The following is a 57,671-nucleotide window of genomic DNA, read 5'->3' on the forward strand; positions in this document are numbered from 1 at the left end:
CAGTGACACCTTGCATGTCATGCAAGTACTCTAACCAACTGAGCTAAGCGAGCAAATTGTACTGCGATAAACCGCTTAAAGAAGCCATTTATTTAATAACTGGTGCTCGCTACTGGACTCGAACCAGTGACACCTTGCATGTCATGCAAGTACTCTAACCAACTGAGCTAAGCGAGCAATCTAACTGAATAACAATGTCATCGTCATCAGCGAATGACAAGCATATTAGCGAGTCACTTTCGTCTAGGCAAGTGTTTAAACAGAGTTTTTTAGTAAATTCAGTGCGTTTGCTTGAACAATAGCCAGTTATCTTACAATCTTGATGATGAAATAGTCGAAGTCATATTTTTAAGCAGGACATTGCTAATTAAATGTAATGTGTAGCGCAACAGAACGTGCGCTACACAAGAAGATAATTTAGTTTAAAAGTTCGTGATCGGGTGGAAGTAAGCGGCTGATCCATAAAACAAGTTTATGTTTCATATGGACGCCGTCTTCTTGATCTACCGCAAGAGGAGTGATTTGTTTACAATCAACCAGTAAGCGATAAATACACTCAACACGGTCGGTAGAGCCAACACTGCGGTCTAAATCGCCAAACCCTTGCTTTTTCGCGAATGCAAAGCCTATTTCTAATGCTTTTTTAAGAAGTTTTGCTTCATTCTTGGTTTTCTTCATGCGTATCTCCTATATCCCTTAGCGAAAATATATATAAATTTATTGTCTTCGCGACTGTAGAAGCTGAGTTTAAATTTTAGTTTAAACCTCAATTTTTTGAAGCAAAGTTATTCTATCAAATTAGAATAAAGTTATTGTCCAACTTTGAATTTACATTGTTTAAAGAGACGTTGCCAGAATTTAACGTGCGCTAATGTGGCTTCATGAAACTGCTGATACAGATCGCCATCAACATACAAAGCTATATAGGTTTGCATCGGTGAAGAGATATGAATATTTGGTTGATTCAATTGTTGAAGTATTTGCTGTAAAACGGGCTGTATTTGTCGATATTGTGAATCAAGTGTTGATAAATAAGGCTGGATAGTTGGAACATAAAACTTATAGAAAACATTACGAAGATACTGTGCTTTTTGCTGATTCAGATTCTTTCCACACAAAATTGAATCTTGTGACTGGGTAAGTTGTTCTGTAATCGTGTTCAGCAATGCCGTGGTGCGTTGCATTGAATAGAAAAGATCACCAATATATCGGCTATTATAAATTTGTTGTTGGTGCTCAAAAAGATCCTGATATTTATCCTGGTTAGAATAAGTTGCTGTGATGTTATTTGCGCGTTTGATGCTATTTGAAAGTAAATTATTGATATAGCTAAATGCGCTTAGGCTAGTGTTAAATTGAGTAGTTTGATTATTTTCAAGTAGTTGATGGCCTAGCGTTAATTGTCTACGCCATTCTTCTCCAGTAAAAAGCGTGTTCCAAAAAACTAATGGGATCTGCTGTTTCTTTTGCTGGTAAATAGGTGCTAGCTCGGTCAATAAATCAAAGTCTTGAGGTAGTGTTTCTAAACAATATTGTAACCCATCTAATAGTAAAAGCTCATAGCGGAGACCGCGGGTTTTATCTTGAACTTTACCCAAAATCGAATTTCGCTCTGCAATCAATTGGAATAAGCCACATTGCCGTAATTCATAGGCATCAAGTAGACCAATTCTAATATCTGCTAAAGGCTGAGTAAGCTCTCGTTTAGAGGGTAAAAGTAGTAAGGGTGTTTCAGGAGAGGGGACTTTGTCTATATCGAGTACATTAGCTAGACGTTGATGGTACGTATCAAAGGCTTCTTCATTGTTATTGTTTTTACAGCCTATCAGCAGTATTGAAATGATAAGTATCAGAGACAGTCTATGTGGGAAAATAGAAATAGATACAGGCATAGGCATCTCTTAAAACATTAAGTGAATATTCATCATACTGATTATTATCAATATTAGATCAAAAAAGGCGATCTAATGATCGCCTTTTTGTCTTATCGATATGACATTTCAAGTTGCTTTTCAGCATCAAGTTTATGCACATGGTGTATTCGCCAACCAAGCATAATGGCTGCCGCACTTAAGCCGAGAATAAAACCAATCCAAAAACCTTGCGGGCCCATTGCTGGCACAATCCAGTTTGTTAGGCCTAAGACGTAACCTGATGGTAGTCCTATTAGCCAGTAAGCGATGAATGTACAAACGAAAATGGCACGCATATCTTTATAACCACGTAACGCACCTGCAGCAACAACCTGAACGGCATCACTACATTGGTAAATCGCTGCAAGTAGTAATAATTGCCCAGCAAGCACGATTACTTGTGGGTTATGAGTATAGAGCTCGGCAATGTCTTCGCGGAAAATAACCGTCATCACAGCGGTACAAATAGCCAAAGCCGTACCGACAATTAAACCGCAATGGCTTGCAATACGGGCACCATCAATATCTTGTTGTCCCATTTTGTGGCCAACACGAATACTCACCGCTGCACCAATACTCATTGGCAACATATATACCAATGATGAGAAGTTCATCGCTATCTGATGTGACGCTACTTTATTTGGACCTAATGGTGAAATCAGTAAGGCAATAACAGCAAACAGTGAAACCTCAAAGAAAAGCGAAGCTGCAACGGGAAAGCCTAGTTTAAATAAACGTGAAAGTGCTTTTAGTTGAGGACGATAAAATGTGGTAAAAACCCCAATACTTTTTAGTCGTTTATTAATTAAGACATACGCTAGTAATGCGAAAAACATGAACCAATAGACGATAGCTGTTGCCACGCCACAGCCGATCCCGCCTAATTCAGGTGCTCCAAACTTTCCGTAAACGAAAATCCAGTTTAGTGGAATATTGGCAAGTAAACCTAAAAAGCCGATCACCATGCCAGGAATAGTAAAAGATAAGCCTTCAGAAAAACTTTTTAGGGTTTGGAAGAACAAAAAAGCAGGTACAGCAAAAAGTACGGCATATAAGTAACCGACCGTTTTTTCTGCTAATACAGGCTCTACATTCATGTAATGTATTAAAGAGCCCGCGTTATATAAAATCAACATGGTTGGGATGGATATTAAGATCGCAAGATAGAAGCCATGTTGAACTTCAAACGGAATACGTTCTTTTTTACCTGAGCCGCTAAGTTGCGCCACAACAGGCACAAGCGCCATAAGTAAACCAACACCAAATAAGATAGAAGGTAACCAAATACTTGCAGCAACAGCGACTGCTGCCATGTCTGTCGCACTGACACTACCCGCCATCACTGTGTCAACAAAGCCCATCGATGTTTGTGCAACAGAGGCAATGAGAACAGGCACGGCAAGCTTTATAAGCTGCGCTGTTTCTTTTTTATAGTTATGCACTATTTTTGGCTCCAAAAAGAGGAAAATAAAGGGGAGGAGTCAAGTATTAAAATGCTTTTATGGCATTCTATTTTGTACTGCCAATGATTTTTCAGGATTATATAAACAAAAGGCGCATAACCAAAATAGAATATTGGCAAATTGCATAATTATTGTTCTAAGGTAGGAATAACAGCAGCTTAGTAGATAGTGCATTACTCATTAAGCTGCTGTTTTATTTAGAAAGTTAAACTGTAAACATCATATGGCTGTAAAAGCCAATAGCGATAAAAGTACTTGCTGCACTAAAGACACATAGCATCGGTGTTTTAATATGCGGATAACGTTCAATAAGTAAAAGTAAGCCAAGGAAGGTTGGATATAACCCAAACGCATAACGAGGCATCGCATTTAAATTTGATGACAGCGGTAATACCAAACAAATGAACATAAATATGGCTTCAGCGTAGTATTTACGCACGACCAAATAGATATTTAGTATAAACGCGAGTATCGCCATGATGGCTAAGTAAAGCTTAGGGCCGCCTGTTTCAAAACCATAGAGGATCCAGTGAAATGGATTGGTTAATTGGCGTCCCCACGCGATCTGGATGTGTCCAAAAGCCAGCGCATCACCTACATGAAAGTAAAGATAAGCCATATAGGTGAAAAAGCCGAAAGGGATCACCCATATAGCTGAAATTGCTTTTAACGCAGGGGTTTTAAAGCGAACAAAACTATTTATACCGTAGTGTTGAATCGCAATAATGAGCACAGGAAAAACCAAGAAAACGCCAAGGTTACGGGTAATAGCGGCTAATAGACCTAAAATAGCGACCCACCCCCATTGTTGGCGATAACTAAATAGGAATACACCAGTAACAAAAACAATGAAGAGCGGTTCGGTATAGCCTGCAGTTGAATACACAGTATAAGGTGAAAAACACAATAACCAGATAGCAGCAGACTGCGTTGCCTTGCTGAAATTAAGCTGCTTTAACGCCATTAAAATAATCGGCAAGCTGAATAAAAACGCTAAGTTTGACGCTATAACTAAACCTAAACGGGCATTATTAATTGGATTTTCAAAAAAGATAAATTTCGAAAAGATCCAACCAAGAAAGGGCTGTAGAGGCATAAATGCCCAGTTAGCCGCATTTTTCTGACTTAGCCATTGTGGCACTAAATCATAGCCATTTTCGATGATCCGATAAAACCAGACACAGTCAAAGCGACAGATAGTTTGTAATAAAGGTTGCTCAGCATAATGTCCAGAAGCGAATTCAGTTACTCCCCATAAACCTAAGCAGTAGATAACGGTGCGACTAACAATAACGGCAAAAATAATGGTCAGCCATTCTCGTTGACTAATTTTTATCGAAGGTAAGTTAAGCGTACTCATTTGAACACCCAAAATTTAGCTAAGATAAAGGTAATTACGGGTACACAAAGGGTTGATATTGTTACCGCTAACCAGCCTGAGAACATTGCTGATTTCAATAATGAAGCAAGGATCATATTGTTAATAAAAAAGCCCATCAGGGATACAGCCAAGAATTTTAAAAATGAGCCTTTCTGTCCAAACGTAAAGTGTCGATGTCCAAAATAAGACACTAAAAAAGCAATACTAAAACCGATCACATTGGCACTGTATTCTGATGGATCTTGGATTTGTAAAAAATAAAGTCTAACAACAGATAAATGTACTGCTGTTGCGAGTAGACCAATAATTGCAAATCGATTCAGTTGCCAAAAGTGCTTTAAAAATGACTCATTCATTGGTGGTTTCTAACTCTTTATTTGTTTCAGCAACAACGGATTTTGGTTGTTTTACACTATATTTTCCATAAACACCCTCAACAAGGTAAATAGGGCGTTGTTTTAGTTCGGTATAAATGCGGCTGATATAGCCACCAATCACACCTAATGATATTAATTGAATACCACCAAGGAACAGTACTACAGAAATAGTTGATGCATAACCTGGTGTATGAACACCAAAGAAAACAGTGCTTATTAATACATACATTAAAAAGATAAAGGATAAGAATGAAATACCAAAACCGACAAATCCCCACACACGTAAAGGCCAAGCGGTAAAACTTGTAATACCATCCATTGCGAAGTTCCATAACTTCCAATAGTTGAACTTAGTATCACCAACATTTCGTTCTGGGCGCTGAAAATCGACACCAATAGAGCGGAATGAAGACCAAGCCAATAAACCTTTCATGAAACGATTGCGCTCAGGTAGTTGTTTTACCGCTTCAATAACACATCGGTCGATTAAGCGAAAATCACCGACGTTTTCAGGTAGGATCGTTTCTGCAGATAAAAAGTTGAAGAAGCGGTAGAAACCGCCTGCAGTTACACGTTTTAAAAACGTATCTTTTGAACGGTCAACACGAACACCATAAACGGTATCGTATTCACCTGTTTGCCATAATCGTACAAATTCAAGAATGAGCTCTGGTGGATCTTGTAAATCAACATCTAAGATAACCGCAGCATCACCTTTTACGTAATTAAGACCAGCAGTCATTGCTGCTTCTTTGCCAAAGTTACGTGCGAAGTTGATTAAGCTAATAGAATCATCTTTAGCAATTTGAGCTTCAATCTCAGATTTTGTTTTATCTTTACTGCCGTCATTAATGAAAACAATATCAATATGTGAACGAATGGAGGAAAGCTTATTATTGATTTCATTAATAAAGGGCTCAATAGCGACTTCTTCGTTATACACAGGAACGATAAGCGACAATGAATAGTTTGAGTTTTTAAGGTTATTATTCATATTATTACCTTAGTTATTAGTCACTGAAAATGACGCCAATGTTGGTGTTATTGCATGATGACTAGCGTTTTTTGATAAAGATAGAAATGAAAAATCCATCAACTTAAATGCTAATGGTGTTAATACATTTACTTGGAATGTTTGTAACGAATCACCGGATTTAAATGCAGATGCAGGAATGATGGCATCAAATACGTTAGATTGTTTTGTTGATGAAAAAGCACCATGCCATTGATTCACCGTAAAGTGTAATGGTGAAGATAGTGGGGATGTTAATGTAATACTTACTTTAACATCTTCCTTTACCTTGAGTGGCAGCGTGAAATACAGCCCACCAGTATTGTTTAATAATCGAACACCGTTATCGGCTTTTTTACTCCAGCCTTTGCGTGATAAATATGGAACTTTTGTTGTGAGATCTAGTGATGATGGAATGCTTAGAGCAAGATCGGGCTCTTTAGGCTGCCAAAAAAGAGTCTGAGTTTTAATGTAATAAGCCTTATACGCAATACTTACGTTTGGGGTTACAGCTTTATATAAAACCCAAAGGTAATAACACGATAAGATCGCAATTAATGTTATTAGCGTAATACGTAGTATTGTCGAAGAACGGGACTTTTTAGTGTTTATTTGCATGGCATCATTAGCGACGTCAACAGTCATAACATACCTATATGATTTTGTATTCGTTATCTTATTGATGTAAAAATACACTTTATCTCTTTATTCCAAAAAGGGATATATTTTTCATTACTAAGATATTTATTTGACAATTAATTGTCATTGTTAAATAACATAGAAAAGGTTAATCAATGCTGTATAAGAAAAGTAAAGCTAAGGACATTTGATGCTTACTTTTAAGTATTGGCTTATTTGTAAATTTTGCTATAAAAAAGAGCAATAAAATCAAAATACTTATTATTGGCAAAGCTAATCATTAACTCATTTAGGAGCGTTATGTTTACGGGAATCGTACAAGGAACAGCAGAAATTATTTCGATTACTAAAAAACAAGATTTTCAAACTCATGTGATACGTATGCCTGCACATTTATTAAGTGGTGTAGAACTAGGAGCTTCGGTTGCTCACAACGGCTGTTGTCTGACAGTCACGGATATTAATGATGATTTGTGGTCATTTGATTTGATGCAAGAGACACTTAATGTCACTAACCTTGGTTTGCTTAAAGAAGGTGATGTCGTCAATGTTGAGCGTGCAGCAAAGTTTGGCGATGAAATCGGTGGTCACTCTATGTCTGGGCATATAATGTGTACAGCAGAAGTCTCAAATGTCGTTACATCAGAGAATAATCATCAGATCTGGTTTACTTTACCGCAAGCACAGATGAAGTATGTATTCACTAAAGGGTATATAGGGATTGATGGTATAAGTCTCACCATAGGTGATGTGGTCGAAAATCGTTTCAATGTGAATTTAATACCAGAAACATTACAGCGTACAAATTTAAAAAGTCGTGCTATTGGTGATGTGATTAATATTGAAATAGATCCTCAAACCCAAGCGATAGTCGATACAGTTGAGCGTGTGCTTGCTGCACAATCATAAATGATAGATTAACTAGACCGCTCAGTATTGTATTGTTGGCCTAGTTAATTATTTATTGAATCAGCACTAAAAAATTTGTTCGTCATCAGCATCTATAAATAAATTAATGGTTTTGTGGAGGTCATCAATCTGCATATTGATATGAATTGGATTACAGCATGCAGAGCAATCATCATAAAATTCTTGGCTTCCAGCACTTGCATCTAATTCAATGCGTATGACATGCCCACAGTGGGGGCAGCTAACGTTTTGTTCTGAATAGTTTTTCATTGGTGTACTCCTTCACATACAGTCAGTTAGCATTAGCAAATTTAATATTGGTCGTGTTACAGCAAGCCATTTAACGTTCACTATAACCAAACACACTATTGATAGCCTAGTAGCTAGCTTTACTGCTTGCTGGTAATGACTTATTTAACTGTAGTGACAATATTCATCAATAAAAAATAATCTGCGACATAAGATACACAAATACTAATTCATACCTTAAGTCGACATATAAATGAAAGCCGGATTAGATTTATTTCTATTCATCTAATAGATTAAGCTTTGCAATAATGTATTCCGCTTGACCCATATATTCTCCACCAAAGAGTATGCAGTGGTTAAGGATATGATAAAGGTTATAGAGCTCTTTGCGTTCTTGATACTCAGAAGCTAGAGGGTAGACAGAATTATACCCCTCATAAAAACTGTTGGGGAAACCACCGAACAGTTCTGTCATCGCTATATCACATTCTCGATCCCCCCAATAAGTGGCAGGATCAAAAATAATTGGACCAGATACAGTTAGAGCAGTATTACCATGCCATAAATCACCATGTAATAAAGAAGGTTTCGGCTGGTGGTTAACTAAGCGTTTAATAACGTTGCCAGTAATAGTATCAATATTGCCAAAGATAATGCCTCTTTCTTCACAAAGTTGTAATTGCCACGCTATACGTTGTTCTGCAAAAAAACGACACCAACGACGATGCCAGCGGTTGGGTTGTGGTGTTAGACCGACATAATTATCAAAATCAAAACCATACTCAGCCTGCTCACCCCATAAATGCAGTTTTGCTAATTGCTGACCTAATTGATAACCCGCATGATCATCAACTTTTTTTGTTGGTAAATAATTAAGTGTGAGGAAAGATTTGTCGCGACATGTACCAACGTGAATATATTGAGGCACTTGAACACAATTAGCTTCATTAAGAATGCGTAAACTTTCTGATTCAGTTTCAAAAACAACTAATTGTTCTTTATCATTGAGTTTAAGAAAAAAACGTTGATCACCATCGCTAACGCAATAGCATTCATTGACGTCGCCGCCTTCTAGCGATTGTCGTTCAACAATCTTAAATGGTCGACCTAGTACATCTGACAGCTGGTGAGAAATGGCTTGCCACATAATCATCCTCCGCACTGAAACGTATGTATACAACTTGTCTATCAACATCTTAGACTATATATCGTGTGAAGAAATGTGAACTCAGTGTGATTTTAGTTACTGTTTTTAAAAACTTAGAATTCAAACGATAGAAAGAACAACAAAAACAAAGTATTAAAATAAACCGATGTATAAAATATATGTTCTTCTTTTTTAAATAAAAATAATCCCATCATAAAAAGATGCTTAAATATTAGATAGTGAACGCATTGAAAAATATTTAGGCATTAATCCTTAAAGATACTTACAAAACACAATGTATTCATGTTGCAAATGCAGGTAATCTGTCAGTACATTATTTTAATGAAAAAAACAAACGATGAGCCAAAAAATCACTCCTACAGAAATGACATTTTTTGAACGTTTTGAAACCGATATTCTTTCTGGAAAAAAAACAATCACTATTCGTGACGAAGCTGAAAGTTACTATGTACCAGGTTCACAAGTAAAAGTATCCACATTTGAAGATGGTCGCGAATTTTGTACATTACAAATCGATAGGGTAGAGCCAATCTTATTCTCTGAATTAAATAACTTTCATGCCCAGCAAGAAAATATGACATTAGATGTGCTTAAAAGTGTTATTCAAGATATCTATCCTGGTATAGAAAAACTGTACGTTGTTAGTTACACACTCGTTGACTAAATTATTGTTATTAATTTAAGAGGATTCTTTGCAATCCTTTTAATCCGTTTGCTATAGTACAGCCTCGCTTTTCTTTTAGTGTGCCGCTCAGTATTGCGGTATCGAAAGTAAAGCGTTTTTTATTCGTAAAAGCTTCTGAAAGCTTTATAAATTCAACATGTGCTACTTGGTGTGTGGCACCACTGTTAAAGGACATTATTCATGCCTGTAATTACTCTTCCTGACGGTAGTCAACGTCAATTCGACGCGCCTGTATCAACTATGGACGTGGCACTTTCAATCGGTCCTGGTCTTGCTAAAGCAACGATCGCAGGGCGTGTTGATGGTGTTCGCGTAGATGCATGTGATCTAATTGAAAATGACGCAAGCCTTGAAATCATCACTGCAAAAGATGAAGTTGATGGTTTAGAGATTGTACGTCACTCATGTGCTCACCTATTAGGCCATGCTATTAAGCAGCTTTACCCAGAAGCGAAAATGGCTATTGGTCCTACAATCGATAACGGTTTCTACTACGACATCGATTTAGAGCAATCACTAACTCAAGAAGATCTTGAAGTGATTGAAAAGCGCATGCTTGAGCTTGCTAAAACCAAATATCAGGTTGTTAAGAAAAAAGTAAGCTGGCAAGAAGCACGTGATGCATTTGATGCACGCGGCGAAACTTACAAAATTGAAATTCTTGATGAAAATGTAGCGCGTGATGACCGACCAGGTCTTTACCACCACGAAGAATACATTGATATGTGTCGTGGTCCACACGTACCTCACATGGGTTTTTGTCAAAACTTTAAGCTATTAAGCGTTGCTGGTGCATACTGGCGTGGTAATAGCGACAACAAGATGCTGCAACGTATCTACGGTACTGCATTCCACGATAAGAAAGCATTAAAAGCACACTTAACTCGCTTAGAAGAAGCGGCGAAGCGTGACCACCGTAAGATTGGTAAGCAACTTGATTTGTTCCATATGCAGCAAGAAGCACCTGGTATGGTGTTCTGGCATCACAATGGTTGGACTATTTTCCGTGAATTAGAAGTGTTCATTCGTGAAAAACTAAATGAATACGATTACCAAGAAGTGAAAGGTCCACTAATGATGGACCGCGTTCTTTGGGAACGTTCTGGTCACTGGGACAAGTACGCAGATGCAATGTTCACAACTAGTTCTGAGAACCGTGAATACGCAATCAAGCCAATGAACTGTCCAGGTCACGTACAGATCTTCAACCAAGGTCTGAAATCTTACCGTGATCTTCCGCTGCGTATGGCTGAGTTTGGCTCATGTCACCGTAACGAACCATCAGGTTCACTTCACGGCATTATGCGTGTACGTGGTTTCACTCAAGATGATGCGCATATTTTCTGTACGGAAGCTCAAGTACAACAAGAAGTTACATCTTGCATCGAAATGGTGTATGATACTTACAAGACATTCGGCTTCGACAACATTGTTGTTAAATTATCTACACGTCCAGAAAAACGTGTAGGTTCTGATGCAATGTGGGATAAAGCAGAATCAGACTTAATTACCGCGCTTGAATCAATGGAAATTCCATTTGAAATTCAAGAAGGTGAAGGTGCGTTCTACGGTCCTAAGATCGAGTTCACGCTTCACGATTGCCTTGATCGCGCATGGCAGTGTGGCACCGTTCAGCTAGACTTTGCTTTACCAGAGCGTTTAGGCGCTACTTACGTTGGTGAAGATAATGAACGTCATACACCGGTTATGATTCACCGTGCAATTCTTGGTTCTCTAGAGCGTTTCATCGGTATTCTTATCGAAGATTATGCAGGCTTCTTCCCAACATGGTTAGCGCCTCAACAAGCTGTAGTGATGAATATTACTGACGCTCAGTCAGAATATGTGCAAGAAATTGTAGAAAAATTGAAAAAATGTGGAATTAGAGTCAATGCGGACTTGAGAAATGAGAAGATTGGCTTTAAAATCCGCGAACATACTTTGAAGCGAGTGCCTTTCATGCTCGTTTGTGGAGACAAAGAAGTTGAAGCAGGCGTTGTAGCAGTTCGTACTCGCAAGGGTAAAGATTTGGGTAAATTTAAGATTGATGAACTTGTTGCATTTATGCAGGAAGAAATTAGCAGTCGTAAGCTCAATATTGTGGAGGAATAAGGTATTAAAGGCGGAAAAAGAACCCAAGCACCAGTTAAGCAAAACGCGCATCGTCTAAATGAAGAAATTCGTGGCGTACGTGAAGTTCGCCTGACTGGCCTTGATGGCGAATCAGTTGGTGTTGTTTCACTTGATGAAGCAATGGAAGTTGCTCTAGACGCTGGTGTGGATCTAGTTGAAATTAGCCCTAATGCCGAGCCACCAGTTTGTCGTGTGATGGACTATGGCAAGTACCTGTTCGAAAAGAGCAAGGCTGCTAAAGAGCAAAAGAAAAACCAGAAACAAATCCAGATCAAGGAAGTTAAATTCCGACCTGGTACAGACGAAGGCGACTATCAGGTAAAACTACGCAACCTGACTCGCTTTTTAGAAGAGGGCAACAAAGGCAAAGTAACGCTACGTTTTCGTGGTCGTGAAATGGCTCACCAAGGTCTTGGTATTGAACTTCTTAACCGTATTAAGGGTGAACTTGAAGACATCGCTGTCTGTGAGAGCTTCCCTAATCGTGTAGAAGGTCGCCAAATGACCATGATGCTTGCCCCAAAGAAGAAGTAATAAAGGCATTCAAGTAGCTAAAAAGCGCTGCTTTTAAGTAGCGCTTTTTGTTCGCCCTATTACTGTGATTATTAACTATCAACAATGCGGAGTTATCATCTCATGCCAAAGATGAAAACAAATCGTGGCGCAGCTAAGCGCTTCAAAAAAACAGCTGGTGGCTTTAAGTTTAAGCATGCTACTAAGCGTCACATCCTGACTAAACGTACTACTAAGAACAAACGTCAGCTTCGTCCAAATGCAATCCTTCCTAAGTGTGAAGTGGCTGCAGTTGCTCGTATGCTTCCGTTCGCTTAATCGTTTTTAGTTTTATATTTTATTATTTTAGTTAGGAGTCTCCTATGCCTCGCGTAAAACGTGGTGTACAAGCGCGTGCACGTCACAAGAAAGTTCTTAAACAAGCTAAAGGTTATTACGGTGCACGTTCACGTGTTTACCGCGTAGCTTTCCAAGCTGTTACTAAAGCTGGTCAATACGCTTACCGTGACCGTCGTCAGAAGAAACGTACTTTCCGTCAACTTTGGATTGCACGTATCAACGCTGCTGCACGTCAAAATGGTATGTCTTACAGCCGTTTAATCAACGGTCTGAAGAAAGCGTCTATCGAAATCGATCGTAAGATCCTTGCAGATATCGCTGTATTCGACAAAGCTACTTTCACTGTTCTTGTGGAAAAGGCAAAAGCTGCACTGTAATTTCTCAGTTTAGTTTTTAAGTTAAAAGGAGAGCCTCGGCTCTCCTTTTTTCATATCTACGTATTTTCATTTCTTATAAATCTCTCTTTTATATTAAGAGTGTTACCTCGATACATTATCGTCGATGGTATAGCTCTCTAATGTTAGTAATAGCTTTATCTCTAGTTGGTTAAGTTGGAGTAAGAGTTGTATATCAATGGCTTCTCTATTTGCTACTTGCCGTTTATAAGCCCTGAGTACGCTGGTTGTTTCTGCTACTAATGATTCAATTCTCTCAATAGATTTAGCATGTGTAGCCATTGTGGTTTCTATATGTAATAGCTGCTGCTTTTTCTTCCATTGTTGGCGTAATGTTTTTTGGAATCTCTCTGCAGCATTTTGTTGTGAGGAAGCAGAAGGAGATAGTATAGGAGGAATATTGATGTTAGTTATTAGTTGTTCATCAATATACTGGATATGTTTCTTAAGAGTACGAGATCTCTTAAGCAACAGATTATATCTATTACGTTTAGTTTCTATAAGTGTGTTTAAGCGTTGTCTATTTTCACATAGATGACGTATTGATTGATAATCCATAAACGTATCTATCAGTTAGTCATCAATGTCGTTAAGTAATTTGGCTGTTTTCGCTTCTTCAATTTTGTTGATTAAGCGATCTGATTCTGCTTCATCACGAACAGCTTTGCTTAATGTGATCGTGGCACTAACTAAAAATAAGCTACAGATACTGTAATAGCCTTTGATAATCAAATCACCAGGTAGTTTTACAATGCTAATGATCATAGCAATAGCTGCAATAGCGAAGGTTGCTTTAGCATAAGTTAACCAGTAGTTATTTTGTTTTTTCATTATAATTTCCTCTTAAACAATAAAACAGTGTTCAATTATAATATTAGAGGATTTTGAAAAATGCAACAGTGTATTTTATTTTTGTTTGGACATAAAAAAACCAGCATCTAGAGGTGCTGGTTTTAAAGAATAGGAATAAACCTTATGCCATTACACGGCGTTGTTTACTTGCTCGTGTACGTGTCTTAACAAGAAATGCAAGGAACGGAACAAGAAGAGCATTAAGACCGATGAAGAACACTAGGTTAATAATATTGAAACCAGATGCAGAGTTGATAGGCATTGCATGTGCTAGGCCGTAATTACCTAGCGCAAGTAGCGCAGTACAAAGGATCATTGCAAAAGTTGAAATTTTTAATAGAGCAGCGAATTCTTTATTTTTCATCAGAGACTTCCTAACTTTGACTTTGATCATAATTTACACTGAAAAATGTAATTTTAAAACAGCTTTGGCAATTAATTTCACAATTATCAATGAAAGGAATAATTAAAGCGATAGAGTTATAGGCTATCGCTTTTTATCTGTGAGTAAGGAATATCAAAATACTTAATGATGCTGTAAGTAAGAACGCGTTTTGGTTTTAGTGTGTTGGAAACTGATCCATAAGCAGATGAAAAAACCAACAAATAGACAGTTAAAAGCTAGGTAATAAAGAATATGAATGTAATCGACGTGCATCTGACTTGTTAGCGGGTTTTTCATCATGATCGGCATACTTGAAAACATGCCCATATTTCCCATGATGATCAGTGCACCACAGAGTAGTAATGCGAATTTTAGAATAGATAGAAGTCCGGTAAAATCTTTTGTATCCATGAGTAAATCCTCCAAAAATATGTAACAAAATTACTGCCAGGGGAGGTTTTTCGATAGATGAAAAAATGAGAAATAGGAATCCAGATCCAGCCTTTAATTCTTACTTAATTTGCGACCTAATTGATTGAAATCGCCATTTTTTGCTGTGCAACTGATAAAGGCGTTTTTTTTTCGTCCAAACTTACGGTTTTATTGCGATTCAATTTGGATTTAGACGCCGCTTTCTTTAGTATGTATCGTTACGCGATTTTATATCTCCCTTAAGGACGCCACCTGTGGGTGGATGAGGATACGATGCAACATCTAGACGAGATTATTGCCAACGCAACGGCAGCTATTGAGCAGGCTGATTCATTAGTCGCTCTGGACGAAGTCCGAGTTCAATTCCTAGGTAAGAAGGGTCACCTAACTCTTCAACTACAAGCCCTAGGTAAATTACCACCAGAAGAACGTCGTACTGCTGGTCAAGAGATCAACAAAGCGAAGCAAGCAGTGCAAACGCTACTTGTAGAGCGCAAAGATGGCCTACAACGTGCAGAGCTTGAAGCTAAGCTTGCGGCTGAGACTATCGATGTTTCTCTTCCAGGTCGTCGTATTGAAAATGGTGGCTTACACCCAGTAACACGCACAATTGAGCGTATTGAAAGTTTCTTTGGTGAGCTTGGTTTTACAACTGAAGCTGGCCCTGAGATTGAAGATGCTTTCCACAACTTCGATGCGTTAAATATTGCTGAAGATCACCCAGCACGTACTGACCACGATACGTTCTTCTTCAACCCAGATTTAATGCTACGTACGCACACATCTGGTGTTCAGATCCGTACAATGGAAAATGGTCAACCACCATTCCGTTTCATTGCACCTGGTCGTGTATACCGTAATGACTACGATCAAACTCACACACCAATGTTCCACCAAGTGGAAGGTATGTTAGTTGATGAAAACGTAAACTTTGCGCAACTAAAAGGTATTCTTCACGATTTCCTATGTAATTTCTTTGAAGAAGAAGTTGAAGTGCGTTTCCGTCCTTCTTTCTTCCCATTCACTGAGCCTTCAGCTGAAGTTGACGTTAAAGGTAAGAACGGTAAGTGGTTAGAAGTACTAGGCTGTGGCATGGTACACCCTAATGTTCTACGTTCAGTTAACATCGATCCTGAGAAGTACTCAGGCTTTGCATTTGGTATGGGCGTTGAGCGTCTAACTATGCTTCGTTACGGCGTTAACGATTTACGTGCGTTCTTCGAGAACGACTTACGTTTCCTAAAACAGTTTAAGTAAGCACTAGGGGCTAGAAATCTATGAAATTCTCTGAATCTTGGCTACGCGAGTGGGTTAATCCTGCAGTAAACAGCGAAGAGCTAGCTCACCAGATCACAATGGCTGGTTTGGAAGTTGACGGCGTTGAAGCAGTTGCTGGTGAATTTACTGGCGTTAAAGTAGGTCAAGTGGTTGAGTGTGCACAACACCCAGATGCTGACAAACTACGCGTAACAAAAGTAGATGTAGGTGCTGAAGAGCTACTAGACATCGTTTGTGGCGCATCTAACTGCCGCCAAGGTATCAAGGTTGCAGTTGCAACGGTTGGTGCTGTGCTTCCTGGTGATTTTAAAATCAAGAAAGCAAAACTACGTGGTCAACCTTCTCACGGTATGCTTTGTTCATTCACTGAACTTGGTATCGATGTTGAGTCTGATGGCATCATGGAACTTGCAGAAGATGCCGTTCTAGGTACTGACTTCCGTGAGTTCCTAGGTCTTGACGATGTTACTATCGACGTTGATCTAACAGCTAATCGTGCTGACTGTCTAAGTATTGCTGGCCTTGCTCGTGAAGTTGGCGTACTTAACCGTGCTGAAGTAACTGAGCCTCAATTTGAGATCGTTGCACCTACAGCTGCTGATACTATTGCTATTGATGTTAAAGCGCCTGCAGCATGTCCACGTTACCTTGGTCGTATTGTTCGTAATGTTAACGTTCAAGCTGAAACACCATTATGGATGCAAGAAAAGCTACGTCGTTGTGGTACACGCTCAATCGATCCAATCGTAGATATTACTAACTACGTACTGCTTGAAATGGGTCAACCAATGCACGCATTCGATCTTGCTAAGATCGACGGTGGCATCGTTGTTCGTATGGCTGAGCAAGGCGAGAAACTGACGCTTCTTGACGGTAACGAAGCTGAACTAAACGACAATACATTAGTGATTGCAGATAACAAGCAAGCACTAGCTATTGCTGGTATCTTCGGTGGTGAGTTCTCAGGTGTTAACACTGAGACGAAAGACGTACTACTTGAGTGTGCATTCTTCGCACCAGATGCAATCCGTGGTCGTGCTCGTAGCTACGGTTTACACACTGATTCTTCACACCGCTTTGAGCGTGGTGTTGACGCGACACTACAAACTAAAGCAATGGAACGTGCAACAGCACTTATCGTTGAAATTTGTGGTGGTGAAGTTGCACCAATCGTTGAAGCTGAATCAGAAGCTGATTTACCAAAAGCAGCAACGATTGAACTTCGTCGTACTAAACTAGATCGCCTATTAGGTCACTCAATTGCTTCTGAGGAAGTGGTTGAAATCCTAACACGCCTAGGTTGTGACGTTGAAACAATTGATGCTGGCTGGAAAGCAACAGCACCAGCATGGCGTTTCGACATGGCAATTGAAGAAGATTTAGTGGAAGAAGTGGGTCGTATCTTCGGCTACAACAACATTCCAAATCAATCGCCAGTTGCTGCGCTAAGCATGAACTTACACAAAGAAGCGAATCTTCCTCTTAAGCGTGTACGTGATCTGCTTGTTGATCGTGGTTACCAAGAAGCGATTACTTACAGCTTCGTTGAGCCTGAGCAACAAAAACTTATCGTGCCTGAAATTGAACCATTGATTCTGCCTTTCCCAATTTCTGCGGATATGTCAGCAATGCGTTTAAGCTTGTGGACTGGCCTGCTAAATACAGTTGTGTTCAACCAGAAGCGTCAGCAACCACGTGTTCGCCTATTTGAAGCGGGCTTACGTTTTGTTCCTGAGCAATCAGCAGAAAACGGTATGCGTCAAGAAATGATGCTTGCTGGTGTGATTGCTGGTAACCGTAGTGATGAGCACTGGGATATTGCAACTAACACTGTAGATTTCTTCGATCTTAAAGGTGACTTAGAAGCAGTGCTTGAGCTAACAGCTAATGAAGCTGCATTTAGCTTCAAAGCCGCTAAGCACCCAGCACTTCACCCAGGTCAATCAGCAGCAATCGTTGTTGACGGCAAAGAAGTGGGTTTCATTGGTACTGTACACCCAGAGCTAGAACGTAAGTTTGGCTTGAATGGTCGTACTATCATGTTTGAAATCGAGTGGGCTGCAATTAACTCTCGTATGCTTCCTGAAGCAGTTGTTGTATCTAAGTTCCCTGCAAACCGTCGTGATATCGCCGTTGTGGTAAACGAAGATGTATTAGCTGGTGACGTTGTTGCTGCTTGTCGTGAAAACGGTGGCGAGCTACTGACAGATGTTAACCTATTTGACGTTTACACAGGTAAAGGTGTAGAAGAAGGCAATAAGAGCCTTGCAATTGCGTTAACACTTCAGTCTGCAGAACGCACATTAGAAGAAGCCGATATTGCATCAGCAGTAGAAGCGATTGTTGCTGCATTGGCTGAAAAGTTCGGTGCATCACTACGTGATTAAGACTAATTAATAAAGGTTAATAGCGTTAATTACGAAAATATTGACGCTTTTAACTCTTTGTTTTTTAAAAGCAGCCAACAATGGCTGCTTTTTTTTTGATCTTTCTCCAAAAAATAATAAGACTCTGATTAATAGATATTTTTTGCTATTTTTGTATTTTATAAAATCAGATTATATGTAAGTCATTGTTTTTATAGACTTAGTTTGTTGGTTTGTTTGAATATTAAGTCAACTGATTGCACAGTAGAAGCCGTATAAAGCAAAAAAAAAATCAGAAATTAACGTGAAGTTTACGTAAAAAAGTTGGCGGAAATCAGCAAGTTGGCTTAGACTTGACTCTAGTTGATAGGGAAGTAGAGATGTTTGTCTCTTCAAGTGCCAGTTATAGGTATCTATTAATCTTATTAACGTAACCTTATTCACAGTAACAAGCTGGAATGATGCCAGTGTTGTTACTATCCATTCAACATAGTCTTGAGGGAGTTATCTATGGCGCTCACAAAAGCCGATTTGGCTGAGAACCTGTTTGAGAATGTTGGATTAAGCAAACGGGACGCCAAGGATACGGTGGAAGTCTTCTTTGAAGAAGTTAGGAAGGCTCTAGAAAATGGCGAACAAGTAAAACTGTCTGGTTTTGGTAATTTTGACTTACGAGACAAAAACGAGAGACCAGGGCGTAACCCGAAAACTGGCGAAGATATTCCTATTTCTGCACGTCGAGTAGTAACTTTCCGCCCAGGTCAGAAGCTAAAAGCACGAGTAGAAACGTTAGAAGTACCTAAATAAGCCCGTTTAACGCTTAGTCAAATTGAAACCCAAGTGAATTTATTCTCTTGGGTTTTTTATTACCTTTTTTGAGCTAACTGAAAATCCATATGGTTGTACGTTGCCATTATGTTGCTGTTGTGTTTCATGATTGGTCTTTTATACTGGAAGTTAAATAATTTCTAATATTGTATTTCATAACGTTTATGTACATGGAGGTAATATGACGTTTGTTGATGAGGTAAAAAAAGGCCATTTCCTATCGGCTACCTGTGATTTTTCATTACCATCTACGACTGGTGAATGGATATTGGAGTCTGGTATTCATTGTAAATTGTTGCAACGTGGTGTATTACAAATCACGCCAATAGAACAAATAAGCACAGCAAAAGATATTGTTTTATCTTCTGGTGTACATGGCAATGAGACGGCACCAATTGAATTAATACAGCAATTAGCTGAAGGTATTTTACTTGGACATATTGAGCCTGTTCATCGATTACTATTGATTATTGCTCACCCTGAAGCGATCAATAATAAAACACGCTTTATTGATGAAAACATGAATCGCTTGTTTAAAATCCGTAATCCAGAAAGAAACCTTGACTGTAAGATTGCGAATCAACTTCAAGAGGCCGTAAACAGTTTCTATGGTGCCTCTACAGCGATTCAGCCAGAAAAGTGGCATCTTGACCTTCACTGTGCAATTCGACGCTCAGAACACTATACCTTTGCGATTAGTCCATATAGCCATAAGTTATCACGTAGTAATAGTCTGTTTAGTTTTATTCAATATGCAAAAATTGAAGCAGTACTGTTAGCGAATGATCCATCTTCTACTTTTAGTTGGTTTAGTGCTGAATATCATGGTGCACAAGCATTAACGATTGAGTTGGGCAAAGTAGCGGATTTTGGAGAAAATGACTTAACATTATTAACGTATTTTAGCCATGCGGTAATGAAGCTAATCACGGAAAGTACATTACCAATTAGTTGGAATAATGATGTTGAAGTTTATCGTGTAAATAGGACATTATTAAAACAATCGGAAACATTCTCTTTTTCCTTTCCTAATGACTTGCCAAACTTTACATTTTTCGAAGAAGGCACCTATTTAGGTAGTGATAAAGAACAAGAGTTTATAGTTGATGAAAAAGGTGAAGCGGTTGTTTTTCCAAATGCTAATGTGGCGTTAGGACAACGAGCTGCATTAATGGTAAAAAAAGCACATATTATATTTGATGAGCAGATACGGTTATGTGGTTAACTTTATAAAAAGTAATGTTTTTAATAATTACAATCTCATACTTTTTTTCTTTTACGAGAGGTTGTAAGGTAAGGCTCTTTTACCATTTTAACGATGGAACGTATGTCTCTTAATGCATTATTAGCCCGTCAGCAATCACGCTGGCGGTTTAGTTTTTGGCTAATAGTTTTACTGCTCATTATTGTTTGTTTTTTTTCTTTATCCGTTGGTGAGTTGTGGATCAAACCATGGGCACCGGAAGGGGACTTAGAACAACAATTACTCCTACAGTTACGTTTGCCTCGGTTATTAGCTGCTCTGGCCATAGGAGCTGCTTTAGCAAGCTCTGGTGCTGTGCTGCAAGTATTACTTGGTAATCCATTAGCAGAGCCGGGTGTATTGGGTATCTCCGGTGGTGCAAGTTTAGCATTAGTTGCAGTATTATTTTTCTTGCCATTTGCACCATCTCCAATGCTTACTATGTTTACAGCGATGGGAGGCGCATTATTATTTACATTAATTCTTGTTGGGCTCTCACGTCGACGTAGTGTTTCAATGACTCGTTTATTACTAATTGGTGTCGCGTTGGGTATTTTGTCTAGTGCTGTAATTACTTGGGCATTTTATTTCAGTGATGATCTTAGTATGCGACAGTTAATGTACTGGCTCATGGGAAGCCTTGGTGGGGTTAATTGGCAGCAACTCTCTTTGCTATTTTTTATTGTTCCTGTGTTAGCTGTTTTATGTTGTCAGGGGAAAAAACTCGATATTTTAATGTTGGGAGAGCTCCATGCACGACAACTAGGCTTGAATGTAGCGACTCTACGCTGGAAATTGATCTTAATGGTATCGTTATTAGTCGGTAGTGCCGTCGCGTTAGCGGGGATTATTGGCTTTATTGGGCTTGTTGTTCCGCATTTAATACGTTTAATGTTAGGGACTGAAAATCGTTTTTTATTGCCGTTGTCTGCTTTAACTGGCGGGTTATTATTAGTCTTCGCCGATACGTTATCACGTATTTTGCTGCCTTCTGCTGATCTTCCTGTTGGTGTCGTGACTACATCACTTGGTGCGCCAGTGTTTATTTGGATGCTTATGCGTTCACAACTGGAGTAATAATATGCCAATGTTAATGATTAATCGTATTGCTGCTGATACTCGATTAAAGCCGTTATCTTTTTCTGTTGATAATGGTGAGATCGTGCATTTTATTGGCCCTAATGGTAGTGGGAAAAGTACCGCAATAGAGCTTATTTCTGGGTTATTTTCTACCGATGGTAGTGTTACTTTAGAAGGTGTAGCGCTAACGGATTATGATCTTGCTTCATTAGCTCGTGTGCGCAGTTATATGTCTCAGCAAGATAAGCCAAGTTTTGCCATTCCTGTATACCAGTATCTTTTAATGGCTTTTACTGCGTTAGGTGAAGTGGACGATATTATTAAGCAAGGTGCAATTGATGAGGTATGTGGATATTTAGGCATTGTCGATAAATTATCGCGAAGTATCCAACAACTATCTGGCGGTGAGTGGCAACGAGTAAGATTAGCTTCTGCTTGCTTACAAGTTTGGCCTGCATTAAACCCCGATGCTAAATATCTATTGCTTGATGAACCAGCGGCCTCTTTAGATATTGGGCAAGAAGTGGCTATGTATAAATTGATACGTAAGATTGCGTCACAAGGTGTGGCTGTGATTATGGCAAATCATGACTTGAATCGAACATTACGAGAAGCAGACAAAGTGCTATTGCTTGAAGCGGGTCATTGTATTGCTGTTGGTAGTGCTCAAGAGGTAATGATTGTGTCATTGCTAGAGCGGGTATTTAAAACAGGGATTGTAAAAGTTAACTATCAGGGAATTGAAAATTTAGTATTTGTTGATTAGTAACATGATATTGGTTTTTTTTAGATATTTAATGAGCAAAATACGATATTAAAAGCGGTGATAAATTTTTTTTATCTTTATGATTTATAAACTAAATAGTCATTTTTATTTCGAAGGTTAGACTAACATTTTTTCCTGTAAATGTTTGAACTATGCAGTGTCCATTCTCACTTCAAGGGGTATGCCAATCATGCCCTTTAGCTTCGCTTTCATATCCACAACAGATTAAACAAAAAGATGATGTGTTACGTAGTTTGTTTTCAGAGCATCAGCCACAACAATGGTTAACACCAGTAGAAAGTGCAGTTTCTGGATATCGTAATAAAGCAAAAATGGTGGTGCTAGGCGCAGCTCATGAGCCATGTTTAGGTATTCAGAAGCAGGCTGAAGCTCTTACAACGTCAGGATCTAAAACCATTAGTTTGTGTACATGTCCGTTGTATCCCGCTGATATGCAAGCGTTACTTATCTATATTGAGCGCTGGATTCGTTGTGCTGGTATTCCACCTTATAACGTAAAGAAAAAGAAAGGTGAGCTGAAATTTGTGTTATTAACACGTAGTGATAACCGAGGTGAGTTTATGCTTCGATTTGTATTGAGAAGCCATGATGCTATCGCTCGTATTGTTAATAATTTGCCTGAACTGATGGCGGCATTTCCTGCGGTAAAAGTTGTATCGGTGAATATTCAGCCTATACATATGGCACGTTTAGAAGGGGAAGAAGAAATTTTCTTAACCTCTGATCATTACTTATTAGAACAATTTAATCATGTACCGTTAGTTGTAAGGCCTAAAAGCTTTTTTCAAACGAACCCTAAAGTGGCAGAAAGCCTTTATGCAACAGCAAAGCGTTGGGTTAATGAGATCAAGCCAACTTCAATGTGGGATTTATTCTGTGGTGTTGGTGGTTTTGCGTTACATTGCGCTGAAGAGGTAAAGCATGTTACAGGTATCGAAATAGAGCCAGAAGCCATTGAGAGTGCTAAACATTCTGCTGAAATTATGGGAGTGACGAATTTACGTTTTGCGGCCTTAGATTCAACTAGCTTTTCACAATCGAATGAAAGTGCGCCAGAATTAGTATTAGTTAATCCACCACGGCGAGGAATTGGTGAACAATTGTGCCAACAACTCAATGAGTTCGCACCGAAACATATCATTTATTCTAGTTGTAATCCTTATACATTAGAGCAAGACTTAGCTAGGTTAACAGGGTACAAGGTAATGAAGTTCCAGTGGTTTGATATGTTCCCTCATACAGAGCATGTTGAAGCAATGGTGTTACTTGAATATATTTAACGTTTAAAGGTAATAAGGGCATAAATTTATACGTTATGCCCTTATTATTAGTTCTTCAAATGAGAGTAGTATTCACTTAATAAATGGGTAAGCTGTGAAAATTGGCGAGCTATTTCACGGTTAAGCCATAAATAACCATAGTAACTAATATCACTCGCATCACTTTGCTCATGGTTATCCGTAGGGGGTAAAAGTGAGAGCATTTTTATTTCTTCTCGCTTAACCGGTAAAATATTTTGGTTTTCCATTTGTATAGCTAAACGTGAAAATCGGTTTGCTAATTGTTCTTTTGCCTCCATTAGGCCTGGCATGTCGTTAATTTTATTCTGTCCTAACTGTTTATCCCATTTTGTGTGAAGCATTGAACCCATCATGGTAAAAATTTGTTCTTCTGTCAGCATAATCTCAGTTAAGAGTTGTTTGCTGGCAAGATTTTCATTTTTAGTGTGTGGCTGAAGGCTAGTTTGTTTATCAAGTATGTTTGAAAGAGGATTTATATCTATAGGTTGAAAATTTTCTGCCGCTATCTGCTGGTTATGCTGATGGTAATAATTACAACAGAGCTTGATGAATTGATGCGTGTAATCAAGATAATGTTCAGTAGCACGAGCTGGAAAAATATACAGGCTACAGCAAATCGCAACAATAGCAGCCCAAAAGACATTGATTGTGCGCCACATAGCCGCATGTAAATCCTCTGGACCACCACCGGCAACGACAACGATAGTAATAGCGACAACGAGTGCTGCGTATGAATATTTTCCTTGTGTATAGTAAATTGCCGTAACAATAGTGGTGATTAAAATAACGTGGTGGAGCCAACTGTACGAAGTCGGAATTAAATACAGAGATAAACCAATAGCTGCACCTAAAATAGTACCAGTTATGCGTTGATTAGCTTTAGATAAAACACCACCAAGGAAATGGATACTGCCCATTATCGTAACGGTAGTAATTAGTGCCCATGAGCCATAAGGTAAGTTAAAGAGTTGGATAATAGTGACAATAATACTAAGTGCAACAAACACACGAAAGACAAGTAGTTGGCGAAAGTATTTAATTGCAAAGTGAGAGTAATTCTTCATATAAAACATTCGTTAAAATTTTCTGAATCATACAAGAATGTGATTAAAGTCACTATTTAATTATATTGACTGAGCTTGTCAGTTTTTTGAAAGAAGTGTAGTGCTAATGAATTTTAGACAAAAAATAAAGGCACAATAGAGTGCCTTTAGTTAGTTTCATGCTTGTTCTGAATGACAATTATTTTGTTTTAAATTGTCCAACCAATTGCTGTAATTTATTACCAGCATCATCCAGTTGGCTTACGATATGTTCAGAGTTTTTATTTTCTTGAATCAAGTCTGTCACAATACTTTGGATCGATCCCATATTACCGCTTATCTCACCTGTTACTGCATTTTGTTCGGTAGAGGCTGCTGCAATTTGATTAATCTTGCCATTTATTTCGGTTACAGCTTCTGTGACAGAAATAAGGTTATTAGAGATTTGATTCGTCGAGCTTACCGCATCATTACAAGATGTCTGACTTTTATCCATCGCTTGAACGGCTTGCGTAACCAAGTTATGTAATTGATCTAGCATTTCATTAATTTCTAATGTACTACTTTGAGTACGACTAGCAAGCCCTCGAACTTCATCGGCAACCACGGCAAAACCACGACCTTGTTCACCGGCTCGTGCCGCTTCAATTGCGGCATTTAATGCCAGTAGGTTTGTTTGTTCAGCAATATCGCCAATCACTTTTAGTACATTGTTAATATTATGCGATTGCTGATTTAGTGCATCAATGTAGCCAGATGCTTGGGTTACTTCATCAACCAACGTATTGATTGACACTAATGATGTGTCAACTTGTTGTTGAGCTATAAGGGCAACATCACTCATTTTTTCAGTGCCTGAAGCGACATCATTCGTGTTTTCTGCAATTTCATTTGCTGCAAGGCTCATTTGTTCTACGGCAGCAACAACTTGTTCTGTTTCGCAATTATGCTCATTTAGCTTAGCGGTTAGGGCATTGGTTTGATTATGTACATTATGTGCTGTTGTTGTCAGGCTATCAGTGGTGGCTGATACTTGGGAAATGATGCTTTGTAGCTTATTAGCAAAACGATTAAATGCTTTACCAAGTTGTGCAATTTCGTCATTTCCTTCAACCACTAAACGTTTGGTCAGATCACCTTCACCATCGGCAATATCATTAAGCGTTTTAACCATACGCTCAACCGGCCTAATGATACGACTCGTGATTAACAAAATAATAACGGCAGAAATTACGGCTAGAATGATCGCAATAAAAGCGACTGTATTGATACGATCTTTCATATCGGCATGAATTTGCGCGGTGTATTGCTCAACACTTTTATCTATGTCATCAAGGTACAAACCGGTACCAATAAACCATTTATTGTTATTAAGTGAAATGGCATAACTTTCTTTTGGTTGGGCTGGTTGATTCGCTTTTTTAGGGAAGCTGTATTTTACAAACTGCCCGTTATTTTTAGCCGCGTTAATTAATACTTGAATATAGGCAACGCCGTTAGCATCAGTCGCACCAATTTGATCTGTTCCTTGAATTGAAGGTTTAAGAGGGTGGGCAACATTAACCCCATCCATGGTATAGATAAAAAAGTAACCAGCATCATTGGCAGCAAAGCGAATAGGTGTAATAAGTTGACGGATTTCTTCAAGCTGTGTTGCTTCATTACTGTTTTTAGCAATGATATTTTCAATGGCATGCTTGGTAATGATAACGGCATCTTTAAGTTCTTGTTGTCTTTCTGAAATAAGCTCTTGCTTATAATGCGCCACATTTTTTGTTAGAGATTGATTCTCTAAATAGATGACGATACTCATCGCTATGCCAAGAATAGCGATCATAGGCAATAAGCTTAGTAGTAATAATTTGTGCTTGAGAGTGTTGATCATAATTGCATTTGCCTTATCCATTATTAATCACTGAGATGCATACAAGAGTCTTCCTGCGTAGTATGCACATATAAGTTTATGTAATGATAAGAGAAAAATATTACTGATAGATGTATCTTTGAGATTTGTTCAATTAATTATGTGGTTGTTGCAGCTATTTTCACTGAAGGGTTTAAAAGTGAGAGTTGGCTCTATAAAAAAACACCCACCAATGAGGTGGGTGTCTTTCAGGGGGTGATGTTATTTTTTGCTTTTAAGATAGGTAATTGTATTAGCCATATCTTGTAAGCTATCGTGAGCACTTGTGTTAACAAGGTATTTGCCATTGATCAGGAATGCAGGTACTGATTGTAATGCGGCATTTCGGACGATATCTTCAGATTGCTGGAATAGCTTAAAGATTTCAGCTTGCTGTTCTTTTGTTAGTTCATAAGGGCTTTTTAAGCCGTTATCATGGAAGATTTTTGCTAATGCAGTTTTTCGTTGTGCATCAGTCATATCTTTTGGTGAGTCTTGAACAAATGCAAATAATGCTTCTTTTAGTTTATGGCTAGGTTTGTTATCCGTTTGAACCATGGCTGCGTAGAAAATAAATGCTGCTTTTTGAGCACTTTCATTGAAAATTACGTGTACTTGATTAACGTCTTTGGTGTCTGTTAATTTTTTAATCTCAGGCAGCATACTTTCCATATTTCGGCAGTGCCCGCAAGACAGTGAGAAAATTTCTGTAACAGCAGGCATGTTTGGCATAGGCGTTGGAATCACTGAATACTTATCACCTTCTTGGGGCGTTTTAGAATCAGAACATGCTGTTAATGTTAGTGCAGCTAATAGTACAACGAAGAAAGATTGGTAAATACGTTTCATTGTGTTCTTCTTTATAGAATTAAATAAAGAGTATTATGGCGATAAATATATAACATTGCATCGTAAAGTTACAAAATGACACTATTTTATTGAATGGTAGCGTTATTTTACAGGTTGTGAAATGTAAATATATGGCTTGAAGAAGTCAGTGAAAAGCACTAATTGATGGGGTACTATGGACGGCTTTATTATTGCTTTGAGTGCTTCAAATGTTTATTGGATTTGATTATGGAACAGCGAATTGTTCTGTCGCAAGAATGGTAAATGGTAACCCTGAACTGTTACCACTAGAACACAATAATCATTTTATTCCATCAACATTGTGTGCCCCTACACGAGAGGCGGTATCTGAGTACCTATACCGTTTTATGGGTATATCCCCTACAGACAGTGTTGGTGAGCAAGTATTACGTCGTGCAATGGCAGTTAACCGTGAAGAAGATATCGAAATTTTCCGTGGTGATTTACAGTTTGGTGAAGCAGCACTGAATACGTATTTGTCTGATCCTGAAGAAGTGTATTACGTTAAATCTCCTAAATCTTTCCTTGGTGCAAACGGCTTACGTGACGCACAGATCAGCTTTTTTGAAGATCTTGTTTGCGCCATGATGGCAAATATTAAACATAATGCAGAACAGCATCTTCAATCAGATATCACACAAACAGTAATTGGACGTCCGGTTAACTTTCAAGGTACGGGAGGGGAAGCCGCAAATATTCAGGCTGAAAAAATTCTTTCTCAAGCAGCAAAGCGTGCTGGATTTAAAGATATTTCTTTCCAATTTGAACCCGTAGCGGCAGGGCTAGAGTTTGAATCAACGTTAACTGAGAATAAAACAGTACTGGTAGTTGATATCGGTGGTGGTACAACTGACTGCTCTTTGCTAGAAATGGGACCGAAATGGATTAACTTGCTAGATAGAACCCAATCTCTGTTAGCTCATAGCGGGCAAAGAGTTGGGGGAAATGATCTGGATATTCACCTTGCATTTAAGCAACTTATGCCTGAATTTGGCTTAGGTAGTCAAACTACTCGTGGTATTGATATGCCATTTAATCAGTTCTGGAATCCTATTGCTATCAACAACGTTGCAGCGCAAACTGAGTTTTATTCTGATGCTAACTTACGCGCATTAGAAAAGCTCCGTTATGATGCGGCTGACCCTGATAAGCTCAATCGCTTGATTCATGTTTATCATGAAACCTTGGGTTATCAGATTGTTCGTCGTGCAGAAGAAGCGAAAATTGCACTGTCGGAGCAAGATAAATACCGTGTTGATATGGCGATTATGAAAGATTTGTTTGCGGTTGATATTACCGCTAAACAATTTGCAGAAGCAATTGAAACTCCAACCGATAAAATGCGTGAGTTAGTGATTGAGGCATTAGCGCAGGGGGGGATAACACCTGATATGGTGTTTATGACGGGGGGAACAGCACGCTCACCAATATTAAGGCAATGTATTGAACAGCAGTTGCCGAATATTCCTATTGTGAGTGGTAATTACTTTGGTTCAGTCACTGCGGGTCTAGCGCGTTGGGCTGAACGTTGCTACCGTTAGTGATTTGAATCAGTAAGATGATAAAAGGCCTATTGATAGGCCTTTTTTATAGCTGAAATAGTTAAGCTGGTTTGGGTGCGTAGGCAGAGCACCATCCTTTAGCATTAACAAGCTTACCAGGAAATATTTTACATGGACGCCATGCCGCGCTTGCATCACCTTCAATAAGCATACAGCTATTACAGTTGCTGTTACCCTTAGTGGATTCATTAACATATTTTAGTGCTTTTGCCTGTGGATCATCGACAGACAAATGTGGAACTTCAGCCGCTTGAGCTGGTTTTACTAATAGTTTGTTTCCAACACTCAGACCTATAATTCCACCAACAGTTAATTGTAAAAAGCGTCGACGTGAAGATTGATTTTTCATTGCAATGTCCTTTTCTAAGCATATGAGTTTCAACTCATTTAACTTATTAATTATTAAAGTAGGGGATAATCAATAAGTAATCTATGCATTATCTATCAATATAGACAAGCGATGGATAAAGCTGTTTATTTAATCTACTTATAGATTAAATCAATATTACGTAGGTAATGTCAAAAAAGATGACTTTGTTATATGAAAAGTAAAGGAAGTGAGAAGAATGAGCCTTACAGTCGTAAGGCTCATTGGGGTACGATTTTATAACGCAGAAAGAGGTTGGCTATTTTCTTGCTTTAATGTACTGAAAAATGCCTGTGTTTCCGCAATGACCACGTGGCGTAATACAACGAGACCAATTAGATTTGGAATGGCCATTAAACCATTTACGATATCAGCAATCACCCAAATCATATCTAATTGCATGAAGGCGCCGCCAGCAATAAGTACAAGGAAAAATAACTTATAAGGTAAAATTGCTTTCACGCCGAAAAGGTACGTAATACAACGTTCACCGTAGTAATTCCAACCTAAAATAGTCGTAAAGGCAAAGAACATTAAGCCAACAGAAACCATTAATGGGCCGTAGTAGCTTGAATGTAGGCCTTCTGCAAAAGCATGCGTTGTCATTGCTGCGCCTGCAAAATCAGAAGACCAAGCGCCAGTAACAATCAAAGTTAGACCTGTCATGGTACAAATGATCACAGTATCAAAGAAAGTACCCGTCATTGAGATCAAACCTTGACGAACACAAGAGTCAGTTTGAGCTGCAGCGGCTGCAATAGGCGCACTACCTAAGCCTGATTCATTCGAGAACACACCACGCGCAATACCAGATTGAATAGCAAGCATGATACCTGCACCGATAAAACCACCTGTAGCGGCATGGCCTGTGAACGCTGATTCAATCACTAAGCTAATAGCATGTGGAATCGCGTCAAAATTACTCGCTAATATACTGACACAAGCAACGATGTAAAAACCAGCCATGAGTGGAACAACAGTACTTGCAACACTTGAAATTGATTTGATACCACCAAGCGTTACAGTCGCAACCAAAACTGTTAAAATAACAACAGTGATTTCTTTCGGCACATTGAAAGAAAGTTGTGCTGCTTCAACTATGGCGTTTGCTTGCGGGAAAGTACCAATACCAAAACATGCAACACCAACGGCAAAAAGCGCAAACAGTTTTGCAAGCCATTTACTACCAACACCTTTTTCGATGTAGTACATTGGGCCGCCCAAAATCTGACCGTTACTATCCACTTCACGGTATTTTACCGCCAATAAACATTCGGCATATTTAGTAGCCATACCTAATACAGCAGCAAGCCACATCCAGAAAAGTGCGCCAGGACCACCAAGTTTAATTGCAGTGGCTACACCGACAATATTACCAGTACCAATGGTTGCAGAAAGGGCAGTACATAGTGCAGCGAAGCTAGAAACATCACCTTCACCTTTACTATCAGCATCTTTTTTTCCACCAAATACATAGCGTAATGCTAGTGGTAGGTAGCGGATTTGAATAAAACCAAGACGGATGGTTAAGTACAAACCGGTACCGACTAATAAGATCAGTAATGGTGGCCCCCAAACAAGGCTGTCAAAGGTTTTTAGAAAATTAAAAATTGTATCGTGTAGTGGATTCATTATTCCTCCTTTAAACTTCAAAGGAAGAGATATAGAACAACATAAATGTTGGAAGCAGATAATATCTGGTTGTTGCTCTTATCTCCTCTGTCCTTTTGCCTGAGAGTTTCACCCATATAGGGTTTGCTCCTTCGGCGCTCGATTTAACGAGTCTCTCCAGAGGCTCCTCCAACAACAGTCCATACCTATCGTAAATACGACATGGTGCCTGAAAGATTTACGATTTAATTAGTTGAGGGGCTCAATTGATTAAAGCGCTTACTTCTTCGGCGGGCGTAAGATATACCGTATGGGTAATTTCTCTTGCCGCTCTCCTGCTGTCTTCATCGGAACTCATATTTCGGGTTGCAATGTTAGGGCAATGAAATGTGATTGTCAGCAAAAAAATTAAGCAAACAGTGAAAAATAGTCTAAAAGTGAAAAAAATAAGCTGGTGCTGATAACTGAAATACGGTAGTGGATAAAAAATAAGCTTACCTATAGGGGATAGTAAGCTTATTTGTATACGTATTTAGCTTGTGTGAACAAGATGATGCTTATTGTTTGAAGTTTTTGCTCAATAGTTTTATTAATTCATGATTGTTATCGGACGTAGCTTCCCAACCAAAAATCCCTCCGAGTTGATGTTTTTTTACATAATCAGCTTTTGCTTGTAATGAACGTTTGTCTTCAAAGCTAATATATTCATTCTTCTTTTGACTAAATAAAACCGCAGCTTCAGCTTTTTCGTCGTAATAGTATTGATAACCCATTTTTTTGTTGTTTATTAGATATTTCATAATATCTGAGTAGTTAAAGTAACCAGGGTCTGCAATATCTGAACCTTTATCCATCGTACCTTTACTATTTAATCCTTCGAGTTTATCAGCTGAGGCCTTATCAACACCTTTCCAGCCTCGACCATAAAAGGGACTACCAATAATGATTTTTTTGCTACTAACGCCCTGTTTCAATAAGGCATTTACTTGGTTATTTACTGACATACTATCAGGGGTCAGTAGGGTGCTGTATAAATTACTATGGTGACCAACCGTAGGACCCCAACTGCCTAAAAAATCAAAACTCATTAAGTATATTTGGTCGAGATCTTGTGACACTTTTTTCCAATCAATACCGGGTAATGTTTTAGGTGCGCCATTTACTGCTGCAGAAAGTTGATAGGTACGCTTATTTTTCACACCTAACGTATTTAACTGGGTACGAAGTTCATGAATTAATTTGCTATATGCAAGACGTTCGGCATCAACGTTATCTATGCCTAAACCTGATAATCCGTGTCCGCCAGGGTATTCCCAGTCAATTTGAATACCGTCGAAGAAATCATATTTTTGTATTAGTTTTATAGCGCTAGTAACAAATGTTTTTCTATATTCATCATTTAACGCCACCGTATGGAAAGGTTCAGATAATGTCCAGCCACCAAAGCTTGGCAGAATAGATAAATTAGGGTTTTCATCAGACAGTGCTTTTAGTTGGCCGAAGTTCCCACGATAACTGACTTTGCTTGATGTTTTACCGTTGAGCTTTATTTGAAGCGCCGCGTAATCATCAAGCACGATTGCCGTACCAATCGGTTTATTCTTACATTGGGTTTTGATTATTTTTTTTATGTTATCGGGTGAAGAATCAACTGGCCCGCAAACAGCAAGAAAGGCATAAATAATATGCGTTAAATCATTAACTGGAAGCATACTGGCACTGTAAGGCGTTTTAGGGGTATATACTTTCCAATCAGGATAATAAGCCGCAATAACGGGGGATGAATGCTCTATTGAGTGGGCTGAAGCTTGATTAGAAAAAAAACAACCAATAAGAGTTGACATAATAACGGAAAGATAATTATTCCGTGAGAAATAACGCATTGATAGATCCCTAATCGCGAAACATAAATTAATATCAAACAAGTATACTATCGTTGTTTGTTTTTTATCAGTTATGTGAATTGTTATATATTATGATCATGATCACAAAGATTCACTAAAAGGCAAAATTAATATGTAAAAATTTGTATTAGAAATACGGTATTTGTTTTTTTTTTGCTACAAGTCATTTCCAGTTTTTTTATATTTAATTGTTATGTAAAAATATATTGAAAGAATCATTATGTTATAAGAACATCGCTATGGGTAATGATTATACGAATGTATTTATCAATATATTAGGATTAGAACATAATGTTTTTCTCGTAACTAATAATTAAGATCATATAATGTGACTGGATAAATTAGTGTTTATGACCATTATTAGCCATATTAATAAGTATCAAATAATTAATATTTGATGAAATTATAAGCCATGTTATTTTGTGATAAAGGATGATCATCAAAGAAACCTATTAAGAGATAACCAACAGGTGATGATGTGATTTGGGTTAATTGTTGTCATAAAGAAAAGCATACTAGTACCAAAGATATTCTATTGCAATATCATAATCTCGTAGATGTATCGCCCTTTGAAATACTATCAACAATGACGGGGTTTGAATTAATTTTTATTGAGATACAAGATTCACAATCAAATGGTTTTAAATTGCTACGGACGATAAAACAACGTTTTCCCGATGTGAAAATTGTTATTGTTTATCATGATTTAGATGCCGAATTAGCAGTGTCGGCTTTACGGGCTGGTGCTGAAGATATTTTATCAAGCAATGCAATCCGCCAGAAAGTAGATGCTTGCTTAACACGTTTACACACTCATGATGATAATATGATAAATGTAGAAGATATTTCTCAACGAGAGTTATCGATCCTTCCAGCGTTAACAATAATTGATAAAGATATCAGTGCTCCTTTGCGAGAAGAAGAGTTAGCGAGTGCGTGCCAGTTTTCATCTACGTATTTTTCTCGTTTATTTCACAATATAATGGGGGTGACATTAAAGCAGTACATTATTAAAAAGCGGTTAGATTTAGCTTGTGGATTATTAAGTTCAGATCAAGAAAAAATATCAGCGGTTGCTTTATCTGCTGGATTTAAAGATGTGTCTTATTTTTCGAGAGTATTTAAAAAGCATATTGGTTGTTCTCCTGGTGAGTTTCGTGCCAGTCGTCAAAAAAAATGAAATTTGTTGTAGTATATTTAATTAATAGTTGCCAATTGAACATCTTCATTGCAGAGTATTTTAACGTCACCGTTACTAATATTTACAATGACAACATTTCATGACCTGTTGGGAACAACAGAACACTCGACAACCAATGATATAAAAAAGCGTTATAAATTGTTATCTCATCGATTGCATCCTGATAAATCAGGTTCTGTTCTGCTAATGCAAATAGTTTCACATGCTTATCATGAAGTATTGAGTGGTAATGGCAATAAGTATTGCGAATTAGCTGATGTTAGTCATAAACAATTATTATTTGCAAAAAAGTACGTACACAAATTAAAGCGCGACTTAGAGATCCAACAAATAAAAAATGTCGAATTAGAACAACAAGTTTTAGAATTAAGAAAAAAATTAAATTATCAGTCTGATGAGAATTATCGATTAATAGAAACGCTAGAAAAAGAACAAAGAAAAATTCTCGTTAGTAATGCAATGCCATATAGAAATAATTCGACCCAAAAAAGACATCGAATAATTAAATACGGATTAGTTATATCTTCTATTGCATTGAATGTTGGATTAGCTGTTGCTGCAATAATACTTACAAAGTCTAATGTTGCTGATAGTGTAATTTCAAAGAGAGAAAATAGGTTGGTAGAGCCACCTGTAGTTCCACAAAAAGTCGTTGTTGAAGAGCTTATTCCACCTAAGCCAAAATTAACAACACATCAACCGTTAGAGCTAACAAAATTAGTTGGAGAATGGACTGTATTCCAACCAATAGATCAGCCACCTTACATTGCAATACGTAATCAAACAGGTTCTTACATTGTTCAGCGCTGTGATCTCAATTTTTATTATTATGCCAATATGACTCAGCAACGAACGTTATTACCCGCAAATTTGCGCTTTATACATCAGCAGCAGAATTTTGGGGTTTATAACATTGCTTATGGAATAGGGTCAGAACGGGATCACTGGGTAAATAGTCAGAGTATTAAAATTAACAGAGAGTATTTTTCTAATACGTCTTTTTTAGATTCTAACAAAGAACTACAACAGTATTGTGGTAGAGGGTAGCTTATAGATAAAGCCCAATGTCTCACTTGAAGTGATAAACATTGGGCTTTGTTTTATTAGGCCGTTTGTAATGGCATTACATGTTGCTGTTTACGTTTCATCAATAGCGTAAAAGCTGCAGGCACAAAGTAAAAAGAAAGTAATGTGGTCAATACTGTGCCGCCAGCAATGGTGACAGCAAACGGAGGCCAAAAACCACCACCTTCTAACATCAGAGGAATAAATCCACCAACGGTTGTAATCGTGGTTGATGTTATATGTCGCGTACAACTCATTACGGCAATATGAATGGCCTGTTTATCACCATTTAATGCGTTGGGATCCGCTTTTAGTTCGGAAAGGATGACAATAGCAGCATTGATCGCCAAACCAATTAAACCGAGTAAACCAATAATGACTGTAAAGCCAAACGGATAATTAAACAGCCATACTGAGAGCAGCCCTAGCCCTGATGCCATAAAGCCAACGGTGAAAATGATCAAACTTAATCTAAAAGAATTAAATGAAATCACAACCACCATGATCATGAGAGTAAACACCATGGATAGATTGGCGATGAGGTTACCAACAGACTTATCTCGCTCTGCAGATTCACCCCCAATTTCAACGGTATACCCAGCAGGTAATGACGTCATATATTGATTGAGCTTTACTTTAAATACATTCAATGCTGTTTGCGGTAAAACACCTGCTTCTAAATAGCCTTCAATAACATTAATTCGTTGACCATTTCGATGTGGTATTGCGCCACGTGTTGGGGTCAGTGATAGATCTGCTATGGATGAAATAGCAATACCTGAAAACTGATCACTTGCATGATTATTAACCCCTGGAATATGAAGGTTTGCTAAGTTCGTCATATTTTCGCGAGAGAGGTTATCCACTCGAACACGAATAGGGATTGCTTCTGCACCTTCGATAATATTGCCGTTAGTGATCCCAATCAGTGATGCTTGCAAGAGATCTGCGATTTGAGTGAGGTTTAAACCGCTTAATTGGCTGGCTTGTTCATTCACATCCACACTGACTTTCGGTAAACCTGATAATAATGTTTCACGGGTATGCGTAACATTTGGCGTACTCGCCATCAATAAACGGATATCTTCACCAATGGTTTTCAATTTATCAAGGTTATTGCCGTATAAACGTACTTCAAGTGGCGCATTAAACGGAGGGCCTTGTTCTAACTTACGAATTAAAATTTGTGCCTCTGGGATCGCTTTATCTAATTGCTTTTGCAGTTTAGGGATCAGCGTATTAGCAACTTTAAAGTTATTGGTTTTGATCATCGCCTGAGCAAAGTTAGGTGTGCCTTGTTGGTTGGCGACCATGTTGTAGTAAAACGAGGGAAAATTAGTCCCAATTAACCAATTAACTTGTTCGATATCCTTATATTCATTAAGTAAGTGATCGATTTTTTTCGTGGTTGCTTCTGTTGCATTGATACTTGCTTGTGGCGGTAAAAATACTTGGATCTCGAACATATCACGATCAGAAGGTGGGAAAAATTGTTCGGTTAACTGAGATGCACTCCAGATACCAACAAAAGGTAATACTGACATTGTAATGAGCGCTAATAACGGACGCTTAATTGCCATTTTTACGGTATTGCCAAATACATTCGCAAGCCAAGGTAGGGTTAATCCTGTTTGGTACCATGCATTATTTGGGGTTTGTTTAGGAAGCCAACGCGCTGCGAATCCTGCAACCAGTGTATGAGCAATAAGATAAGAACCGATCAGAGAAAAAGATACGGTGATAGCAATAGCACCTACAAATTCACCAGCAGGACCTGGCATTAAGAAAATAGGGGCAAAGGCAAGAATGGTTGTCAGTGTTGAACCAAGTAACGGAACCCATAAATGTTGAATAGCTTTTAAGGCTGCATCGATTCGTTCAAGACCTTTCTTACGATAATGTTGAATAGTATCTACCATTACAATCGCATTATCGACCATGATCCCAAGCGCAACAATTAACCCCGTTACCGACATTTGGTTCATTGGTAACCCAGTAAAATGCATTAACGCGAGGGTGAATAAACAAGTAAGTGGTAATGATAGTGCAACAATAAACGCAGAACGGATCCCGAGAGTAATAAATAATACGATTAAGATAAGCGAGAAGCCGAGCAATAAATTTTGGGCTAAGTCAGTAAGACGAACTTGGGTATAACCTTGCTGCTCAAAGATACGATTGAGTTTTATATTACTCGGAAGCTCTTGTTCAAATTGAGTCAGAAAGTGATTAACGCTCTTTGTCCATTGATCAACGCGTAGATGAGGCTGCATACGCGCAGCAACAATAACAGCGAGCTTTCCATCGATAACAGCTATCTCTGCTGCTGGGTTTGTTTGCTGACGTTGAATTGTGGCAATATTTTCTAACCGTACAAGATGACCGTTACTATCAATAGTGATAGGTACTTGTCTTATACGATCAAGTGAATCTAAAGAATCTGCTATTTCTAGACTAAATCGGCTTTGTCCATTTACCAGTTCACCGGCAGCATTTTTTGCATCTGCACCTTGTATGGCAGAAGAAATCGAAATGGCTGAGCGTCCTAATGCACTAACGGCAACAGGATCAATTTTTACCACGATTTCTTCTTCTGGTAAGCCATATTCATCAACAAACTCTGTACCATTGAGCGCACGTAGGCGATTACCTAATTCAATCGCATAACGGCGTAGAGTGAGTAAATCTGTGGGAGAGTGACCTTGCCATGTAAGCGCTGTAATAACGGTAAAGGCATAAGAATGATCGCTGTCTAAATTAGGCACAGAAGCACCGTCTGGTAAATTCGGTGTGATATCAGAGAGTTTATCTCTAGCATCAGACCATACTGGTTCTGAATCGGTAACGCTGTCTTTTAGCTCGATACTAACCAGCGAAATTCCCGGACGAGAAACCGATGTGATGTTATTAATATCATCTATTTGTCGTAGTTTATTTTCAATTTTCTCGGTAACTAAGGCTTCAACACGTTCAGCCGTTGCCCCTGGATAATGGGTTATAATGGAAGCGTTACGATTGTTAATAATTGGGTCTTCAGCTCTTGGCAACGAAGATAAGGCAGAAAGACCACTGACGATCAATAAAGCGACAGCCAAAACCAGTAGGCGAGTATTAGAAAGAATACGTTTCATCTTAAGCCCCGTTATCGTCAGTTAATGCTGGCTTGGTGGCTGTTTTTTGTTTCGGTGTTACGCTTGGGTTTATTGTCACGATTTGGCCTGGTACTAAACGATGTAATCCCGTTGCGATAATCTGTTCGCCTTCATCAACGGCACCTTGGATATAGGCTTTATCATTTGCCGCATAGAGGAGTTGTACTGAGCGTCGTTCAACTTCCGGCCCCGCACCATTTTCAACAACCGCAAAAATATTCCATGTACCGCGAATACCATCAGTTAACGCTGATAAGGGAACCCAAAACCCTGCTTGCTGTTGTGTATCGTTGTAATTGAGATACGCTAATTCACCATTAATAACATTGGCATTCGTTGGCAATGAAAAACGGAAATTTATTGCACGACTATTAAGGTTCACGGTAGCACCCGGATTGAGCAAAGTGACAGGGTATGTATCTTTACCCACCCGCACTATCCATGTTTTTTGTTGGGTCACGCTTTGTACCTTGTCGATAGGAATACCGATATGTACTTCTTTGTTTTTATTCGCCAGCAGAGTAACAGTAGGAGAGCCTGCGTTTACAACATCGCCATGGGAAACATGACGTGCGCTGATGACCCCACTGTAGGGGGCAATAATTGTGGATTTCACTAACCGTAGTTGGTTTGCTGCAAGGGTCGCTGAGAGTTGACGATAGTTCGCTTGAAGCTCTTTACGTTGGCTTGTCAGGCTATCTATATCCGATGCCGCGCTAAAGCCTTTGGATTTCAGTGATTTTTGGCGTTTTAAATTAGCATTAACTAACTCAAGTTGCGCTGATATTTGAGCTTGTTGGGCTTTTAATTGGTCGGCTTCAGTCGCAAGTAATAAAGTATCGAGGGCTAAAAGAGGATCACCTTGCTGAACCGTGTCACCAACATTGACATAAATACTGTCAATTTTACCGCTGAGTTCAAAGCCAAGGTTGGCCTGTTGACCCGCTTGAACAAAGCCGACGTATTCACGCTCAATCGCAAAATCTTGTTGTTGCTTGAGTTGATGAGTGTCTACATTAAGCAATTGTAATGATGCTTTATTTTCCTCTTTTGCTGGCGCATCACACCCAGTTAGCGTAGCTGTGCTCATTATTAAACATAACGCTAAAGAAGATTTGGTTATCCGTTGCATTACTGGCTATCCTAATATTAAACTAGACTGACAAGTCCATATGATTAAAAAGTATACCATTCAAACTGGACTGTCTAGTTTGATTGTGTGTATTTATGTAAATAATTAGCATTTATGTGCTCGTAGGTGGAAAATTGCTAACAGCAAGAAGTCAATTAAAGAAACAACAAATATTAGATGCGGCGACTGAGCTCTTTACTCAACATGGTTATGCGATTTCTATGGATAGCATTGCATTGGCTGCGAATGTTTCTAAACAAACGGTTTATGCGCATTTCAAAACTAAAGATGATCTGTTTGAAACTTGTATTCGTGCTAAATGCATGGAAAGCCAGATGGATAAATTGCCATTGGATGATGGAAGAAATCCGCGAGATGTCTTGTGTGATTTTGCTAAACGCTTTCAAACGATTTTGCGATCAGAAGAAGCCATAGTGACCTATAGAACGGCCATTCGTCAGTTAGAATCACACCCAGATTTAGCTAAGGTGTTTGTTTCTGCTGGACCGGATACGACCATCGCAATGTTGGCTCAATACTTATCTGTTCAACAACAACAAGGTGTGTTGAGATTTCCAATTTCAGCCACCGATGCGGCAATGCAGCTATTATTGATGCTACATGGGCGGATGGTATTTCTAGCGCAATTAGGTCAACCTTGTTATATGACAGAGCAGGAAAATGATGCTTATATTGAAAGCTGTGTTGATTTATTTATGACAGGTTACGCCGCAAAAAAGTAACGATAAACGATTGAGAAGGGATTTAATAAATGGATATTAGTAAATACAAAGCTGTTATATTTGATATGGATGGAACCTTAGTGGATTCTATGCCTGCTCATATTTATGCTTGGCAACTCACGTGTGAAGCACACCATATTCCTTTTGATCACGATTGGTTTTATACCATGGGCGGATCACCAACCTTAAATACGGCAAAAGCCCTCATTGAAAAGTACCAATTAGATGTAGATCCTGTTTATCTTTCTGAATCAAAACTCCATCACTTTGATGATATTAAACATAAAGGAGAGGTGATAACGGGAACTTTCGATGTATTGAAACAAGCAAAATCTAAAGGTATTCCAACCGCAATAGGTACGGGATGTCAGCGTCGCCACACTGAAGAAATTTTAACCAGCGCAGGCTTAATGCCGTACCTTGATGTTATCGTTACAGCCAATGATGTTACACAGCATAAACCGTTACCTGATACTTTCTTACTGGCAGCACAGAAATTAGGTATTACGGCACAAGATTGTGTGGTGTTTGAAGATACGGAGTTAGGTTGCCAAGCAGCGAAAGCGGCAGGCATGGACTGCTACCTAGTGGCTGGTGGAGAAATGAAAGAATTCCGCTCAGCAAATATTTAGTGTTAACTGAAGATCAGTTATGCTTGCGCGTCTATTCGCTTAATACTTATGATTATGACCGATAAAAAATCAACGCATCAACGCGGAACACGTCAACCGCATCCAAATAAAGGCCAGCCTTATACTATTTCTGAAACGCGATTTTGGTGCCAGCGGTTAGCAAAAACAGCCATTAGAGCACTGCATATTTTAGGGGTTGCAGTATCTAGTGCTGGCTTTATGTTTGCTGTTGATAAATCACTTTGGATCAATTGGTGGCTATTAGCCATGATGAGCGGCGTTACCATGATGTCGCTAGAAATTTATCGTTCAAAACTCTGGCTTATTCAGCTTAAAGGTATTTTAACGTTTGTTAAATTATTCATGTTGCTATCTATTGTTTGGCTTCCAGTACATCAAGCTCATATTTATATTGCTGTGATTTTACTTTCAGTGTTTATTGCCCATGGTCCTGCAGGGTTACGCCATTATTCTATCTGGCACCGTAAACGTATTGATGAGAAAAAACAGTTAAATGGTTAGGTTATTGTAACTGTGTATATAGTAAGAAAAGCACGGATGCTGAATTAGACTTACACTAATAGGAGATAGTGTATTGTTATCAATAGGACGATATTATGGGACACCGCCACATTGTATTTTATTCTATTGTCATCACCGTTATTGTTCTTGTTGTATTTGCGTTAAGAGAGCAGAAAGTACATAAACAAACGGTTGATGAGAAGTTAGCGTCCGCGATACAAAAACAGATATTACCCTCAGATAAAACCTTATCTAAAACTGACTCAAAGCTGCCTTCTTATCTCTACGGTCGAGCAGATTTAAATAATGACGGTAGAGAAGAAACCTTTGTACTTATGCAGAGCGAAAGTTATTGTGAGAAAAATGAGTGTAAAGCGTTTTTGTTTGATGATAAATATAAAATCATGGCGAAGTGGGAAAAAATTCAACAACCTGTTTTAGTTGGTGATCAAATAAGTAACGGTTGGAAAGATATTTTATTAACAGCTGATAATAAAATGTATGTTATCCAATATGCAAATAAAACCTATAATGAAAAGATATCGACAGCACCTAAATATACGGATAAAGCACAAGCATTAGAAGCCGTAGGATTAGCAATTGATAGTGAATACTATCAAGCGAACGGCACTAATTTAGAGCTTGATTACAACCAGCCGATTTTTGATTGCCAAACCTGCTATTTATTTAGTTATGAAGAACTTGATGATACTAACAGTCAGCAACATTATTTAGCAGTCAATGTTGCGACTGGAAGTGTGAGAGAAGTTAAAGATCCAAGAGATGATCAGTTGTAATTCATAACAATGTTTAACCCCGATTGAAAATGACCAGCAGTTATCGGATCGCTATGGTTTATTACGATAGGTTTGGCTGTGATATTTAAGTCCATGCGATTGCTAACATTAAGGTGATAAGGCGCATAAAATGTTAAAGGCTGATGGTTTTTCGCATTAACGCCGTTAATTAATGTTTGAGAATAATGATTATCATTAGTGGCTAACTGTATACCTACATTAGCAAGACTGGTATTTAGTATTCCACTTGTTGGTAAGCCATTATGTCCATTTCTTGCTTGAGGGATAAATGATAATGTTAGACTTTGTTGGTTAAAGCCACCCTGACAAGTGATATTAATGGGGATTATTGTCGTTATATTGTTATTTTGGATTAAGCTTTCTTTTGTTAATCTTCCAAAATTAACATAATTTTTAGGCAGGCTTAGCTGGCAAATATTCGTTAGATCTGCCGTAATTGTAACTCTAGCTGTTGTAGAGTAGGTACTGTTAGCGGTAAAACTGGCAGTGCTTATGATAAAAGCTAAAAGAAATAAGCGAGTTCTATTCATAATTAACGACCATATTCATCGTTGCGGATATGTATCCAGCAGTAATAGTTGCATGTTTGTCAAGTATCACTGGCGCGGCATAAAGATTAGCTGTTAGTGATTTAGCAATAAGGTAAGGAGTATTAAAACGAAAGTTTTCATTATTAGAATGAATACCATTTTTAACTTGCCAAGACATTTTAAAACCAATGGGGCTAATATGATGTTGATAGTAGCCTGTAAGTATATTTGTCGAGATGTTACTTCTATGAGTTGGTATAAAAGTTAAGTTCTGAGTCTGAGTATTTTGACAAAAGATCCTTAATGTTCCCGGATGCTGTTGTGCTATATTCGTATGATTATTTATATCTGATAATGAAATATGACCTAAGTTAATATTTATCGGTGTGATATCACAAGTCGGTTTGACTGGTTTATTATTAATGATATTAACGTAAATATTTGGAATGTTACCTGTTCCATTAGGTGTGGAACCATTAATTGTTTGATCATCAAGATCAACAAAATCATTATAGTGAATATAGCCGGATGTTGTTGCTGTTGCTGCAATCGCAATAATACGACGAGGTGCATTATTGTTATATTTTCTTATTAGTAATGGTTCATTATTTAAAATAATATCAAAAGTATTATTAATAGTATCATTATAGTCTAAATGAAATATATTAAACCAACTTATATAGGGAAAATAACCGGATGAATTTATGATTGCTGATTTATTTTCTGAATTTAGTAATGGAGATGATAGTTTAAGAATAAAGTTTTTATTATTAGAAAAGTACATTTCATTATTATTACCTGTAAATAGACCACTATTTTCGTCTTTTATTTCAAAATAACGATAATAAGATTTAATAACACCTGTAACAGTACAACTTGGCTGATATGTCACAGAGAGATGGCCGACAATATCACCAGAATGCTTACCTGTAATATCAATCGTTGGTTCAGATTGTGAGACTGAAATGATACAGCGATTTTTAAGGTAAATAATATCATGGTGATTAATAGTATCAGCATGAGATACATTTATTATCATGCTGATTAAAAATACTAAAGTAAAAAGGATGGTATTCATATTATGCTTTACTTATCTTATAGCTTACATTCTCCCCATAATCATTAATTGCTTTAAATGAAACTGAATGAATATGAGAAATAGAGTTAGGAAGTAAAACCGTACTATATGGTTTGAATACACATAAATTTTCGGTTGTTATCTTTGATAAATGTATTGTTTGATTATTTATAATTAGTTGCGTTATAGCAAAATAATAAGGTGTTGGATTTTCTATAAGAAAACGACCATTTTTATACTTTATTTCTACTTGCTGTTCTGCGTTATTCCTCCCTGAAGATATAGATATCGGACGATAAATAAGTTTAACTCTGATATCCATTGCGATTTGTAACTCATTACCATTATTTTTAGGTAGTTTTGGTATTTCTTGTACATTCAAATAGAAAAGAGATTCTTTATTTTTAGGCAAGTTATTATTTACTTTAATAATTCTATCTATCTGAACTTGACTTGGTAGTAATGAAAAGAAAGAAGGTGCAGGAATAAAATAAATGTTATGATCTTTAATATCACTGTTTTCAATCCAAACTTGTCCGCCATAAGTGCCTTTTGAATGATTTGTTATTTGAAAGCTGATATTTTTTTGATCACCAGAATAGATAAATCGAGTGCCATTTAAAACAAAAGAAGCATGACAAGCTGCAGTATAGAGTCCTATAAAAAAGATAATTATTTGAATCGCGAGTTTATTTCGATTATGCACAGTGAACCTCCTGTATTGTATCAAGTTGATCTTTCAATGTCTGTGTTGATATATGACAGAGTGTTGTTCCAGTATTGATGCTTATTTGGGGATGTGGAGCATGTGTTCTTACAATCAACACTCCATGATTTTGGCTAAATCCGATGGTGTTATGTTTGTTGTCATATGCCATGGAGCCAAAGGGAATAACAAGCCCATTTTTAGCATAGACCTGTAGTAAATAGGTGTAGGTTCGAGTGTAGCCAAATTTTTTAAATACAATCGCACCGTCAGTTGGTGTCATTGAATATGCTGTATTATTTAATGAGATATTGTTTGGAACCTCACTAGGATTAATTGTGAGTAGATTATTTTCATAAGAGGTTAACGGTACTAACGTCAAACCATCATGATCTGTTGGTGTAGAGCCATTGAAAGTAATATCTGATATTTGAGGTATATAAGCAATAGCGACTGTAGATGCAGTATTGTGATTAAAAAGAATGTAATTGTTTTGATGATTATGGATGCCAATCACAGATCCTGACAGCTCAAGATTACTATTGGTACTACGTTGCCCCTGTGAAATATTAGTATTAAGTTGAGTTGCGTCGAAAGTATATGAAGAGGAAAGTGATGTATTGAAGTTATTATCACGAGAATAATCACCGTAGATTGAATAATTAAAGCGATTATTAACAGTTTTGCTAATGCCGGTAGAGTAAACCTGACTTCCTTTAGTTGCATTTATGGTACTTGAAGAGTAGGTATTCCCATTGGCAGTTAATGGGAAATTCAATGACAAGGAAACGGCATAATTGGTATGTGCATCGTCATTAGCTTTATTAATATTAATCGCAGAGTTGATGTAGAACTGATGGAAATTACTGTTTAAATAGATATCGAAGCCATGCTGGTAGTGATGATTATAATTAGTGCTATACCAAAGGTGTGATTGAATACTACTATTCAGGGTTGGTAATTCTAACTCGTAATTGGCACTGTATTTGTTTTTAAAATTATCTTTTTGAGCTTCATATTGGTTTGGTTCAAACTCACTGTAATCAATATAGTCTTTATTTGTATTTCTCTTTAATTCTAATTGTATGAAATTTCTTTCGCTGACATCATTGCTATAATTGATCGCAAGCTGATCGCCATTATTTTTTATATTAGAGTTATAATGTGCGTGTGACATTTTATTAATAAAAGAAACAGCGCCAAAACGATCAAGGGGTAGTGTTATGCCTGATAGCATATTTTGATAATTATTAGCAGTGATACCACCTGCAGTGAATGTGGCGATACTTGAACCATGAGAAACTTCTAATTCAGCAAAATCATCAGTAGTAGAATGATGTTTAGTGCCTATTGAAAGGTAATATTGATTACTTTTTGGTCTTAGCAAGGTTGAAAGCTGATTAATAGTGTAATGCTTAAGGCTTACTTTTCCATCATTGGTAACAACTTTTACGGTGATCTTTCCATTACTAATAGCTTGAATGTTATTAATCAAATAGGGACCGGGTACCACATTCAATTTTTTGATCACATAACCATTTTGACTAACAGTAATTGTTGCATTCTTATTAACGGATCCGCTAATAATTGGCGCATAGCCTCGTTGTTGCCAAGGTGTCATATTATTATTGCTATATAGAGCGGCACCAGTATAAGAGAAAGAAGGATAGAATTGAGTATAAGTATTACTATTACCAACAGTAAAATCAGACTTAATAGTTTTAATATCACGCTTTAATTCAATATTAGGTACATTTATATTTGTTTTATTAAGATTTGCATTACCAATTAAACGCCACGCTTCATAATTCAGTGAGAAGTTATTTGATACTGATATATTAGCTTTTTTGCCACTGTATTTATTAGCACTAATGTAATACTGCAACATAGCTGCGGTACTACCTTCATCTAATTGATCCTCTTTTCTTTTTTCTAAAAGTCCCTGTTGAGGTATTTCAAAGGATAAATGTTGAGTTTGAGCGTTAAAGTTAACGTTTGTATTGGGCTCTAAACTTAACGCATAACAATGGTTTGTTGTTTGATAGTAGTCTTGGTAGAATGCAGGATTAATTAATACTCCTGCTTGAGTTAACCAATTTAAACTAAAGTGAAGAGAGTGAAGCTGATTTTTTGTAATAACTAAACGCTCTTCACCTGTATATAAACCGTTTACATAAACTTTAACAAGATAAGTGCCTGGTATATAACTTTTATTATGACTATAAAATTGAGGCGTAATAGTATTAGATCCATGTACAAAACTCATATTAAAGTCTGTATTATTAGCATAACTTGGTACTGATATTATTAAGCTAATGATAATCGCTTTATTCATTATTATTATTTCTAGTTGTAGACAACAGTGTAGGTTGCGTTTGACTGAACCATACCAGGGGTAACTGTAGCCTTACCATCTGCTTTCATTTGCACTGTATAGTTGTAAGATATATTGTTATTTTTTGACGGTTTAAATAGTGATATTCTATGTCCTGAAGTAATAGGAGTATTTGTTTGTGAGTTTATCGGTGTTAATTGAATATAAATATGTTTAGCAGCGTCATTTTTAGCTATATTTTTTAAGCCCTGAGAGTTCAAATCACTTCCGGTCCAATTTATTTTAGCTTTAGAGCTTGTAAATGTACTCGCACAGTTTTTATTTGGTGTTAATGAAAAATTAACAGGTTGACTGAAAAGATCATTGGTTGTCATGGTTTTTAAATCTACAGTTCCATTATTACTATTACCTGAACCGTTGGACTTGAAAGTAATATTACATGTTCCGTCAACAACTTTTCCATTAAAATGTATAGTTCCTGAGTTATTAATAGCTGTTGCAGAGCAATTAATAGAAGTAAGCAATATAGTTAAAAGGCAGCTTTTTATTTTGGTATCCATAATATTTCACCTTGATGTCAATATGTTGACACTATATGTGAATTAGGAAGTATGAACAGTTTGAATTTATAGATAGGTAAATATGATGCTTATGGTTTATAGCTAACTTACTGAAAATATTTATTTATTTTGATGATTTCATTTGTGAAAATTTAAAAACAAATACGAAGATAATGAAAAATATAATAGATAACGATAAATTATTATTATCTAATCTCATATTGTGAGATTAGATAATAAATTATTGAAATTTTATTTCAATGGAAATGCTTGTTGATAACATAACCATAATTCTAATTGTTTAATATCTTCTTCAATTAATGAACATAGCATGTCTGCTGAGTGTTCGTAATTACTAGTATCAATCTCAATAGGTTGATTTATCTCATAACGATGTGGGAATCGTTTTTCAATATCAGAAAGCTGTTTAGTCCATTTCTGAGTATAGCTATTATCAACAGAGGTATTCAGTCCAAGTTTGGTTGCTAATAAAAGTGAATCACTTAAACGACGTAAGATAACTAATAAACTTTTCCAATCTTGAGATGTACGAGGACTAAGGTTTGGCTCTTTTAATAAATTAAAGATCTCATCTTTAAGGGCATAATAATTATCCTGTGCTTTATACAGGTTTAGCTTCTGTTCAAAGAGAGGCTTATTAAGTACGGTTACATATAAAATCTGAGAGCGTATCATGCGCGCAATATAGTGATCTAACCAACGCATTGTCCAACTCGGTGCTATAAAGTAGTTTATAGAAAAGGCAATCGTTACCCCAAATAATGTATCAATAATACGATAAAACGTCACATAGGTATTGTCCGGTGAGAGTAGGCTAATAGCAAAAACAATCATCGATGTTAACCAGAATACGTGGATATCGTAACGTTCTTTATGGTATGTCGTAAAAGCAAAAAAGACAGATATACTCGTTAATATAATTAGATGTTGGTGTGGGAAAAAATATAAACACACAAAACTATATAAACCGCCTAATGCTGTGCCATAAAAACGATGCCAAATTCGATGGTTAGTGACACCAATAGATGACGTGAGTAATACAATAAAGGCAGTTAATGATATCCAATAGCCTTGAGGGATTTGATAGAAAATCGTTAAAAATTGTGTAATAGCGAGTGTAATGGCTATTTTACCACCGTGTCGCCATTCTTTAGACTTAAGATGTAAAGCGCGTTTAAAATTGCGTAAAAATGATACTGTATCGGAGGTGAAAAGATAAATATTTTTACTGTAATCAAGTGTAGAGAAGGTTGAAAAGTTATAACAGCGCTTTAGTTGTTCTAATAAATCGACAATGTATTGGTTGTTTTTATGCTCGTTGACATCAAACATCGCTGTAATTTGCTGGTGTTGTTTGATTTCTCTCGCAGCTTGTTCTATCCAATCAGATAAACGGCTACGTGTATTTTGTTTTAAATTGAAACTTAAAATACGTTCAAGACTAATTACATATTCAGCGACTTCAAGTGAACGTTGTAGATCCATACGTACTTGTTCTGTGCGTTTAGCTGAAGTAATTGAATTACTGTAATAGGCAACTTTACGAGCACAGAGATAAAACTTCTGTCGTTTCTGCTCTAAAACCGATTCATCATCCGTTAAACGTAATGTATTTAGCCAGTCAGCAAGCGTCAATGTCACGGAATGTATATGGTTTTGTAATATACGCCCTTTGAAAAAAGGCCATAAGATAAGTGATGTTAGTATTACACAGCCCGCTGCAAACAGGTTCGCGATGAGAATGATGAAAAATGCATTTTCAGTGCTCGCAAAGTGAATGGACATAATGTAAGTAAAGCCAAAATTATAACCAAACAAACGAATATGCGGACGTTGATTCGACATCAAGCCATACACAATGGCAATGCTACATAATGTAAGAGAGCTAAACCATAAGTTATCGTAGACACTAAAAGCCAAGTAAGTTGATAAGGCCGTTAAAATGACGGAGATCGATAAAATTTGTAAGCGTTTTAAATAAGGGAGATCGCGTGCTTGAACACCGAGTAGCCAAGCGGTGATGAGTCCTGATATTCCTGCGGCGGTAAAACCGAAAAAATAGAATATGCCGAGTGACATCACCATTGGAATAGTAATGCGAATAGAATCAGGAATATCTGCCGCGTTAGAAAACCAACGAGACCATAGGGAGCGAAGAGAGTGCTTTTTCATTAGTTACATTATAAACGCAAGAAATATAGGTATGAGTTAGTATAAAACCAACAGTATTTGTAAAGGGTATATTTTACGTAATGTATGCCTATCGCAGAAAGCTGACAAGAAGATTTACAGTATAATGTAAATTTAGTGCTTATTAGCTAAATATTGATGAATATAGCAACAAATAAAGGCAATAAAGCCCTTGATTTAAGGGCTCTAGAAATTGGCAAGATTAAGCGGATTTTAATAGTAACTGACCAAGGTAGTTCATCGAAAATGCAGCATCTTGTGCTGCGGTATTAATTTTAGCGATGTATTTATCAGCTCGTTCTGGATCATCTTTTAGGCTAGCTTTAATCTTATTGATCATTTGCTCTGCCATTTCAGTTTTTTGCTTACAATCATTAAATAGCGCTGAAATAAAAGAGATCTCAATTTCTCCACCTTTGGCGAACAACTCAGATGCAATGTTATAAACAGTATGGAATTTGTTCGCAGCATCTTTTTTATTTGTTTCAACTTCTGATTCCCATTCAGATGACCAAGTCTTAAAGATAACGGCAATCTGCGGATTTGCGGCGATTTTAATTTGTTGCATATTGAGTTCCTAGCGTTGTTCGATAAAGCATAATAATTCAGCTTAATTACGGATAAAAGCCTTTCTTACCGAAAAGCAAAATCGACGGTAGATCTCTTTCGCCTTTGTTTGATTGTTAACCATATTTACTATTAACAACCAATTATTATCGGATTTGCATCACATTATTTATCTTAATTTTCACTTTCTTGTCATTTCTATTGCGAAAAAGCTTGCTTGCGACACTGTAACGTTTTAGCTTGAAGTTAGCCGATAATTTATATTAATGGCTGAAAGCTAAGGAGGAACTTATGATTCAAGTGAACTTCGATTTAGCAAAAACGGCGTACAATAAAGTGCTTAAATACCCATTTGGAGGTGAATTAGAGCAACATGAATATTTAGCACTTCGAGTATTTCGTTGGGATCTCGCTCGTGCTGGAATGCAAATCGATCGTGCGTTTGATTTGCGCTTAAAACGGTGCGGTTATCGAAATATTGCTACGCAGCCAGCTAAAGCACATCGACCATTGCCTACTTGTGTCATTGATAAGATGAGTGAGGCGTGGAAATTTCAAAACGGTTATATCTAATGTTTTATTCTCTTCAATAGTGGCTAAAGAAATAAACTTTCTTTAGCCCTTTTTCGTATTGTTGACTAATTAGCTAAATAATTAATTGATAAATAGAAGGGAAACAACATGCAAGTGTTGAGCAATAATCGTTTTATTTTACGACTTATTTTATTAGTAAGTTCGCTCCTTTTTACTTCTCTTGTTACAACATCGGCGAATGCTGCAAGTTGCCCAACGCTCTATCAATATCCTTTAAAGAAACTCAATAGCGATGAGTATTATGATTTTTGCCAGCAATTGACTGGGAAAGTGGTATTAGTGGTGAATACGGCTAGTCAATGTGGTTTTACACCCCAATTCAAACAGTTGGAAGAACTGTATAAAACGTATAAAGGTAGTGGATTGGTGGTTATTGGTTTTCCATCTAATGATTTTAAGCAAGATAGAGGCAGCGATCAGCAAACGGCTAATATTTGTTATAGCAATTATGGCGTAACGTTTCCTATGATGACAAAAACAAGTATTAAGGGAAGTAAGGCCAATCCATTATATAAACATTTAATCGCACAGTCTGGCAAGTCGGTCGGGTGGAACTTCCAAAAGTATTTGTTAAATAAACAAGGACAAGTAGTTGGCGTATTCCCATCGAACGTATCACCAACCAGTAATGAGATAGTTACTGCAATTAAACAACAATTGAAGATATAAAATCGAATGTAGAAGATAAAAAAGCCAGCATTGTAATCAATACTGGCTTTTAAAAATGATTACAGATTACTTAGCGAAATGGTTACCGTGTTTACGGCGCGCTTTCGCAATGGTATCTGGGTGCCATGCACCATCAAGATCTTCAAGCTCTGGGAATTTAGAACGGTCAAACTCAGGTGTTTTTCCTTGTTTTAGCTGGTGCTCGTAATCTTTAATAACGCGGATAGCTAATTTTGATAAGAAAATTAGCGCTACGATATTAACAAACGCCATTAAGCCCATAGATGCATCAGCTAAGTTCCAAACCACAGGTAGAGAAGCGACTGAACCAAACATTACCATGCCTAGTACACACAAGCGGAAAAGCATCAGACCTTTTTTGGTATTACCATTTAGGAACATGATGTTTGTTTCAGCGTATGAGTAGTTTGCAATAATTGACGAAAAACAAAATAACAAGATTGCTGCAGCAATAAAGTATGTTGTCCAGTTACCTAATTCGTTAGAAAGTGCGGTTTGTAATAAGCTAATACCTTGACCGGCATTGGGCATATCCATTACACCTGAAAGCATGATCATTGCAGCAGATGCAGTACAGATAACAATGGTATCAACGAATACACCTAGCATTTGCACGAAGCCTTGTGAGGCAGGGTGGTTAGGGTTTGGTGTTGCACTTGCTGCGATATTAGCAGCCGAGCCCATACCTGCTTCATTTGAGAACAAACCACGTGCAATACCTGTTTGCATTGCTTGTGAAATTGTAAATGCGACACCGCCAGCAGCAGCTTCTTGCCAACCAAATGCACTTTTCACGATAAGAGAAAGAACAGCAGGGATTTCTGTGATATTCATTATTACGACGATAACAGCAATAGCGAGGTAACCAATTGCCATCACTGGAACAATTTTAGCTGATGCTGAAGCAACACGGCGAAGACCGCCCATAATAAAGAAAGCAGAAAAGATGACGAGTACGATGCCTTGAGTTGTTTCATTAAAACCAAAAGAGTGGTGAAGCGCATCTGTAATCGTATTTGCTTGAACTGCGTTAAATACAAAGCCAAACGCGATAATTAAGCAGATAGAAAATAGCGTTCCCATCCAACGCTTGCCTAAGCCTTTTTCCATATAATAAGCAGGGCCGCCACGGTATTGACCATCAACGTCTTTTACTTTGTATACTTGTGCAAGGGTTGATTCAATAAACGCAGTTGCCATACCAAATAGGGCAATAACCCACATCCAGAAAATAGCACCAGGTCCGCCAATGCTTAAGGCTACTGCAATACCTGCCATGTTACCGGTACCAACACGCGCAGCCATGGATGTACAAAAGACTTGATACGAACTGATTCCATTTTCAAGTTCACGGCCACTTTTAAGTACCTTAATAGCATGTCCGAATTGACGGATTTGTATAAAGCCTAAACGTAGAGAGAAATAAATACCTACACCTACGAGTAAGTACACCAATACCTGTCCCCACAGTACACCATTGATTGAACCAATGATTGCTAACAGACTATCGTTAATAGTTGTAAGCAAATTTTCATTCGTAGAATTCATAATTTTTCCTGTAAATAAAACTTAATCATCAAGATAATTAAGTGAATAGGAACATTCATATTTAGTGAGTGTTCTTAATTTATCGGCTTGTATGATGATATTTTTTATAATTAATATTGAATGAATATTCTTTAATGAACATATCACAACCATCTAACATCGAACCGACTTAGTTGCTCTAAAGGCGATGAAAGGTAGCACGAATCACTAAAAATCCAAGCGGACTTATATCACAAAAAAAGAATCAAATCCATGTAACACGTTACATTTTGATTGGGTTGGTGATGTTATTTTCTATTAAATCAATTGGTTATGTTTTTATGGTGAGGCGTGGTGAAGTTGCTCAAATAAACACTGTGCATTACCATGGGTTAAGAATATTCGTGTGTTTTTAAATTTTTAGGTAGGATTTTATTTTTTGATAAAAGGTGAGAGATGAGAATTAACAGCTGATTGAGATTGCCGTAAACCTAGCTAAAAAATCATTACATTATTATATTGGATACTATTTACATCTATTAAAATAGTCAGAAAAAAGAAGGGATAAACAACGTTTATCCCTTTTTATATTACTTACCAGAATCTTCGATATAAATCTTTTTATGGCAGTTTCCGTAAAATGCTCTGCCTTTGGGACCGGCATTAAGTAAATCAACAATTGGTTTACTCAAATCGATATCTTTTCCTAAATTAAGGCGTACTTCATTAAGGTATTTACCTTGAGTACAAGATAGGCTGATACGATCGACAGCATTACTGCCAAAACTGGCAACTAACTTTTTCTTGAAACTAGATACAGATACGTTACGACCAATGTTATCTTTAATAAATAAGCCGATAGGGGATGCGTCTACTTTTTCAACCAATTTTGTCGCTGTGATAAAGTAATCGTCAGCATTACGCGTTTGGCAAGTGCCATGCTTTTTCCATTCATATTCGCCAAACTTTGTTTGGTAGTAGAAGTTAGGCATCCACGGTGCAATTTCGTTGATCGTATTGCGAGAAAGATCTAAGCGAGCGTAACGATCACAGTAGCCATATGATGTACCACAACTGGCTTTATTGGGCCATAAGCCATGCAATGTTAGATTTGTGATCTTTAGTTTACCATCGTTAATCGCATTACATTCAGGTTTTGTACCTTTATAGCTAAAATGTTCACAAAATCCTGGTTGCCAAGTAAGAGCTAAGACATAAGAGTCAAAATCTCCAACGGTGCTGCAACTTTTACGAGAGTTAGCTAACTTACTGTCATGCTTTTTAACTGGTTCACTAATGCTTTGGCTTAAATTAACAGTTCCACAATCTTTACTTACCCAGCGCATAGCGGGTTTGGCATCTGGCACTAGAATATGAACCCAGTGATAGTTGCGTTCATTGAGTGCTTTGACTTGATATTGTTTACCAACGACAAGTTTAGTGTCATCGGGATTCGTTTGCTTACGAAAGGATTGGAAGGCTTCGCAACTTTGTGATGCAGTAAAACCACCAGATGTTGCAATAGAGGCATAAGAGCCAAAACTAGAGAAAGAGAAAAGTGTACCTAAGCAAAGTACTGTTAGTGTTTGTTGATGTTTACGCACAGTAAAACCTATAACAAAGATGAGATGGCGCTAACTATAGTCTATTCTTTTATAAACTTTAATAGTTGTGGTTTCCTGCTGCTGTAAAAGATTGATTTTAGCAGGATGTAAGACCGCCCAGGTAAATTTCAATTGAAACATTGTGATAGCGATGATAGTGAATATGTGATTCTGGTTATAAATATGACCAATGAGTCATTATTGTGACCTTTTTTTTTGTACACTTCATTAAAGAGTCTATGTGTTATAGACTCAGAATTAAATTTTTACTTAATTATGTGTTCACAATGTTCAAAACAGAGAGTAATATCTACCCAAGTTATACTCCCTGTTATACGAAATTGTAAATTTCAATTATAATTAAAGAATCAGACCTACTTGGTGAACAACTCATTGGTGTTTACAGTTATCAGCCCACGATTCTTTGTTGGGATGTTAATATCATTAAGACTAAATATGTAAAACCTAATGCAACATCAAGCTTGGTATTAGTGATTTTACGAATAAATGATACGGTACTTTCTACCGTAGCGAATTTGTGTCCTCGAGGTAATTAATGGATAGTTTCGCAGCTGCAGAAAAAGCGCTGAGTGCAATGTTAAAGAGTGTAGAAGAGACAGGCGTTGTTAAAGAAGCACGTGTCGACTACCGTCAGATTTTGATTGATTTTGCCGATGAAGTTCCAGGTCGTCAAAAAGCAGTGATAAAAAGAATTCCACTTCAAAAAATAAACAACCTTATTGCTGTTCTGCATGAATTCAAACAAGAGTCACGCCATACGCGTATGATTGAAATATTAGCAATGATGGAAAAAGATGATGTTTCTCCTTATGATCTCTTAGATGATGAATATGAAGACTAAATAGTATCAAGCAGTTTATTGATTTATAAATAGAGTTTTAATTATATAAAGAATATACAACAATGTTTGTATTGCTTCGTTATATGTAAAATATATATCGCCTTCTTAATAGATTGCTTTATTACTTTAGAATCATTGTCGTATACAGAGTGTGTTCTTATTCAATGCTCTGTGTACGCTTGTTCATAAAATTTATTCATATAATTCATGTAGCTTAAAACTGCTATTTGTCATGGTGGTTATTTTTATAATAAGTGATGATGAGCCATTCATTAAACTATCGATTTTAGAATCGATATAAGTCAAGAATGCTCATTACTCGTTATAAGATGCTTTATATTTATTACTGTGCATAAGTGAGTTTTTACTGATAATCCGAGTACGGTAAAGTTTTTATTCTTATATATTTTATTTCAAATACAAAGACTTCACTTTTTGTGGGGTTTCATTATAAAAATCTCACGCTATAAAGCCATTCTCTTCTTAACAGTTGATTCATAGTCGATCTTCTCGTTACTCTTACTGTAAACAAACCAATAATAATCGTTATTAGGTATTGCCAAAGGAAACGGACGTGAATAAAAGCGATGTAGACATCACATTTATTTCAGCTCAGCATGTCAGAAAAACATATCAAAATAATGAAGCGCTAAGTGATATTTGTTTTGAGCTAAAATCGGGGCAGATCTTAGGCTTGCTTGGTCATAATGGCGCAGGAAAGTCGACATTAATTAAAAGCATACTAGGTATGCATAACTATAGTGGTGAATTGAATATTTTTGGTTTAGAACCACAAAAACAACGAGCAAAAATTGTAGAACGTCTTGGCTATATATCAGATGTGGCAGTATTGCCTGAATGGATGACAGTTAAGCAAGTGATGAAATACGTACAAGGTGTACATCCTCGTTATGATCAACAGAAGATGACTGCGTACTTGGCTCAGACCAATATTTCATTAAAAAGTAAGATTGCTGCGTTATCTAAAGGGATGAAAGTGCAATTACACCTTGCACTTGTGATGTCGACAGATGTGAATGTTTTAATTCTGGACGAGCCGACGTTAGGTCTTGATTTAATGTACCGTGAAACCTTCTATCGTTATTTAATGGAATGGTTTCATGATGGTGAAAGAGCGTTGATTATTGCAAGTCATGAAGTTGATGAAATCGCCCATATGCTGACAGATGTGCTGGTTTTAAAAAATGGGCGAACAGTATTGCAAGGGAAACTTAGTGATTTAGCTGATCGTTTTAATATCCTTTCAGTGGATGACCTGCATATTGACCAAGCTAAAAAATTAAAACCAATTAGTTGTAAAGTTGGATTAGGGCAACATCGATTATTATTTGAGAATATTTCATCAGATCAATTAGCCATGTTAGGTACAGTTACTAAGCCGAGTCTTGCTGATATATTTATTGCCAAGCAACAGGAGGCTCAATGAACCCAATAAAAGCATTGTTAACTAAAGAATTGCTTGAGCATAAACTTGTTACTCGCTTGCCGCTTTTTCTTACTGTTTTTTCTATTATTTGCATCATATTAATTATGAGTAATAGCCATAATTTATCATTTAATGTGCAATCATCGGGGCTTGAAAATTGGTCACCAAATTTTACCAATAGCGATTCATTTGCGGGTATTATTGGGAGCGTCAATTTTATTCTGGCAGGGCTGGTGACGTTAGTTAGCTTTTTTACCTATACAGCAAGGACATTGTCAAAAGAGAAAAAAGAGGGGAGTTTAGCATTTTGGCATTCAATGCCGGTGTCAGATACTAAAGCGATAGCTGTAAAACTTGTTTTTGCCTTAGTCATAATACCGATTATTGCTTCTTTCTTATTACTGTTTGCTGACATAACAGTGTGGCTTGTCGGGCAATGGTTTATTCCGCAAAGTTTATTAGCGGATTATTCGGTTAACCTAGTGGCAATGGGTCAGCATTATGGTGCATTCATATCGACAATGGCCGCCATGAGTTTAGCGTTATTGCCTGTTGCTTGTATTATATTATTTATATCTCAATTTAATGAACATCCCTTGATCACAATATTTGTGATTATCTTACTTATAAAAATCATGGGGTCGATTGTATTTGATTCAACAGTGATTGGTGATTGGATAAGTCAAGTCAATAATCTGTCAATTAAT

Annotated in this window: 56 protein-coding genes, 2 tRNA genes and 1 riboswitch (2 of these 59 running past the window's edge); of the genes, 25 read left to right on the forward strand and 33 right to left on the reverse strand. The window is 37.4% G+C overall.

All coding sequences use genetic code 11. The annotated features are described in order from the left end of the window. From I3259_RS02775 to I3259_RS02815, 9 genes are all read right to left on the reverse strand, one after another. Positions 1–53 (reverse strand) — tRNA-Val (locus I3259_RS02775) (it extends 124 nt beyond the left edge of the window). A 47-nt stretch (positions 54–100) separates the two neighbouring features. Then, positions 101–177, reverse strand: a tRNA-Val gene (locus tag I3259_RS02780). A 240-nt stretch (positions 178–417) separates the two neighbouring features. Beyond that, positions 418–678 (reverse strand): DUF5062 family protein, encoded by a 261-nt coding sequence (locus I3259_RS02785; RefSeq protein ID WP_005367367.1) that lies wholly within the window; start codon positions 676–678, stop codon positions 418–420. A 131-nt stretch (positions 679–809) separates the two neighbouring features. Further along, on the reverse strand, positions 810–1,892 hold the full coding sequence (locus I3259_RS02790) for a DUF3080 domain-containing protein (RefSeq protein ID WP_238028228.1): 1,083 nt from the start codon (positions 1,890–1,892) through the stop codon (positions 810–812). A gap of 92 nt (positions 1,893–1,984) precedes the next feature. Beyond that, entirely contained in the window at positions 1,985–3,355 is a 1,371-nt protein-coding gene (locus I3259_RS02795) for an MATE family efflux transporter (protein ID WP_238028229.1), read from the reverse strand. A 226-nt stretch (positions 3,356–3,581) separates the two neighbouring features. Continuing rightward, positions 3,582–4,736, reverse strand: coding sequence for a hypothetical protein (locus I3259_RS02800; protein WP_238028230.1), 1,155 nt, complete (start codon positions 4,734–4,736; stop codon positions 3,582–3,584). Beyond that, a complete protein-coding gene (locus I3259_RS02805) occupies positions 4,733–5,113 on the reverse strand; it encodes a GtrA family protein (RefSeq protein ID WP_238028231.1) in 381 nt (126 codons plus the stop codon). Before I3259_RS02805 ends, I3259_RS02800 begins: the two co-directional genes overlap by 4 nt. Then, positions 5,106–6,128, reverse strand: a complete 1,023-nt coding sequence (locus tag I3259_RS02810; protein ID WP_238028232.1) for a glycosyltransferase family 2 protein — start codon at positions 6,126–6,128, stop codon at positions 5,106–5,108. The genes I3259_RS02805 and I3259_RS02810 overlap by 8 nt, the downstream gene beginning before the upstream one ends. Before the next feature lie 9 nt (positions 6,129–6,137). Further along, positions 6,138–6,791, reverse strand: coding sequence for a riboflavin synthase subunit alpha (locus tag I3259_RS02815; RefSeq protein ID WP_238028233.1), 654 nt, complete (start codon positions 6,789–6,791; stop codon positions 6,138–6,140). A gap of 294 nt (positions 6,792–7,085) precedes the next feature. Between I3259_RS02815 and I3259_RS02820 the strand changes: the two genes are divergently transcribed. After that, a complete protein-coding gene (locus tag I3259_RS02820; RefSeq protein WP_238028234.1) occupies positions 7,086–7,694 on the forward strand; it encodes a riboflavin synthase subunit alpha in 609 nt (202 codons plus the stop codon). Between the two features lie 66 nt (positions 7,695–7,760). Here I3259_RS02820 and I3259_RS02825 read toward each other — a convergent pair whose 3' ends face one another. Further along, positions 7,761–7,964: a CPXCG motif-containing cysteine-rich protein gene (locus tag I3259_RS02825; RefSeq protein WP_238028235.1), complete on the reverse strand. Its 204-nt coding sequence runs from the start codon at positions 7,962–7,964 to the stop codon at positions 7,761–7,763. Positions 7,965–8,220: 256 nt separating this feature from the next. Beyond that, the gene (locus tag I3259_RS02830; RefSeq protein WP_238028236.1) at positions 8,221–9,090 is read right to left on the reverse strand and encodes a fructosamine kinase family protein; all 870 of its coding nucleotides are present in this window, start codon (positions 9,088–9,090) and stop codon (positions 8,221–8,223) included. Positions 9,091–9,475: 385 nt separating this feature from the next. Here I3259_RS02830 and yqfB point away from each other — a divergent pair, with 385 nt between their 5' ends. Continuing rightward, a complete protein-coding gene (gene yqfB / locus I3259_RS02835) occupies positions 9,476–9,775 on the forward strand; it encodes a N(4)-acetylcytidine aminohydrolase (RefSeq protein ID WP_238028284.1) in 300 nt (99 codons plus the stop codon). A gap of 10 nt (positions 9,776–9,785) precedes the next feature. On the opposite strand, the gene I3259_RS02840 is transcribed toward yqfB, so the two are convergent. Further along, the gene (locus I3259_RS02840; RefSeq protein WP_045082937.1) at positions 9,786–9,971 is read right to left on the reverse strand and encodes a hypothetical protein; all 186 of its coding nucleotides are present in this window, start codon (positions 9,969–9,971) and stop codon (positions 9,786–9,788) included. Between the two features lie 5 nt (positions 9,972–9,976). Here I3259_RS02840 and thrS point away from each other — a divergent pair, with 5 nt between their 5' ends. From thrS to rplT, 4 genes are all read left to right on the forward strand, one after another. After that, a complete protein-coding gene (gene thrS / locus I3259_RS02845) occupies positions 9,977–11,908 on the forward strand; it encodes a threonine--tRNA ligase (RefSeq protein ID WP_238028237.1) in 1,932 nt (643 codons plus the stop codon). 3 nt (positions 11,909–11,911) lie between these two features. Continuing rightward, a complete protein-coding gene (infC, locus tag I3259_RS02850) occupies positions 11,912–12,463 on the forward strand; it encodes a translation initiation factor IF-3 (RefSeq protein WP_105060390.1) in 552 nt (183 codons plus the stop codon). A gap of 102 nt (positions 12,464–12,565) precedes the next feature. After that, a complete protein-coding gene (gene rpmI / locus I3259_RS02855; RefSeq protein WP_005367387.1) occupies positions 12,566–12,760 on the forward strand; it encodes a 50S ribosomal protein L35 in 195 nt (64 codons plus the stop codon). Between the two features lie 44 nt (positions 12,761–12,804). Continuing rightward, a complete protein-coding gene (rplT, locus tag I3259_RS02860; protein WP_005367388.1) occupies positions 12,805–13,158 on the forward strand; it encodes a 50S ribosomal protein L20 in 354 nt (117 codons plus the stop codon). Between the two features lie 102 nt (positions 13,159–13,260). Here the strand turns inward: rplT and I3259_RS02865 are convergent, their stop codons facing one another. The 4 genes from I3259_RS02865 to I3259_RS02880 form a co-directional block, all read right to left on the reverse strand. Continuing rightward, positions 13,261–13,734, reverse strand: a complete 474-nt coding sequence (locus tag I3259_RS02865) for a hypothetical protein (RefSeq protein WP_238028238.1) — start codon at positions 13,732–13,734, stop codon at positions 13,261–13,263. Positions 13,735–13,749: 15 nt separating this feature from the next. Beyond that, positions 13,750–14,007 (reverse strand): YiaA/YiaB family inner membrane protein, encoded by a 258-nt coding sequence (locus tag I3259_RS02870; RefSeq protein WP_042116874.1) that lies wholly within the window; start codon positions 14,005–14,007, stop codon positions 13,750–13,752. Positions 14,008–14,149: 142 nt separating this feature from the next. Further along, positions 14,150–14,392 (reverse strand): phenylalanyl-tRNA synthetase subunit alpha, encoded by a 243-nt coding sequence (locus tag I3259_RS02875; protein ID WP_238028239.1) that lies wholly within the window; start codon positions 14,390–14,392, stop codon positions 14,150–14,152. 162 nt (positions 14,393–14,554) lie between these two features. Beyond that, complete coding sequence (locus I3259_RS02880; RefSeq protein WP_238028240.1) at positions 14,555–14,824, reverse strand: hypothetical protein; 270 nt, start codon at positions 14,822–14,824, stop codon at positions 14,555–14,557. A gap of 294 nt (positions 14,825–15,118) precedes the next feature. On the opposite strand from I3259_RS02880, the gene pheS reads away from it, so the two are divergent. From pheS to rlmC, 7 genes are all read left to right on the forward strand, one after another. Then, complete coding sequence (gene pheS / locus I3259_RS02885) at positions 15,119–16,102, forward strand: phenylalanine--tRNA ligase subunit alpha (RefSeq protein ID WP_005367402.1); 984 nt, start codon at positions 15,119–15,121, stop codon at positions 16,100–16,102. A gap of 20 nt (positions 16,103–16,122) precedes the next feature. Then, positions 16,123–18,510, forward strand: a complete 2,388-nt coding sequence (gene pheT, locus I3259_RS02890) for a phenylalanine--tRNA ligase subunit beta (RefSeq protein ID WP_238028241.1) — start codon at positions 16,123–16,125, stop codon at positions 18,508–18,510. Positions 18,511–18,999: 489 nt separating this feature from the next. Continuing rightward, a complete protein-coding gene (gene ihfA, locus I3259_RS02895) occupies positions 19,000–19,296 on the forward strand; it encodes an integration host factor subunit alpha (protein ID WP_005367406.1) in 297 nt (98 codons plus the stop codon). Positions 19,297–19,498: 202 nt separating this feature from the next. Further along, positions 19,499–20,542: a succinylglutamate desuccinylase gene (locus I3259_RS02900; RefSeq protein WP_238028242.1), complete on the forward strand. Its 1,044-nt coding sequence runs from the start codon at positions 19,499–19,501 to the stop codon at positions 20,540–20,542. A 102-nt stretch (positions 20,543–20,644) separates the two neighbouring features. Then, entirely contained in the window at positions 20,645–21,637 is a 993-nt protein-coding gene (gene btuC / locus I3259_RS02905) for a vitamin B12 ABC transporter permease BtuC (RefSeq protein ID WP_238028243.1), read from the forward strand. A 4-nt stretch (positions 21,638–21,641) separates the two neighbouring features. After that, positions 21,642–22,406, forward strand: a complete 765-nt coding sequence (gene btuD / locus I3259_RS02910) for a vitamin B12 ABC transporter ATP-binding protein BtuD (RefSeq protein WP_238028244.1) — start codon at positions 21,642–21,644, stop codon at positions 22,404–22,406. 152 nt (positions 22,407–22,558) lie between these two features. Next, positions 22,559–23,707, forward strand: a complete 1,149-nt coding sequence (gene rlmC, locus I3259_RS02915) for a 23S rRNA (uracil(747)-C(5))-methyltransferase RlmC (RefSeq protein ID WP_238028245.1) — start codon at positions 22,559–22,561, stop codon at positions 23,705–23,707. A 47-nt stretch (positions 23,708–23,754) separates the two neighbouring features. On the opposite strand, the gene I3259_RS02920 is transcribed toward rlmC, so the two are convergent. The 3 genes from I3259_RS02920 to I3259_RS02930 all read right to left on the reverse strand — a co-directional run bounded on the left by I3259_RS02920 (position 23,755) and on the right by I3259_RS02930 (position 27,523). After that, positions 23,755–24,792, reverse strand: coding sequence for an FUSC family protein (locus tag I3259_RS02920; protein WP_238028246.1), 1,038 nt, complete (start codon positions 24,790–24,792; stop codon positions 23,755–23,757). A gap of 178 nt (positions 24,793–24,970) precedes the next feature. Then, entirely contained in the window at positions 24,971–26,677 is a 1,707-nt protein-coding gene (locus tag I3259_RS02925; protein WP_238028247.1) for a methyl-accepting chemotaxis protein, read from the reverse strand. A gap of 219 nt (positions 26,678–26,896) precedes the next feature. Beyond that, a complete protein-coding gene (locus tag I3259_RS02930; protein WP_238028248.1) occupies positions 26,897–27,523 on the reverse strand; it encodes a thiol:disulfide interchange protein DsbA/DsbL in 627 nt (208 codons plus the stop codon). A gap of 209 nt (positions 27,524–27,732) precedes the next feature. On the opposite strand from I3259_RS02930, the gene yegD reads away from it, so the two are divergent. After that, a complete protein-coding gene (yegD, locus tag I3259_RS02935; protein ID WP_238028249.1) occupies positions 27,733–29,085 on the forward strand; it encodes a molecular chaperone in 1,353 nt (450 codons plus the stop codon). 61 nt (positions 29,086–29,146) lie between these two features. Here the strand turns inward: yegD and I3259_RS02940 are convergent, their stop codons facing one another. The 3 genes from I3259_RS02940 to I3259_RS02950 form a co-directional block, all read right to left on the reverse strand. After that, positions 29,147–29,455: a high-potential iron-sulfur protein gene (locus tag I3259_RS02940; RefSeq protein WP_238028250.1), complete on the reverse strand. Its 309-nt coding sequence runs from the start codon at positions 29,453–29,455 to the stop codon at positions 29,147–29,149. Positions 29,456–29,710: 255 nt separating this feature from the next. Continuing rightward, the gene (locus I3259_RS02945) at positions 29,711–31,105 is read right to left on the reverse strand and encodes a sodium:alanine symporter family protein (protein WP_238028251.1); all 1,395 of its coding nucleotides are present in this window, start codon (positions 31,103–31,105) and stop codon (positions 29,711–29,713) included. Positions 31,106–31,182: 77 nt separating this feature from the next. Beyond that, positions 31,183–31,275: riboswitch (glycine riboswitch) on the reverse strand. 366 nt (positions 31,276–31,641) lie between these two features. Beyond that, positions 31,642–32,967, reverse strand: a complete 1,326-nt coding sequence (locus I3259_RS02950) for a glycoside hydrolase family 18 protein (protein WP_238028252.1) — start codon at positions 32,965–32,967, stop codon at positions 31,642–31,644. Between the two features lie 499 nt (positions 32,968–33,466). Between I3259_RS02950 and I3259_RS02955 the strand changes: the two genes are divergently transcribed. Next, a complete protein-coding gene (locus I3259_RS02955) occupies positions 33,467–34,168 on the forward strand; it encodes an AraC family transcriptional regulator (protein ID WP_238028253.1) in 702 nt (233 codons plus the stop codon). A gap of 87 nt (positions 34,169–34,255) precedes the next feature. After that, positions 34,256–35,236: a molecular chaperone DnaJ gene (locus tag I3259_RS02960; protein WP_238028254.1), complete on the forward strand. Its 981-nt coding sequence runs from the start codon at positions 34,256–34,258 to the stop codon at positions 35,234–35,236. Positions 35,237–35,292: 56 nt separating this feature from the next. Here I3259_RS02960 and I3259_RS02965 read toward each other — a convergent pair whose 3' ends face one another. Then, positions 35,293–38,385, reverse strand: coding sequence for an efflux RND transporter permease subunit (locus tag I3259_RS02965; protein WP_238028255.1), 3,093 nt, complete (start codon positions 38,383–38,385; stop codon positions 35,293–35,295). A 1-nt stretch (position 38,386) separates the two neighbouring features. Then, positions 38,387–39,538 carry an efflux RND transporter periplasmic adaptor subunit gene (locus I3259_RS02970; protein WP_238028256.1) on the reverse strand — a complete coding sequence of 384 codons (1,152 nt, stop codon included), beginning with the start codon at positions 39,536–39,538 and terminating at the stop codon, positions 38,387–38,389. A 134-nt stretch (positions 39,539–39,672) separates the two neighbouring features. Between I3259_RS02970 and I3259_RS02975 the strand changes: the two genes are divergently transcribed. The 4 genes from I3259_RS02975 to I3259_RS02990 all read left to right on the forward strand — a co-directional run bounded on the left by I3259_RS02975 (position 39,673) and on the right by I3259_RS02990 (position 42,232). Beyond that, positions 39,673–40,281: a TetR/AcrR family transcriptional regulator gene (locus I3259_RS02975; RefSeq protein ID WP_238028257.1), complete on the forward strand. Its 609-nt coding sequence runs from the start codon at positions 39,673–39,675 to the stop codon at positions 40,279–40,281. Between the two features lie 29 nt (positions 40,282–40,310). Next, positions 40,311–40,913, forward strand: coding sequence for a beta-phosphoglucomutase family hydrolase (locus I3259_RS02980; RefSeq protein ID WP_238028258.1), 603 nt, complete (start codon positions 40,311–40,313; stop codon positions 40,911–40,913). Between the two features lie 54 nt (positions 40,914–40,967). Continuing rightward, a complete protein-coding gene (locus I3259_RS02985; RefSeq protein WP_238028259.1) occupies positions 40,968–41,435 on the forward strand; it encodes a hypothetical protein in 468 nt (155 codons plus the stop codon). Positions 41,436–41,530: 95 nt separating this feature from the next. Then, the gene (locus I3259_RS02990) at positions 41,531–42,232 is read left to right on the forward strand and encodes a hypothetical protein (RefSeq protein ID WP_238028260.1); all 702 of its coding nucleotides are present in this window, start codon (positions 41,531–41,533) and stop codon (positions 42,230–42,232) included. On the opposite strand, the gene I3259_RS02995 is transcribed toward I3259_RS02990, so the two are convergent. The 7 genes from I3259_RS02995 to I3259_RS03025 all read right to left on the reverse strand — a co-directional run bounded on the left by I3259_RS02995 (position 42,223) and on the right by I3259_RS03025 (position 50,241). Further along, positions 42,223–42,783: a fimbrial protein gene (locus I3259_RS02995; RefSeq protein WP_238028261.1), complete on the reverse strand. Its 561-nt coding sequence runs from the start codon at positions 42,781–42,783 to the stop codon at positions 42,223–42,225. The genes I3259_RS02990 and I3259_RS02995 overlap by 10 nt on opposite strands. Next, positions 42,776–43,861, reverse strand: coding sequence for a fimbrial protein (locus I3259_RS03000; RefSeq protein ID WP_238028262.1), 1,086 nt, complete (start codon positions 43,859–43,861; stop codon positions 42,776–42,778). Before I3259_RS03000 ends, I3259_RS02995 begins: the two co-directional genes overlap by 8 nt. Position 43,862: 1 nt before the next feature. Then, positions 43,863–44,567, reverse strand: coding sequence for a fimbrial chaperone (locus I3259_RS03005; RefSeq protein WP_238028263.1), 705 nt, complete (start codon positions 44,565–44,567; stop codon positions 43,863–43,865). Next, positions 44,560–46,902: a fimbria/pilus outer membrane usher protein gene (locus tag I3259_RS03010; RefSeq protein ID WP_238028264.1), complete on the reverse strand. Its 2,343-nt coding sequence runs from the start codon at positions 46,900–46,902 to the stop codon at positions 44,560–44,562. The genes I3259_RS03005 and I3259_RS03010 overlap by 8 nt, the downstream gene beginning before the upstream one ends. 11 nt (positions 46,903–46,913) lie before the next feature. Next, positions 46,914–47,462 (reverse strand): fimbrial protein, encoded by a 549-nt coding sequence (locus I3259_RS03015; protein WP_238028265.1) that lies wholly within the window; start codon positions 47,460–47,462, stop codon positions 46,914–46,916. A 252-nt stretch (positions 47,463–47,714) separates the two neighbouring features. Continuing rightward, a complete protein-coding gene (locus tag I3259_RS03020; RefSeq protein WP_238028266.1) occupies positions 47,715–49,655 on the reverse strand; it encodes an FUSC family protein in 1,941 nt (646 codons plus the stop codon). A 220-nt stretch (positions 49,656–49,875) separates the two neighbouring features. Further along, positions 49,876–50,241 carry a hypothetical protein gene (locus tag I3259_RS03025; RefSeq protein ID WP_238028267.1) on the reverse strand — a complete coding sequence of 122 codons (366 nt, stop codon included), beginning with the start codon at positions 50,239–50,241 and terminating at the stop codon, positions 49,876–49,878. Positions 50,242–50,531: 290 nt separating this feature from the next. Here I3259_RS03025 and I3259_RS03030 point away from each other — a divergent pair, with 290 nt between their 5' ends. Both I3259_RS03030 and I3259_RS03035 read left to right on the forward strand, forming a co-directional pair. After that, positions 50,532–50,813 carry a hypothetical protein gene (locus I3259_RS03030; protein ID WP_238028268.1) on the forward strand — a complete coding sequence of 94 codons (282 nt, stop codon included), beginning with the start codon at positions 50,532–50,534 and terminating at the stop codon, positions 50,811–50,813. Positions 50,814–50,921: 108 nt separating this feature from the next. After that, positions 50,922–51,503, forward strand: coding sequence for a glutathione peroxidase (locus I3259_RS03035; protein WP_238028269.1), 582 nt, complete (start codon positions 50,922–50,924; stop codon positions 51,501–51,503). A 66-nt stretch (positions 51,504–51,569) separates the two neighbouring features. Here the strand turns inward: I3259_RS03035 and I3259_RS03040 are convergent, their stop codons facing one another. Next, positions 51,570–53,072 (reverse strand): alanine/glycine:cation symporter family protein, encoded by a 1,503-nt coding sequence (locus tag I3259_RS03040; RefSeq protein WP_105060368.1) that lies wholly within the window; start codon positions 53,070–53,072, stop codon positions 51,570–51,572. Positions 53,073–53,641: 569 nt separating this feature from the next. Next, on the reverse strand, positions 53,642–54,655 hold the full coding sequence (locus I3259_RS03045; RefSeq protein WP_238028270.1) for a ribonuclease T2: 1,014 nt from the start codon (positions 54,653–54,655) through the stop codon (positions 53,642–53,644). Positions 54,656–55,211: 556 nt separating this feature from the next. On the opposite strand from I3259_RS03045, the gene I3259_RS03050 reads away from it, so the two are divergent. The 3 genes from I3259_RS03050 to I3259_RS03060 form a co-directional block, all read left to right on the forward strand. Further along, the gene (locus I3259_RS03050; protein ID WP_238028271.1) at positions 55,212–55,517 is read left to right on the forward strand and encodes a hypothetical protein; all 306 of its coding nucleotides are present in this window, start codon (positions 55,212–55,214) and stop codon (positions 55,515–55,517) included. A 574-nt stretch (positions 55,518–56,091) separates the two neighbouring features. Then, positions 56,092–56,964: an ABC transporter ATP-binding protein gene (locus I3259_RS03055; protein WP_238028272.1), complete on the forward strand. Its 873-nt coding sequence runs from the start codon at positions 56,092–56,094 to the stop codon at positions 56,962–56,964. Continuing rightward, a protein-coding gene (locus I3259_RS03060; RefSeq protein ID WP_238028273.1) for an ABC transporter crosses the window boundary here: on the forward strand, positions 56,961–57,671 show its 5' portion. Its footprint extends 123 nt past the window's final position; only the first 711 of its 834 coding nucleotides appear in the window; the start codon lies at positions 56,961–56,963; the stop codon falls past the right edge of the window. The genes I3259_RS03055 and I3259_RS03060 overlap by 4 nt, the downstream gene beginning before the upstream one ends.

The sequence above is a fragment of the Photobacterium sp. Ph5 genome, assembly GCF_022129445.1.
Lineage (GTDB): Bacteria > Pseudomonadota > Gammaproteobacteria > Enterobacterales > Vibrionaceae > Photobacterium.

What these genes read in the sequence shown, in the direction of transcription:
- I3259_RS03040 (WP_105060368.1), bottom strand. Translation starts at nt 53,072, where the DNA reads ATGAATTCTACGAATGAAAATTTGCTTACAACTATTAACGATAGTCTG.
- I3259_RS02870 (WP_042116874.1), bottom strand. Translation starts at nt 14,007, where the DNA reads ATGAAAAAACAAAATAACTACTGGTTAACTTATGCTAAAGCAACCTTC.
- I3259_RS02825 (WP_238028235.1), bottom strand. Translation starts at nt 7,964, where the DNA reads ATGAAAAACTATTCAGAACAAAACGTTAGCTGCCCCCACTGTGGGCAT.
- I3259_RS02840 (WP_045082937.1), bottom strand. Translation starts at nt 9,971, where the DNA reads ATGTCCTTTAACAGTGGTGCCACACACCAAGTAGCACATGTTGAATTT.
- I3259_RS02980 (WP_238028258.1), top strand. Translation starts at nt 40,311, where the DNA reads ATGGATATTAGTAAATACAAAGCTGTTATATTTGATATGGATGGAACC.
- I3259_RS02930 (WP_238028248.1), bottom strand. Translation starts at nt 27,523, where the DNA reads ATGAAACGTATTTACCAATCTTTCTTCGTTGTACTATTAGCTGCACTA.
- I3259_RS02805 (WP_238028231.1), bottom strand. Translation starts at nt 5,113, where the DNA reads ATGAATGAGTCATTTTTAAAGCACTTTTGGCAACTGAATCGATTTGCA.
- rplT (WP_005367388.1), top strand. Translation starts at nt 12,805, where the DNA reads ATGCCTCGCGTAAAACGTGGTGTACAAGCGCGTGCACGTCACAAGAAA.
- I3259_RS02900 (WP_238028242.1), top strand. Translation starts at nt 19,499, where the DNA reads ATGACGTTTGTTGATGAGGTAAAAAAAGGCCATTTCCTATCGGCTACC.
- I3259_RS02820 (WP_238028234.1), top strand. Translation starts at nt 7,086, where the DNA reads ATGTTTACGGGAATCGTACAAGGAACAGCAGAAATTATTTCGATTACT.
- I3259_RS02990 (WP_238028260.1), top strand. Translation starts at nt 41,531, where the DNA reads ATGGGACACCGCCACATTGTATTTTATTCTATTGTCATCACCGTTATT.
- I3259_RS02950 (WP_238028252.1), bottom strand. Translation starts at nt 32,967, where the DNA reads ATGCGTTATTTCTCACGGAATAATTATCTTTCCGTTATTATGTCAACT.
- I3259_RS03015 (WP_238028265.1), bottom strand. Translation starts at nt 47,462, where the DNA reads ATGGATACCAAAATAAAAAGCTGCCTTTTAACTATATTGCTTACTTCT.
- I3259_RS02865 (WP_238028238.1), bottom strand. Translation starts at nt 13,734, where the DNA reads ATGGATTATCAATCAATACGTCATCTATGTGAAAATAGACAACGCTTA.
- I3259_RS02985 (WP_238028259.1), top strand. Translation starts at nt 40,968, where the DNA reads ATGACCGATAAAAAATCAACGCATCAACGCGGAACACGTCAACCGCAT.
- I3259_RS03010 (WP_238028264.1), bottom strand. Translation starts at nt 46,902, where the DNA reads ATGAATAAAGCGATTATCATTAGCTTAATAATATCAGTACCAAGTTAT.
- thrS (WP_238028237.1), top strand. Translation starts at nt 9,977, where the DNA reads ATGCCTGTAATTACTCTTCCTGACGGTAGTCAACGTCAATTCGACGCG.
- I3259_RS02800 (WP_238028230.1), bottom strand. Translation starts at nt 4,736, where the DNA reads ATGAGTACGCTTAACTTACCTTCGATAAAAATTAGTCAACGAGAATGG.
- pheS (WP_005367402.1), top strand. Translation starts at nt 15,119, where the DNA reads ATGCAACATCTAGACGAGATTATTGCCAACGCAACGGCAGCTATTGAG.
- I3259_RS02960 (WP_238028254.1), top strand. Translation starts at nt 34,256, where the DNA reads ATGACAACATTTCATGACCTGTTGGGAACAACAGAACACTCGACAACC.
- I3259_RS03020 (WP_238028266.1), bottom strand. Translation starts at nt 49,655, where the DNA reads ATGAAAAAGCACTCTCTTCGCTCCCTATGGTCTCGTTGGTTTTCTAAC.
- I3259_RS02815 (WP_238028233.1), bottom strand. Translation starts at nt 6,791, where the DNA reads ATGACTGTTGACGTCGCTAATGATGCCATGCAAATAAACACTAAAAAG.
- pheT (WP_238028241.1), top strand. Translation starts at nt 16,123, where the DNA reads ATGAAATTCTCTGAATCTTGGCTACGCGAGTGGGTTAATCCTGCAGTA.
- rlmC (WP_238028245.1), top strand. Translation starts at nt 22,559, where the DNA reads ATGCAGTGTCCATTCTCACTTCAAGGGGTATGCCAATCATGCCCTTTA.
- I3259_RS02810 (WP_238028232.1), bottom strand. Translation starts at nt 6,128, where the DNA reads ATGAATAATAACCTTAAAAACTCAAACTATTCATTGTCGCTTATCGTT.
- I3259_RS03030 (WP_238028268.1), top strand. Translation starts at nt 50,532, where the DNA reads ATGATTCAAGTGAACTTCGATTTAGCAAAAACGGCGTACAATAAAGTG.
- I3259_RS03025 (WP_238028267.1), bottom strand. Translation starts at nt 50,241, where the DNA reads ATGCAACAAATTAAAATCGCCGCAAATCCGCAGATTGCCGTTATCTTT.
- I3259_RS02995 (WP_238028261.1), bottom strand. Translation starts at nt 42,783, where the DNA reads ATGAATAGAACTCGCTTATTTCTTTTAGCTTTTATCATAAGCACTGCC.
- I3259_RS02830 (WP_238028236.1), bottom strand. Translation starts at nt 9,090, where the DNA reads ATGTGGCAAGCCATTTCTCACCAGCTGTCAGATGTACTAGGTCGACCA.
- I3259_RS03050 (WP_238028271.1), top strand. Translation starts at nt 55,212, where the DNA reads ATGGATAGTTTCGCAGCTGCAGAAAAAGCGCTGAGTGCAATGTTAAAG.
- I3259_RS02925 (WP_238028247.1), bottom strand. Translation starts at nt 26,677, where the DNA reads ATGGATAAGGCAAATGCAATTATGATCAACACTCTCAAGCACAAATTA.
- btuD (WP_238028244.1), top strand. Translation starts at nt 21,642, where the DNA reads ATGCCAATGTTAATGATTAATCGTATTGCTGCTGATACTCGATTAAAG.
- btuC (WP_238028243.1), top strand. Translation starts at nt 20,645, where the DNA reads ATGTCTCTTAATGCATTATTAGCCCGTCAGCAATCACGCTGGCGGTTT.
- I3259_RS02880 (WP_238028240.1), bottom strand. Translation starts at nt 14,824, where the DNA reads ATGGATACAAAAGATTTTACCGGACTTCTATCTATTCTAAAATTCGCA.
- ihfA (WP_005367406.1), top strand. Translation starts at nt 19,000, where the DNA reads ATGGCGCTCACAAAAGCCGATTTGGCTGAGAACCTGTTTGAGAATGTT.
- I3259_RS02875 (WP_238028239.1), bottom strand. Translation starts at nt 14,392, where the DNA reads ATGAAAAATAAAGAATTCGCTGCTCTATTAAAAATTTCAACTTTTGCA.
- yegD (WP_238028249.1), top strand. Translation starts at nt 27,733, where the DNA reads ATGTTTATTGGATTTGATTATGGAACAGCGAATTGTTCTGTCGCAAGA.
- I3259_RS03035 (WP_238028269.1), top strand. Translation starts at nt 50,922, where the DNA reads ATGCAAGTGTTGAGCAATAATCGTTTTATTTTACGACTTATTTTATTA.
- I3259_RS02785 (WP_005367367.1), bottom strand. Translation starts at nt 678, where the DNA reads ATGAAGAAAACCAAGAATGAAGCAAAACTTCTTAAAAAAGCATTAGAA.
- yqfB (WP_238028284.1), top strand. Translation starts at nt 9,476, where the DNA reads ATGACATTTTTTGAACGTTTTGAAACCGATATTCTTTCTGGAAAAAAA.
- I3259_RS02940 (WP_238028250.1), bottom strand. Translation starts at nt 29,455, where the DNA reads ATGAAAAATCAATCTTCACGTCGACGCTTTTTACAATTAACTGTTGGT.
- I3259_RS02965 (WP_238028255.1), bottom strand. Translation starts at nt 38,385, where the DNA reads ATGAAACGTATTCTTTCTAATACTCGCCTACTGGTTTTGGCTGTCGCT.
- I3259_RS02945 (WP_238028251.1), bottom strand. Translation starts at nt 31,105, where the DNA reads ATGAATCCACTACACGATACAATTTTTAATTTTCTAAAAACCTTTGAC.
- I3259_RS02790 (WP_238028228.1), bottom strand. Translation starts at nt 1,892, where the DNA reads ATGCCTGTATCTATTTCTATTTTCCCACATAGACTGTCTCTGATACTT.
- I3259_RS02920 (WP_238028246.1), bottom strand. Translation starts at nt 24,792, where the DNA reads ATGAAGAATTACTCTCACTTTGCAATTAAATACTTTCGCCAACTACTT.
- I3259_RS02970 (WP_238028256.1), bottom strand. Translation starts at nt 39,538, where the DNA reads ATGCAACGGATAACCAAATCTTCTTTAGCGTTATGTTTAATAATGAGC.
- I3259_RS03000 (WP_238028262.1), bottom strand. Translation starts at nt 43,861, where the DNA reads ATGAATACCATCCTTTTTACTTTAGTATTTTTAATCAGCATGATAATA.
- rpmI (WP_005367387.1), top strand. Translation starts at nt 12,566, where the DNA reads ATGCCAAAGATGAAAACAAATCGTGGCGCAGCTAAGCGCTTCAAAAAA.